This is a genomic window from Asticcacaulis sp. AC460, from assembly GCF_000495795.1.
In the GTDB taxonomy this organism is placed as follows: Bacteria; Pseudomonadota; Alphaproteobacteria; order Caulobacterales; family Caulobacteraceae; genus Asticcacaulis.
Map to the genome: position 1 here is coordinate 57,672 of NZ_AWGD01000036.1, position 55,980 is coordinate 113,651.

53 protein-coding genes (2 of these 53 running past the window's edge) are annotated in these 55,980 nt (G+C 62.4%); 29 read left to right on the forward strand and 24 right to left on the reverse strand.

Features of this window, described 5'->3' with window-relative positions; all coding sequences use genetic code 11:
- Together ABAC460_RS43430 and ABAC460_RS43435 are read left to right on the forward strand one after the other, a co-directional pair.
- Positions 1–1,254, forward strand: the 3' portion of a protein-coding gene (locus tag ABAC460_RS43430; RefSeq protein ID WP_023455116.1) for a sugar porter family MFS transporter. Its footprint begins 39 nt before the window's first position; the window shows 1,254 of its 1,293 coding nt (coding positions 40–1,293); its start codon lies off the left edge, out of view; it ends in the stop codon at positions 1,252–1,254.
- A 179-nt stretch (positions 1,255–1,433) separates the two neighbouring features.
- Positions 1,434–2,462, forward strand: a complete 1,029-nt coding sequence (locus ABAC460_RS43435) for an adenosine deaminase (protein WP_023455117.1) — start codon at positions 1,434–1,436, stop codon at positions 2,460–2,462.
- On the opposite strand, the gene ABAC460_RS43440 is transcribed toward ABAC460_RS43435, so the two are convergent.
- The 6 genes from ABAC460_RS43440 to ABAC460_RS43465 all read right to left on the reverse strand — a co-directional run bounded on the left by ABAC460_RS43440 (position 2,424) and on the right by ABAC460_RS43465 (position 5,534).
- On the reverse strand, positions 2,424–2,993 hold the full coding sequence (locus tag ABAC460_RS43440; protein ID WP_023455118.1) for a hypothetical protein: 570 nt from the start codon (positions 2,991–2,993) through the stop codon (positions 2,424–2,426). The genes ABAC460_RS43435 and ABAC460_RS43440 overlap by 39 nt on opposite strands.
- The gene (locus ABAC460_RS43445; protein WP_023455119.1) at positions 2,983–3,552 is read right to left on the reverse strand and encodes a DUF1287 domain-containing protein; all 570 of its coding nucleotides are present in this window, start codon (positions 3,550–3,552) and stop codon (positions 2,983–2,985) included. The genes ABAC460_RS43440 and ABAC460_RS43445 overlap by 11 nt, the downstream gene beginning before the upstream one ends.
- 49 nt (positions 3,553–3,601) lie before the next feature.
- Positions 3,602–4,174, reverse strand: coding sequence for a DUF1287 domain-containing protein (locus ABAC460_RS43450; RefSeq protein ID WP_023455120.1), 573 nt, complete (start codon positions 4,172–4,174; stop codon positions 3,602–3,604).
- A gap of 174 nt (positions 4,175–4,348) precedes the next feature.
- Positions 4,349–4,477, reverse strand: a complete 129-nt coding sequence (locus tag ABAC460_RS43455) for an entericidin A/B family lipoprotein (RefSeq protein WP_023455121.1) — start codon at positions 4,475–4,477, stop codon at positions 4,349–4,351.
- 130 nt (positions 4,478–4,607) lie between these two features.
- The gene (locus ABAC460_RS43460; protein WP_023455122.1) at positions 4,608–4,736 is read right to left on the reverse strand and encodes an entericidin A/B family lipoprotein; all 129 of its coding nucleotides are present in this window, start codon (positions 4,734–4,736) and stop codon (positions 4,608–4,610) included.
- A 105-nt stretch (positions 4,737–4,841) separates the two neighbouring features.
- Positions 4,842–5,534, reverse strand: a complete 693-nt coding sequence (locus tag ABAC460_RS43465; RefSeq protein WP_023455123.1) for a DUF6445 family protein — start codon at positions 5,532–5,534, stop codon at positions 4,842–4,844.
- Between the two features lie 44 nt (positions 5,535–5,578).
- Here ABAC460_RS43465 and ABAC460_RS43470 point away from each other — a divergent pair, with 44 nt between their 5' ends.
- Complete coding sequence (locus ABAC460_RS43470) at positions 5,579–6,742, forward strand: NAD(P)/FAD-dependent oxidoreductase (protein WP_023455124.1); 1,164 nt, start codon at positions 5,579–5,581, stop codon at positions 6,740–6,742.
- A gap of 36 nt (positions 6,743–6,778) precedes the next feature.
- On the opposite strand, the gene ABAC460_RS43475 is transcribed toward ABAC460_RS43470, so the two are convergent.
- The 3 genes from ABAC460_RS43475 to ABAC460_RS43485 form a co-directional block, all read right to left on the reverse strand.
- On the reverse strand, positions 6,779–7,852 hold the full coding sequence (locus ABAC460_RS43475) for a type I restriction endonuclease (RefSeq protein ID WP_023455125.1): 1,074 nt from the start codon (positions 7,850–7,852) through the stop codon (positions 6,779–6,781).
- Between the two features lie 131 nt (positions 7,853–7,983).
- Positions 7,984–8,271 carry a type II toxin-antitoxin system RelE/ParE family toxin gene (locus tag ABAC460_RS43480; RefSeq protein ID WP_023455126.1) on the reverse strand — a complete coding sequence of 96 codons (288 nt, stop codon included), beginning with the start codon at positions 8,269–8,271 and terminating at the stop codon, positions 7,984–7,986.
- A complete protein-coding gene (locus ABAC460_RS43485) occupies positions 8,261–8,449 on the reverse strand; it encodes a hypothetical protein (RefSeq protein WP_023455127.1) in 189 nt (62 codons plus the stop codon). The genes ABAC460_RS43480 and ABAC460_RS43485 overlap by 11 nt, the downstream gene beginning before the upstream one ends.
- A gap of 173 nt (positions 8,450–8,622) precedes the next feature.
- Here ABAC460_RS43485 and putA point away from each other — a divergent pair, with 173 nt between their 5' ends.
- From putA to ABAC460_RS43505, 4 genes are all read left to right on the forward strand, one after another.
- On the forward strand, positions 8,623–11,751 hold the full coding sequence (gene putA, locus ABAC460_RS43490) for a bifunctional proline dehydrogenase/L-glutamate gamma-semialdehyde dehydrogenase PutA (RefSeq protein WP_023455128.1): 3,129 nt from the start codon (positions 8,623–8,625) through the stop codon (positions 11,749–11,751).
- 398 nt (positions 11,752–12,149) lie between these two features.
- Complete coding sequence (gene cysT / locus ABAC460_RS43495; RefSeq protein ID WP_023455129.1) at positions 12,150–13,040, forward strand: sulfate ABC transporter permease subunit CysT; 891 nt, start codon at positions 12,150–12,152, stop codon at positions 13,038–13,040.
- Entirely contained in the window at positions 13,037–13,882 is an 846-nt protein-coding gene (gene cysW, locus ABAC460_RS43500) for a sulfate ABC transporter permease subunit CysW (protein ID WP_023455130.1), read from the forward strand. The genes cysT and cysW overlap by 4 nt, the downstream gene beginning before the upstream one ends.
- Positions 13,882–14,919 (forward strand): sulfate/molybdate ABC transporter ATP-binding protein, encoded by a 1,038-nt coding sequence (locus ABAC460_RS43505; protein ID WP_023455131.1) that lies wholly within the window; start codon positions 13,882–13,884, stop codon positions 14,917–14,919. Before cysW ends, ABAC460_RS43505 begins: the two co-directional genes overlap by 1 nt.
- Here ABAC460_RS43505 and ABAC460_RS43510 read toward each other — a convergent pair.
- From ABAC460_RS43510 to ABAC460_RS43525, 4 genes are all read right to left on the reverse strand, one after another.
- Complete coding sequence (locus tag ABAC460_RS43510) at positions 14,904–15,485, reverse strand: hypothetical protein (protein WP_155914731.1); 582 nt, start codon at positions 15,483–15,485, stop codon at positions 14,904–14,906. The genes ABAC460_RS43505 and ABAC460_RS43510 overlap by 16 nt on opposite strands.
- Before the next feature lie 90 nt (positions 15,486–15,575).
- On the reverse strand, positions 15,576–15,959 hold the full coding sequence (locus ABAC460_RS43515) for a GxxExxY protein (protein WP_023455133.1): 384 nt from the start codon (positions 15,957–15,959) through the stop codon (positions 15,576–15,578).
- A gap of 140 nt (positions 15,960–16,099) precedes the next feature.
- A complete protein-coding gene (locus ABAC460_RS43520) occupies positions 16,100–17,218 on the reverse strand; it encodes a PA0069 family radical SAM protein (protein ID WP_023455134.1) in 1,119 nt (372 codons plus the stop codon).
- Positions 17,219–17,259: 41 nt separating this feature from the next.
- Positions 17,260–17,532: an usg protein gene (locus tag ABAC460_RS43525; protein WP_023455135.1), complete on the reverse strand. Its 273-nt coding sequence runs from the start codon at positions 17,530–17,532 to the stop codon at positions 17,260–17,262.
- Between the two features lie 195 nt (positions 17,533–17,727).
- Between ABAC460_RS43525 and ABAC460_RS43530 the strand changes: the two genes are divergently transcribed.
- The 6 genes from ABAC460_RS43530 (at position 17,728) to ABAC460_RS43555 (ending at position 27,393) form a co-directional block, all read left to right on the forward strand.
- The gene (locus ABAC460_RS43530) at positions 17,728–21,744 is read left to right on the forward strand and encodes an ATP-binding protein (protein WP_162150342.1); all 4,017 of its coding nucleotides are present in this window, start codon (positions 17,728–17,730) and stop codon (positions 21,742–21,744) included.
- A gap of 397 nt (positions 21,745–22,141) precedes the next feature.
- Positions 22,142–22,579 carry an RrF2 family transcriptional regulator gene (locus tag ABAC460_RS43535; protein WP_031237355.1) on the forward strand — a complete coding sequence of 146 codons (438 nt, stop codon included), beginning with the start codon at positions 22,142–22,144 and terminating at the stop codon, positions 22,577–22,579.
- A gap of 48 nt (positions 22,580–22,627) precedes the next feature.
- On the forward strand, positions 22,628–22,828 hold the full coding sequence (locus ABAC460_RS43540) for a YezD family protein (protein WP_023455138.1): 201 nt from the start codon (positions 22,628–22,630) through the stop codon (positions 22,826–22,828).
- Positions 22,829–22,929: 101 nt separating this feature from the next.
- The gene (locus tag ABAC460_RS43545; RefSeq protein WP_023455139.1) at positions 22,930–25,272 is read left to right on the forward strand and encodes a TonB-dependent receptor; all 2,343 of its coding nucleotides are present in this window, start codon (positions 22,930–22,932) and stop codon (positions 25,270–25,272) included.
- 3 nt (positions 25,273–25,275) lie between these two features.
- A complete protein-coding gene (locus ABAC460_RS43550; protein ID WP_023455140.1) occupies positions 25,276–26,304 on the forward strand; it encodes a sulfate ABC transporter substrate-binding protein in 1,029 nt (342 codons plus the stop codon).
- Between the two features lie 75 nt (positions 26,305–26,379).
- Positions 26,380–27,393, forward strand: coding sequence for a sulfate ABC transporter substrate-binding protein (locus ABAC460_RS43555; RefSeq protein WP_023455141.1), 1,014 nt, complete (start codon positions 26,380–26,382; stop codon positions 27,391–27,393).
- Positions 27,394–27,542: 149 nt separating this feature from the next.
- Here the strand turns inward: ABAC460_RS43555 and tyrS are convergent, their stop codons facing one another.
- A complete protein-coding gene (tyrS, locus tag ABAC460_RS43560; protein WP_023455142.1) occupies positions 27,543–28,751 on the reverse strand; it encodes a tyrosine--tRNA ligase in 1,209 nt (402 codons plus the stop codon).
- Positions 28,752–29,190: 439 nt separating this feature from the next.
- Between tyrS and ABAC460_RS43565 the strand changes: the two genes are divergently transcribed.
- Positions 29,191–31,431 carry a GH92 family glycosyl hydrolase gene (locus ABAC460_RS43565; protein ID WP_023455143.1) on the forward strand — a complete coding sequence of 747 codons (2,241 nt, stop codon included), beginning with the start codon at positions 29,191–29,193 and terminating at the stop codon, positions 31,429–31,431.
- Between the two features lie 3 nt (positions 31,432–31,434).
- Here the strand turns inward: ABAC460_RS43565 and ABAC460_RS43570 are convergent, their stop codons facing one another.
- Together ABAC460_RS43570 and ABAC460_RS43575 are read right to left on the reverse strand one after the other, a co-directional pair.
- Positions 31,435–31,821: a hypothetical protein gene (locus ABAC460_RS43570; protein ID WP_023455144.1), complete on the reverse strand. Its 387-nt coding sequence runs from the start codon at positions 31,819–31,821 to the stop codon at positions 31,435–31,437.
- On the reverse strand, positions 31,818–32,669 hold the full coding sequence (locus tag ABAC460_RS43575; RefSeq protein ID WP_081716657.1) for a LytTR family DNA-binding domain-containing protein: 852 nt from the start codon (positions 32,667–32,669) through the stop codon (positions 31,818–31,820). The genes ABAC460_RS43570 and ABAC460_RS43575 overlap by 4 nt, the downstream gene beginning before the upstream one ends.
- Positions 32,670–32,749: 80 nt before the next feature.
- Between ABAC460_RS43575 and ABAC460_RS43580 the strand changes: the two genes are divergently transcribed.
- The 3 genes from ABAC460_RS43580 to ABAC460_RS43590 all read left to right on the forward strand — a co-directional run bounded on the left by ABAC460_RS43580 (position 32,750) and on the right by ABAC460_RS43590 (position 36,461).
- Positions 32,750–33,901, forward strand: a complete 1,152-nt coding sequence (locus ABAC460_RS43580; RefSeq protein WP_023455146.1) for an acyltransferase family protein — start codon at positions 32,750–32,752, stop codon at positions 33,899–33,901.
- A 33-nt stretch (positions 33,902–33,934) separates the two neighbouring features.
- On the forward strand, positions 33,935–35,644 hold the full coding sequence (locus ABAC460_RS43585; protein WP_023455147.1) for a tetratricopeptide repeat-containing sulfotransferase family protein: 1,710 nt from the start codon (positions 33,935–33,937) through the stop codon (positions 35,642–35,644).
- Positions 35,645–35,726: 82 nt separating this feature from the next.
- Complete coding sequence (locus tag ABAC460_RS43590; protein WP_023455148.1) at positions 35,727–36,461, forward strand: hypothetical protein; 735 nt, start codon at positions 35,727–35,729, stop codon at positions 36,459–36,461.
- An 8-nt stretch (positions 36,462–36,469) separates the two neighbouring features.
- On the opposite strand, the gene ABAC460_RS43595 is transcribed toward ABAC460_RS43590, so the two are convergent.
- Positions 36,470–38,710: a beta-N-acetylhexosaminidase gene (locus tag ABAC460_RS43595; protein WP_023455149.1), complete on the reverse strand. Its 2,241-nt coding sequence runs from the start codon at positions 38,708–38,710 to the stop codon at positions 36,470–36,472.
- A gap of 591 nt (positions 38,711–39,301) precedes the next feature.
- Entirely contained in the window at positions 39,302–41,947 is a 2,646-nt protein-coding gene (locus tag ABAC460_RS43600) for a TonB-dependent receptor (protein ID WP_023455150.1), read from the reverse strand.
- A 386-nt stretch (positions 41,948–42,333) separates the two neighbouring features.
- Between ABAC460_RS43600 and ABAC460_RS43605 the strand changes: the two genes are divergently transcribed.
- From ABAC460_RS43605 to nagA, 6 genes are all read left to right on the forward strand, one after another.
- Entirely contained in the window at positions 42,334–43,635 is a 1,302-nt protein-coding gene (locus ABAC460_RS43605; protein ID WP_023455151.1) for a sugar MFS transporter, read from the forward strand.
- 56 nt (positions 43,636–43,691) lie between these two features.
- Complete coding sequence (locus ABAC460_RS43610) at positions 43,692–44,609, forward strand: BadF/BadG/BcrA/BcrD ATPase family protein (protein WP_035426438.1); 918 nt, start codon at positions 43,692–43,694, stop codon at positions 44,607–44,609.
- Positions 44,606–45,355 (forward strand): copper homeostasis protein CutC, encoded by a 750-nt coding sequence (locus ABAC460_RS43615; protein WP_023455153.1) that lies wholly within the window; start codon positions 44,606–44,608, stop codon positions 45,353–45,355. The genes ABAC460_RS43610 and ABAC460_RS43615 overlap by 4 nt, the downstream gene beginning before the upstream one ends.
- Positions 45,342–46,082, forward strand: coding sequence for a GntR family transcriptional regulator (locus ABAC460_RS43620; protein ID WP_023455154.1), 741 nt, complete (start codon positions 45,342–45,344; stop codon positions 46,080–46,082). Before ABAC460_RS43615 ends, ABAC460_RS43620 begins: the two co-directional genes overlap by 14 nt.
- Complete coding sequence (locus ABAC460_RS43625; protein WP_081716658.1) at positions 46,082–47,143, forward strand: SIS domain-containing protein; 1,062 nt, start codon at positions 46,082–46,084, stop codon at positions 47,141–47,143. Before ABAC460_RS43620 ends, ABAC460_RS43625 begins: the two co-directional genes overlap by 1 nt.
- A gap of 91 nt (positions 47,144–47,234) precedes the next feature.
- Positions 47,235–48,377 carry an N-acetylglucosamine-6-phosphate deacetylase gene (gene nagA / locus ABAC460_RS43630; RefSeq protein ID WP_023455156.1) on the forward strand — a complete coding sequence of 381 codons (1,143 nt, stop codon included), beginning with the start codon at positions 47,235–47,237 and terminating at the stop codon, positions 48,375–48,377.
- Positions 48,378–48,414: 37 nt separating this feature from the next.
- On the opposite strand, the gene ABAC460_RS50545 is transcribed toward nagA, so the two are convergent.
- From ABAC460_RS50545 to ABAC460_RS0125120, 3 genes are all read right to left on the reverse strand, one after another.
- On the reverse strand, positions 48,415–48,807 hold the full coding sequence (locus ABAC460_RS50545) for a YdcH family protein (protein WP_023455157.1): 393 nt from the start codon (positions 48,805–48,807) through the stop codon (positions 48,415–48,417).
- Positions 48,808–48,897: 90 nt separating this feature from the next.
- Positions 48,898–49,383, reverse strand: a complete 486-nt coding sequence (locus ABAC460_RS43635) for a TIGR02444 family protein (protein ID WP_023455158.1) — start codon at positions 49,381–49,383, stop codon at positions 48,898–48,900.
- On the reverse strand, positions 49,376–49,978 hold the full coding sequence (locus ABAC460_RS0125120; RefSeq protein WP_031237361.1) for a UbiX family flavin prenyltransferase: 603 nt from the start codon (positions 49,976–49,978) through the stop codon (positions 49,376–49,378). The genes ABAC460_RS43635 and ABAC460_RS0125120 overlap by 8 nt, the downstream gene beginning before the upstream one ends.
- 174 nt (positions 49,979–50,152) lie before the next feature.
- Between ABAC460_RS0125120 and ABAC460_RS43640 the strand changes: the two genes are divergently transcribed.
- The 4 genes from ABAC460_RS43640 to ABAC460_RS0125125 all read left to right on the forward strand — a co-directional run bounded on the left by ABAC460_RS43640 (position 50,153) and on the right by ABAC460_RS0125125 (position 52,227).
- Complete coding sequence (locus tag ABAC460_RS43640) at positions 50,153–50,353, forward strand: DUF465 domain-containing protein (protein WP_031237362.1); 201 nt, start codon at positions 50,153–50,155, stop codon at positions 50,351–50,353.
- Positions 50,354–50,507: 154 nt separating this feature from the next.
- Complete coding sequence (locus tag ABAC460_RS43645) at positions 50,508–51,374, forward strand: CPBP family intramembrane glutamic endopeptidase (RefSeq protein ID WP_023455161.1); 867 nt, start codon at positions 50,508–50,510, stop codon at positions 51,372–51,374.
- Positions 51,375–51,602, forward strand: coding sequence for a helix-turn-helix transcriptional regulator (locus tag ABAC460_RS43650; protein WP_031237363.1), 228 nt, complete (start codon positions 51,375–51,377; stop codon positions 51,600–51,602). It begins immediately after the preceding gene.
- Entirely contained in the window at positions 51,586–52,227 is a 642-nt protein-coding gene (locus ABAC460_RS0125125) for a hypothetical protein (RefSeq protein WP_023455163.1), read from the forward strand. Before ABAC460_RS43650 ends, ABAC460_RS0125125 begins: the two co-directional genes overlap by 17 nt.
- A 128-nt stretch (positions 52,228–52,355) precedes the next feature.
- Here the strand turns inward: ABAC460_RS0125125 and ABAC460_RS0125130 are convergent, their stop codons facing one another.
- Together ABAC460_RS0125130 and ABAC460_RS43655 are read right to left on the reverse strand one after the other, a co-directional pair.
- On the reverse strand, positions 52,356–52,544 hold the full coding sequence (locus ABAC460_RS0125130; protein WP_023455164.1) for a hypothetical protein: 189 nt from the start codon (positions 52,542–52,544) through the stop codon (positions 52,356–52,358).
- Positions 52,544–53,008, reverse strand: a complete 465-nt coding sequence (locus tag ABAC460_RS43655; protein ID WP_023455165.1) for an Lrp/AsnC family transcriptional regulator — start codon at positions 53,006–53,008, stop codon at positions 52,544–52,546. Before ABAC460_RS43655 ends, ABAC460_RS0125130 begins: the two co-directional genes overlap by 1 nt.
- A gap of 185 nt (positions 53,009–53,193) precedes the next feature.
- Here ABAC460_RS43655 and ald point away from each other — a divergent pair, with 185 nt between their 5' ends.
- A complete protein-coding gene (gene ald / locus ABAC460_RS43660; protein WP_023455166.1) occupies positions 53,194–54,291 on the forward strand; it encodes an alanine dehydrogenase in 1,098 nt (365 codons plus the stop codon).
- A gap of 40 nt (positions 54,292–54,331) precedes the next feature.
- Here ald and ABAC460_RS48605 read toward each other — a convergent pair whose 3' ends face one another.
- Positions 54,332–55,219 carry a tetratricopeptide repeat protein gene (locus tag ABAC460_RS48605; RefSeq protein ID WP_023455167.1) on the reverse strand — a complete coding sequence of 296 codons (888 nt, stop codon included), beginning with the start codon at positions 55,217–55,219 and terminating at the stop codon, positions 54,332–54,334.
- Between the two features lie 393 nt (positions 55,220–55,612).
- Here ABAC460_RS48605 and ABAC460_RS43665 point away from each other — a divergent pair, with 393 nt between their 5' ends.
- On the forward strand, positions 55,613–55,980 hold the 5' portion of the coding sequence (locus ABAC460_RS43665) for a GNAT family N-acetyltransferase (protein WP_023455168.1). 145 nt of this gene lie beyond the right edge of the window; only the first 368 of its 513 coding nucleotides appear in the window; its start codon is at positions 55,613–55,615; the stop codon falls past the right edge of the window.

A 55,980-nucleotide genomic window follows, 5' to 3' on the forward strand; every position in this document is an offset into this window, starting at 1 on the left:
GCCGGGCTTTTGTTCGGCTTCGATACCGCGGTCATTTCCGGCGTCACGGGTGCACTGCGTGAGGTGTTCGCGCTCGATGACGCAGCCCTGGGCTGGGCAGTATCCGTTGCCCTGTGGGGCACCTTCCTGGGCGCTTTGTTCATGGGCCGGTTGGGCGACGCCATCGGCGGACGCGACGCCTTGCGCGTCATCGGCGCCATGTATGTGGTGGCGACCCTGGGCTGCGCCATGGCGTGGAACATCGAGTCGTTTGTCGTTTGCCGGTTCATCCTGGGCCTGGCGGTCGGTGGTTCGTCGGTGCTGGCGCCGGTCTATATCTCCGAGATCGTGCCGGCCAAACAGCGCGGCGCCCTGGTCGGGCTGTTCCAGTTCAACATCGTCTTCGGCATTTTGCTCGCCTATCTGAGCAACTATATCGTCGGCCAGGTCATCGAGGGCGATGCCGTCTGGCGGTGGAAAGTCGGACTGGCCGCTGTACCGTCGGCGATCTTCTTCGCCCTGCTGTTCCTGATCGGCCAGAGCGCGCGCTGGCTGGCCGCCAAGGGCCGCATCGACGAAGCCGCCGCCAGTCTGCGCAAGCTCGGTATCCTGGAGACCGATGCCACGATCGCCGGGTTTGCCAAGTCGCAGGGCGTGGGCAAGCTGTCGTGGAGCCAGCACAAGAAGCCGATCCTGCTGGTCCTGCTGCTGGCCCTGTTCAACCAGCTCACCGGCATCAATGCCATTTTGTACTATCTCAACGACATCTTCGCCGCCGCCGGTTTCAACAGCGTATCGGCCGACATGCAGAGTATCGCCGTCGGTGGCGCCAACCTGATCGCCACCATGATCGGCATGACCTTCATCGACCGTTTCGGCCGCAAAAAGCTGCTGGTGATCGGCGCCGCCGGCGTGACGGCGGCCTTGGCCGGCGTGGCGGTGATCATGGGGCTGAACCAGGGCCAGGCCTGGCTGCTGCCGCTGCTGATCCTGTTCATCGTGTCGTTCGCCTTCAGCCAGGGCGCGGTCATCTGGGTCTATATGAGCGAGATCTTCCCGACGCCGGTGCGGGCAACCGGTCAGAGCCTGGGCTCGGCGACCCACTGGGTGGCCAATGCAGTCATATCGCTGGTCTTCCCGATCGTGGCGACACAGACCAAAGCGCTGCCGTTCGTGTTTTTTGCCGCCTGTACGTTGGTGCAGTTGATCGTCGTGGCGCGGTTCTTCCCGGAGACCAAGGGCGTGGAACTGGAAGAGATGGAGACGCGGATATAGGGCGGTCGTGCACCGGCTCCCCCTCCGTCTCGACGCGCTTCGCCTGAAGAAGGCTCGCTTGCTCGCCACCTCCCCCGGCCTCGCCGGCAGGCAAAGCGGTTGAGGATAAGTTGCGACAATCCCCTTGCCAAGCGAAGGGTTTTGCCGTGACATGCGGCGGTGCAACAGGAGCCGCCGCCATGCCCGATACTCAGTCCGTCTCAGCCCTTGACGCCTTCGTCGCCGGCCTGCCCAAGGCGGAACTGCACCTGCATATCGAAGGCTCGCTGGAACCCGAACTGATGTTCGCCCTGGCCCAGCGCAACCATATCGACCTGCCCTTCGCCGATGTCGAAGCCGTCCGCGCCGCCTACGACTTTTCCAACCTGCAGGATTTCCTGGATATCTACTACCAGGGCGCCAATGTGCTGCTGACGGAACAGGACTTCTACGACCTGAGCATGGCCTATTTCCGCCGCGCCGCCGAAGACAATGTCCGCCATGCCGAGATTTTCTTCGACCCCCAGACCCATACCGATCGCGGCGTGCCCTATGCCCATGTCATCGACGGCCTGTGGCGCGCCGCCCGGGACGCGCAGGCGCTCAATCTCTCGGTGTCGCTGATCCACAGCTTCCTGCGCCACCTCAGCGAAGACGCTGCCTTCGAAAGCCTGGCCATGGCCGAGCCCTATCTGGATCGCCTGGTCGGGGTGGGGCTGGATTCGTCCGAAATCGGCCATCCGCCGTCCAAGTTCGCCGGAGTCTTCGCCAAGGCCAGGGACATGGGCCTGATGCTGTGCTGCCATGCCGGCGAGGAAGGCCCGCCGGAATATGTCTACGAGGCGCTCAACATCCTGGAGATCGACCGTATCGACCATGGCAACCGGTCGCTGGAAGACCCTTTGCTGGTGGCGCGGATCATCGACGAAGGCCTGACCCTGACCGTATGCCCGCTGTCCAATCACAAGCTGTGCGTGGTGCCGGACCTGGATCTGCACCCCATTCCGGCCATGCTGAAACAGGGGCTGAAGGCCACCATCAATTCCGACGATCCGGCCTATTTCGGCGGCTACGTGAATGATAACTTCCTGGCCCTGACCCGGCGCGGGCTGATCAGCAAGAAGGATTGTGTCACCCTGGCGTTGAACAGCGTCGACGGTGCGTTCCTGGATCCCGACCGCCGCGACGCCTTACGCGCCGAGATCGAGGCGTACGCGGCCGGTCGGTGATCGCGGCGCGGAAGTCTGAGATTTACCACTCAGACGACGATGCAAACCTTCGCCCAGCCACGCGCTCCACAGGACGGCGCCCAGCCCCAGCACGATGACGGCAATCGCCAGGCGGAGCATGTCGAGGTCGTAGGCATGGACAAAGCGCCAGGCAAAGATCAGCGCCGCAAAGCCGAACGCCGCCACGGCGTTTCGGACGTAGTGGCGTTGCCCCAGCAGACAAGCCAGCAGCGACAGGAAAATGTAGAGGCTGGCCAGGTAGGCATAGCGCACCACGACATAGGCCGCGGCGAGATAGGTCTGGAAGGCATAGTTGACGTAGGAACCGCCGAGGAAGTTGGCCGAGACATAGGCCGCGTCTTCGAGGGCGCCGCGATACGTGTCTTGTACCCCGGCGGCGAAGGCGCTGAGGCTGGTATAGGCGTCGCCCGACAGCGGCAGGAAGATCTTGACGATCAGCACCGCCGCGATCGCCAGGTGCAGTTCGAACAGCTTTTCGATCAGCCAGACCAAAAGGCGCTTAAAGCCCATAGCGAAAATGCCCCGTAATGTCGTAGCCAAACAGCGCCCGTTCCTCCTTGGGCCCGGCGCCGATATTGTGAACGACCAGGTGTTGCGCCGGATCGGTGACCACGGCGATATGCGGCAGGTTACCCGGCAGGTTGTAGGTGACCAGGTCACCGGCGGCGTAGTCGGTTGTGTTGCGGGTTGCCGGCCTGATCGTCCCGAAGCGTTTGAAATAGGTGCGCAGATTGGGCACGCGGCGATGGTCGATATTGCTGTCGGCGCGTTTAAGGCCCCAGGCTTTCGGATAAAGGGCGAAATGGGCCTTCATATCCTCATGGACCTTCTGCTGCAGATCGACGCCCAGCGCCGAGCGATAGCCGCGGATAACGACATCGGTGCAGACACCGCGGTCGGCGGCGACATCGCCCATAGGATAGGGAATGCGGGTATAGGCGCCGTCATAAATCACGCGATGCCGGGTCTGTTCGCGCACGGCGGCGACCAGCTTCTGCGCCGGCGTATCGGCCCGGGCCGGAAATGCGGCCAAGGCCGGCAAGGCCAGGATCAGTGCGCGGCGGTCCATCAGCGATTCCCCTGTGACGGGATAAGGCTTAAAGGCCAAATTTGACCGCTTAAAGGCTATATCGATAGTGCCCGGTGAGCGGGTACGTAAAGAGTTCGTCGTCTTCGCGCGCCCCGAGGCCGCCATTCTGGATCAGCATCAGCCGGCCCGATCGCCACGACTTGCGGTCGCCGACAATCGCAATATGGGTGCGGCCGAACGGCAGGTTGGTGATGATATCGCCGGGGCGGTAGTCCGCCGCGTTTTTGGATACGGGCAGAGACTCGGCGAAGCGTGAAAAGAAGACCATCAGATTGGGCACGCGACGATGATCGATATTGGGGTCAGGCGCGGTGAGCTCCCACCGTTTGGGGTAGAGGTCGAAATTGGCGGCCATGTCTTCATGGACCAACTGCTGCAGGTCGAGGCCCAGTTGGCGGTAGGCGCGGATGATCACATCGGTGCAGACACCTCGCTCCAGCGGCACATCGCCCATGGGATAGACGATTTTGCTATAAACGCTATCATATTTGACAGTCTTGTGGATCTGGCTGCGCGCGGCGTCGACCAGGGTTCGCGTTCGCCCTTGGGTCGGGACGGACGCATGGGAACACCCGGCCAGAAGGCCGGGCATAGCCAGCATCAATGCGCGACGCCCCCCGTCCATGGCGGCTTAAAGACTGTTTGGAAAACCGTCAGGCTGCGCCGAAAAGGGTTGGTTTCGAGAACCGGAGCGGAGCGTACCTAAGTACGTGAGCACCGGAAGCGCAGAAAACGACACTTTGCAGGCCAGCATGACGGAATTTCCAGACAGTCTTTAGTTGACGGCGTCTTCCAAGCCCTTGCCGACGGCCGTGACGTCCTTGCCGACGCCCTGGATGGTGTTGCAGGCGGTGGTGATGAGTGGCAGCAGGGCCAGCATCGAAATGATAACAAAACGCTTCATGGCAGACTCCTCAGATCAGTCTTGATTCCGGTATGGTTCGCGATTGTGGCAATTTTAGGCGGTGCACACCGCTATGACAAACGGCCGCGACGGATACCGCCGCGGCCAATTGTCAGGATGGGTGGACGCCTTAGTCAGCAGCATCCTGGACGGCTTCGCCAGCAGCCTCGACGTCTTTGCCGGCGCCCTGGACAGTGTTGCAGGCGGCGACAGAAAGCGGGAACAGGATGGCGCAGGAAATCAGAAGAAAGCGTTTCATGGGAGGTGGTCCTTTCGTGTCAGTGCACAAAAGGATGATCCCCCACTTGGCGTAAGGATGGCATACGCAGTTTCGTCCGATTTTCGCAAAAAGACGGTAAATCCCCTATCCGGTTACCTGCACAAAGAGGTTGCCGGTGAGCCGTCCGGTGCGCGGATCGGAACTGAAGGCGAAATCTTCGGGGATAAACCCCGAATGCAGCAGGGCGCCCTGATAGATCAGCAGCCGGTTGAAGCGGCCGTCCACGTGCAGAATCTTTTCATAGCGGTCGTCGGAATCGCCGATAAAGCCTGGCCTGGGCTGGCCGAATTGCGCGAGTTCAACAGCGGCGGCTTCGTTGAGCGCCCGGATACAATCGGCGGTGACGCGCTCGATGCCAGTGGCGCGGTGGCGGTAGAAACAGGTGCCGGTGCCCGGAATATCATTGAGATAGTGCAGCACCGCCAGCAGGCCGGGATCGGGCGAATCGAAATGCGGCACCCTTTGCGCCGCCGCCAGGTCGTCGCGCTTGCGGGTGACCATCGAGAAGCTGGCTTCGAGCAGGTCGAAGGCATCGGCATCGAACACACCACCGATAAACGGCGCGGCCTGTTCGAGCAACGACACCATATAGGCATCGGCGGCCGTATCGGCGGGCGTCACAACACGGCGCAGGCCGGGGTAGGCCGTGCCGGTTTCGGGCGGAAAGGGTGAAAGCGCCGCGGCGGCTTCGATGGCGTTACGGGCGTCGGACAGGAAGTCGTCGATGACCACCACCCGGTTTTTCTCGTGGCCGATTTCATGAACCTGGATATCCATGGTTCTAGCTTTGCACAGAATGCGAACGCAGGTAAGGCGGTGCCATGCAGGTTGTTGTCATAGGCGCCGGTCCGGCCGGTTTGATGTGTGCCGAGGTGTTGAGCGGCGCCGGTCACAGCGTGGCCGTCTATGACCGCATGCCGTCGCCGGCGCGTAAATTCCTGATGGCCGGTCGCGGCGGATTGAACCTGACGCATTCTGAACCCTTTGAACGATTCGTCTCGCGCTACGGCAAGGCGGCCGCGCGGCTGCGGCCCAGCCTGGAGGCGTTCACGCCAGGCGACTTGCGCGCCTGGGCTGATGGCCTGGGCGCCGAGTCCTTTGTTGGCTCCAGCGGCCGCGTCTTCCCGAAAGCCATGAAGGCGTCTCCGCTGTTGCGGGCGTGGTTGCAACGATTGACGGACCGGGGCGTTTCGCTACATCTGCGGCAGGACTGGCTGGGCTGGGATGATGAAAAACTTGTGTTCGAACAAGAAAAACGTTTTACGATTCAAGCGGATGCTGTGATTTTGGCCTTGGGTGGCGCCAGTTGGCCGCGCCTGGGGGGTGACGGCGGCTGGAAGACAATCTTGGAGGCCGAGGGCGTACCGGTAAAGCCGTTTCAGCCCTCCAACGTCGGTTTTAACACCGGTTGGACACAGCTGTTCACCGAACGCCATGCCGGAACACCATTGAAGACCATCGCCCTTACCTTCGGCGGGAAGACGGTCCGCGGCGAGGTTATGCTGACCCGGCACGGTGTGGAAGGCGGCGCCATCTATGCCCTGAGCGCCGCCCTGCGCGATGCGATCGTCCGCCATGGTCATGCCGATCTGGTCATCGATCTGCGGCCGGATCTGAATGCGGGTCAGGTGATTTCCAAGCTGGGCCGAGCCTCGCCGAAGGACAGTCTGAGCAATCGCCTGCGCAAGGCGTTAGGGCTGACCCCGACGGCGATTGCCCTGATGCACGAGACCGGCGCGACGGACGTCAAGGCTGTGACTGTGCGGCTGACCGGTGTCCAAGGGCTGGACCGCGCCATTTCCAGCGCCGGTGGGATCGCCTTGGAGGCCGTGAGCGACAGCTTCGAGCTGAAGGCTCTGCCCGGCGTCTATGCCGTCGGCGAGATGCTGGACTGGGAAGCCCCGACCGGCGGCTATCTGCTGCAGGCCTGTTTCAGCACGGCGGTGATGGCGGCGCGTGCAATCGCGAATTCAGCCCAGGCTTAGAACCACACACCCCTTCGTTCCGGTTACAACTACGCGCTAAAGGTATAGCTTGGCGGCCGTGATGATATGATCAGAGAACTTGTAAATCTCATCAAGGCTGTGAAGTTCGTGTCGGGTTTCCGCCCGGTTGTCGTCAAAGACGCTGATGTATTTCTTGTTTCCATTCAGGTGAAGCCGGCATAACGGCTTTCGGTTATTGTCATCAACCAGGACGCTGAAATAGGTTTTTGCGTCTCTGAAAACGATGCGCTTTCCCTCCAGGACGTTTCGTGAAATAGCTTTGACGATGTAGAAGCCCTCCATCTCGTCGGGAGTTGTTTCCACTTCATCTTCCTTAGCCGGCGCCAGGATAGCTTTGTTCTCTACGACTATGGAGCTATCCATGGGCGTGCTGTTTGCGGAAATAGCGTTCTTCAGGCGCTCATTTGTTTGGTCGTTGAGGAACTGCGCGAGCGCCTTTCGAGTCAGCGTAGAGAACAATTCTCTGACACGCTGGGTATGCACGCCCTCATAGACTTTTTGAGAAAAGAAGCGGACGAAATCGTCGTCCGGGGACGCGAATTGAGCGGAAATTATCTTCTTGATCTGCCCGATGTATTTCAATTCACCTGCGGCATTTACGATGGAATCGATGTCAAAGGCATCTTTCGTGAGTTTGAAAAGTTCAGCGATGATATGATCGTCAATATCGAGGAAATCTAATTCCAGGAACGGCTTCTCATCCATCTTGTTCTTGTTATCAAGGTCGGTGAAGAAACGATATTTTTGACCATTGGTCAAAACGCCAATCCGGGCGCTGGCTACATGAAAATAACGGAAAAGCTGCGAAGCATTATTGATGGTTAGATCCGCCCCGACCTTCTTGCATTCGAAGAGCATTTGAACCTGGCCATTCTTCATAATGGCATAGTCGATTTTTTCTCCCTTCTTCGTACCGACATCGCATATGAATTCAGGACAAACCTCAGCAGGATCGAAGATGTCGTAACCCAAAACTTTGCTTATGAACGGCAAAACGAAAGCAGTTTTAGTCCCCTCTTCGGTTTGTATCGACGCCTTCTGCTGCTTAATCTTTGCAGCAAGCTCATTTAATTTGGTCGAAAACTCCATACTACGCCCTCCCAATCTATTTTGAGTGGCGTCACCGAGTTTGCGACCACTCCTGAGGGGCGAATTGTAATATGCCTGTTATGGCTATTGTCAATCAGCGGTAGAACAATCGGCCGACATTGGCCCTCTCCCTACGCTTCCAGCGGATACTGCATACGCTGATGAATGATGGCCAGAATTTGCAACTCCGTTTCAGAGGCAATCCGGTAAACCACCGTATAGGACATGCCGGGGATAGGAAATTCCCGCGTCCCCGGAACACGGCCTTCCCGTCCCAAAAGCGGAAAGCGTTCGAATATCATGATCACCTGTCGGATGCGCGACACCACATTGCCCGCAGCCGTCTCATTGTTACGGGCAATATAGCTTCGAATCTCAATCAGGTGACGCCTGGCCTCCCGCGTGAACCTAATCTTCAAGGCCGAGGTCCTTCCAGACCTCCTCTGCCGGGATCATGTTGGCGGGATCTTCGGCCTCTTTCAGCGCCTTGAGAATGACGCGTTCTTTCCAGGCCTGATAATCGGCATCAGGATTTTCAACCTCGTCCGAACGAAGGTGCTCAGCGAGCGGGGAAATTTTCATATCGCCGTGGGCCATGTCCCAAACATAACAGACTCTTGCACCCACGCCAATCCCATCACAAGTCCGCGAAGCATAGTGACAACCGTCGGCGGGCATGTACATCCTGCTCCGCGCGAAATGGCCCTTCCCTTTGGCTGATCGCAATAGTATCTGGCGTAACAAACAGCCCGTTCAAGGAGCCACGCCCAATGCCCGACGCCAGCCCCGCCCGCACTTCGGCCCCCGTCCAGGTCTTCGACTGGGACAGCCTGGACGACCACAAATACATGTCCGATGCCGATATCTGCGCCAGGCTGTTACGGGACAATCCATTGGACGATGAAACGCGCGCCGTGGTTCGCGCCGAAGCCGAATCGCTGGTCCGCGCCACCCGAAAAGCCGCCCAGCGCCAGGGCGTGGTCGAGAGCTTCCTGAAGGAATTCTCGCTCGGCACCCGCGAAGGCCTGGCCTTGATGTGTCTGGCCGAAGCCCTGCTCCGCGTGCCGGACGAGGCCACCCGCGACCAGCTGATTGCTGAAAAAATCTCCGCTGCCGACTGGGCGTCGCACCTGGGCCATTCCGACAACTGGTTCGTCAATGCCTCGACCTGGGGCCTGATGCTGACCGGCAAGATCATCGATGTCGAAGACAAGGCGAAGACCGACCTCGGCGGCTATCTGGCCGGCCTGACCCAACGCATGGGCGAACCGGTCATCCGCGCCGCCGTCGCCCAGGCCATCCGCATCATGGGCGAGCAGTTCGTGCTGGGCCGCACCATCGAAGACGCCCTGAAGCGCAGCAAGAAGGAGGGCTATCTGTGCTCCTTCGACATGCTGGGCGAAGGCGCGCGCACGGAACACGACGCCGTCCGCTACGCCAAGGCCTATGCCGACGCCATCACCGCGCTGAGCAAGGTCGCCAAGGGTGGGCCGGAGGCGGATCACGGCATCTCGGTCAAGCTGTCGGCGCTCTATTCGCGCTATGAGTCGGTCAAGGCCGCGGACGTCTTCGAACACCTCTACCCGCGCGTCAAGGCGCTGGCCATCCAGGCCGCCAAGGCCGATATCAACTTCACCCTGGATGCCGAGGAAACCGACCGCCTGGCCCTGTCGCTGAAGGTGCTGGACCGGTTGGCGCATGAGCCGGAACTGGGCGAATGGAAGGGCCTGGGCCTGGCCGTCCAGGCCTATCAGAAGCGCTGCCCTGAGGTCATCACGGCCCTGCGCCACCTGGCCGAGATCAGCGGCCGCCGGCTGATGGTGCGCCTGGTCAAGGGCGCCTATTGGGACACCGAAATCAAGCGCGCCCAGGTCTATGGCCGCGAGGATTACCCGGTCCACACCACCAAGGCGGCGACCGACCTGTCGTACCTGGTCTGCGCCAAGGCCTTGATCGATGCGGCGCCCTATATCTATTCGCAGTTCGCCACCCATAATGCGCATTCTTTGGCGGCCGTACGCCGCATGGCCAATGCGAAAGGCGTCAAGGTTGAGTTCCAGCGCCTGCATGGCATGGGTGAGCAGCTCTATGCCGAGGCTCTGGATCAGTTCGAGCCCTTCCCTCTGCGTGCCTATGCCCCGGTCGGCGGCCATGAGGACCTGCTGCCGTACCTGGTGCGGCGGTTGCTGGAAAACGGCGCCAACAGCAGTTTCGTCAATGCTTTGCTGGATGAGCGTATCCGTCCGGCCGACGTGATCAGCGACCCCGTGGTCAAGGTCATGGCCCATCCGAACCGCCATGCCCGCCTGCCCCTGCCGCGCGACATGTATGGCGACCGGCTGAACTCACATGGACCGGATGTGTCGATCGCCAAGGTGCGCCAGCGTCTGGGGTCCGCCGTGGCGGCGCTCGACAACCATCCGCGCGACGCCAACGCCTTGATCGGCGGCAAGCCGCATTCGACCTATGCCGCCCATGTCTATGCTCCGGCCGACCTGACGCGCATCGTCGGTGAGGTTCATGACGCCGATCCGGCCATGATCACCGAGGCCTTCGACCGGGCCGCCGCCGCGCAACCGGCGTGGAACGACCTGGGCGGTGACGGTCGCGCCAAGGTACTGGAAGCCATGGCCGACGCCCTGGAAGACCGCCACGACAAGCTGTGCGCCGTTCTGGTGCGCGAGGCCGGCAAGACCTGGGGCGACGCCATCTCGGAGGTGCGTGAAGCGGCCGATTTCTGCCGCTATTACGCCAAGCTGGCGCGCGAGCAGTTCTCCGGCCCGCAGATACTGACCGGCCCGGTCGGTGAGCGTAATTCGCACGAACTGCATGGCCGTGGCGTGTTTGTCTGTATTTCGCCGTGGAACTTCCCGCTCGCCATCTTCACCGGCCAGATTGCTGCGGCTTTGGCTGCCGGCAATGCCGTCCTGGCCAAGCCGGCCGAGCAGACCCCGCTGATCGCCCAGAAGGCGGTCAAGCTGTTCTATGGCGCCGGGCTGAAGCCCGACCTGCTGGCATTGTTGCCCGGTGGCGGCGCCTCGGTCGGCGCGGCTTTGGTGGCGCATCCGGGCATTGCCGGGGTGGCCTTTACCGGCGGCACCGACACGGCGCGGATGATCAATAAAACCCTCGCCGACAAGGACGGACCGATCGTGCCCTTCATCGCCGAAACCGGTGGGCTGAACGGCATGTTCGTCGACACCACCGCGTTGAAGGAACAGGTGGTCGACGATGTCATCGCTTCGGCGTTTGGATCGGCCGGTCAGCGCTGCTCAGCGCTGCGGCTGCTGTTCGTGCCGGCAGAGCTGGCCGATGGTTATGTCGAGGCCTTGAAAGGGGCCATGGATCAGCTGCAGCTTGGCGATCCGGCACAGTTCGATATCGATGTCGGTCCGGTGATCGATGCCGACGCTCTGGAGATGCTGAAGCTGCATCTCGACAAGCTGACGGAACGCGGACAGGTGCTGCATCAGGCCCCACTGCCCGATGGATTGAACGGGCATTTTTTCGCGCCGGTTCTGGCCGAAATTTCCGGTCCTCAGGAATTGGCGCGCGAGGTGTTCGGGCCGATCCTGCATATCGTCCGTTACGATTCCCAAAATCCGGAAGCGATGACAAACGCTTTGAAATCCAGCGGTTACGGCCTGACCCTGGGCGTACATTCGCGCCTTGAGGCCTTTGCCGAGCGCATCATGCATGCGGTGCGGGCGGGCAATGTCTATGTCAACCGCACCGTCATCGGGGCGGTTGTGGGTGTCCAGCCGTTCGGCGGCGAAGGCCTGTCCGGCACGGGGCCCAAGGCCGGCGGCCCTCTGAGCCTAGGGCGGTTTGCGTCGGAGCGGGCGGTGTCGGTAAACATCACGGCCCAGGGCGGCGACCCGGCCTTGCTGAATTTGTGAGCCGGTTATCCTCCACCGCTTGCGGGGGAGGTGTCGAGCAAGTGAGCCAGGCCGCAGGCCAGTGGCGAAACGCGTCGAGACGGAGGGGGCGTGACAAGCTCAGGGCTTCCGGCTCCCCCTCCGCTTCGACGCGCTACGCCTTTGGCTTCGCTTGCTCAGCACCTCCCCCGCGAGCGGTGGAGGATTACTTAAACACGCCCAATCGCATCACAGAGTCAGCCGGGCTGATGAAAGCGCGCAGAATTTCTGATATGACCTTGGCGCAAAGCTAGGCTATAGGCGATACTACACCAGGTTAGTCGCCTTTGGATCCAAAGACGACCGGCTCGGGTGCGGCAATCCCTGCCATGGTTCCCTCCGGAGCCACGACGTATAACCATCGACCTGACCAGGCCGTCATGACCGCATCCGCCCCCGCACAGCCGACCAACGGCGTGCCCGAGAATTTCACGCCCCCCCACCCCAGCCTGCACACCAATCGTGTGCTGCCGGGCTTCAAGGTGTCGCTGGGCTTTACCATTGCCTATGTCTCGCTGATCGTGTTGATCCCCCTTGCCGCCCTGGCCGCGCGGCCGTGGGAACATGGCTGGGCCGGTTTCTGGTCGGTGCTGACCGATGGCCGGGTGCTGGCCTCGCTGCGCCTCAGCTTCACCACCGCCGGCGCCGCCGCGGTGCTGAACCTGTTTGTCGGCACCATCATCGCCTGGGTGCTGACACGTTACAAATTTCCGGGCGTGAAGATCCTCGACGCCTTCGTCGACCTGCCCTTCGCCTTGCCGACCGCCGTCGCCGGCATTGCACTGTGTACGCTCTACGCCACCAATGGCTGGGTGGGCAGCCTGTTCGCCCCCTTTGGCATCAAGATCGCCTATACCCCGATCGGCATCTTCATCGCCCTGGTCTTTGTCGGCCTGCCCTTCGTGGTCCGCAGCGTCCAGCCCGTCCTGGCCGATTTCGACGCCGAGGTCGAGGAAGCCGCCCTGACCCTGGGCGCCGCGCCGTGGCAGACGGCGATCCGCGTCATCCTGCCAGGTCTCGCGCCGGCGCTTCTGACCGGGTTCTCGCTGTCGATGGCGCGCGCGGTTGGTGAGTACGGCTCGGTCATCTTTATCGCCGGCAACATGCCCTATATCTCCGAAATCACGCCGCAGCTCATCATCATCAAGCTGCAGGAATACGACTATGCCGGCGCCGCTTCGGTGGGCCTAATCATGCTGCTGTGGTCGATCGTCATCCTGGCCATCATCAACGCCGCCCAGATGTGGCTGTTCCAGCGGGGGCGGGCATGAGAGCGCGTCCCGCCGAAGCCCCGAAAGCCGCCGGCGCGATCGGCCTGTCCCTGGTCGCCGTCTTCTGGCTGGGCCTGATCATCCTGCTGCCGCTGGTCACCGTGCTGTTCGAAGCGTCGAAGGGCGGGATTGAGCCCTTCCTGGCCGCCGTCGCAGAGCCCGATACGATCGCCGCCATCCAGCTGACCCTGCTGGTCGCCGCTATTGCCGTGCCGCTCAACGCGGTCTTCGGCATCGCCGCCGCCTGGTGCGTCACGCGCTTCGAGTTCAGGGGCAAGGGCCTGCTCCTGACCATTATCGACCTGCCGTTCACGATTTCGCCGGTCATTGCCGGCCTGGTGTGGATGCTGCTGTTCGGGGCGCAAGGCTGGTTCGGTGCGTGGCTGCGGCTGAATGACATCCATATCGTCTTCGCCCTGCCCGGCCTGGTCCTGGCCACCATCCTGGTCACCTTCCCGTTCGTGGCGCGCGAGCTGATCCCACTGATGAACGACCAGGGCACCGACGAGGAAGTCGCCGCCCGGACCCTGGGGGCGCGCGGCTGGGACATCTTCTTTCGCATTACCCTGCCCAATATCAAATGGGCCCTGCTGTACGGCGTTCTGCTGTGCACGGCCCGCGCCATGGGTGAATTCGGCGCCGTCAGCGTCGTTTCGGGCCATATCCGCGGACAAACCAATACCCTGCCGCTGCAGATCGAAATCCTGTACAACCAATACGAATCCGTCGCGGCCTTTGCCTGCGCCTCCATCCTGGCGGGCCTGGCGCTGATCACCCTTCTTTTGAAATCCGTGCTGGAATGGCGCTTCGCCGGTGAGCTGGCCGCCAACCGGAGGCATTAATGTCGCTGACTGTATCGAACATCACCAAGACCTTCACCAAGTTCGCCGCGCTGTCGAACGTGACGTTCGAAGCCGAGCCGGGCGAGTTCCTGGCTCTGCTGGGGCCGTCAGGCTCGGGCAAGACCACCCTGCTGCGCCTGCTGGCCGGCCTGGACCAGCCCGATTCCGGCGCCATCGCCTTTGACGGCGAAGACTTCCTGCAGCTCAATGCGCGCGAACGCCGCATCGGCATGGTGTTCCAGTCCTATGCCCTGTTTCGTCACATGACGGTCGCCGACAATATCGCCTTTGGCCTGACCGTGCGTCCGGGCAAGGAACGCCCGTCCAAGTCCCAGATCAAGGCCAAGGTCGACAGCCTGCTGAAGCTGATCCAGTTGGAAGACCTCGGCAAGCGCTTCCCGGCCCAGCTGTCCGGTGGCCAGCGTCAGCGCGTCGCCCTGGCGCGGGCTTTGGCCATCGAGCCGCGCATCCTGCTGCTGGACGAACCGTTCGGAGCGCTGGACGCCTTGGTGCGCAAGGACCTGCGCCGCTGGCTGCGCCGTATCCACGATGAGACCGGCGTGACCACCGTGTTCGTAACCCACGACCAGGAAGAGGCGCTGGACCTGGCCGACCGCGTGGTGGTGCTGAAGGAAGGCCGCATCGAGCAGATCGGCAAGCCCCTGGAACTGTATCGCGATCCCAGTTCGGCCTTCGTGTTCGAGTTTTTGGGCGCCAACAACCAGGCCGCAGGGACGTTGCGTGGCAGCAGTGTCGATTTCGGCGGCTTCTCGGTGCCGGCGATCGTCAAGGGCGCGGCCGACGGTACCGCCGTGGCGCGATTCCGGCCATTCGACACCCAGGTCAGCCGCTCGGGCCCGGGCTTCCCGGTCAAGGTGCTGTCGGTGCTGCCGGCGGGCGCCAACCTGCGCCTGGAGCTTCAGGGCGCCGATGGACAGGTGTATGAGACCCAGCACGCCCATGACCAGGAAACCAGCGATCTGAAGGCTGGTGATACGGTCAATCTGCTGCCGACCAAGGTCTACGTCTTCGCCTGATCCGTCAGGACCAAAACCTCGACCAGATCGGCAAGGTTGGCGGGCTCGACATTGACGCCCACCCACAGGTCGTCGTGATCGCCGACACCGCCGGCATCGCCGCATCCTATCCAAAAGAAGACATCGCCGTTTTCTCCGGCGACGGTATGACGTATTGCGGCAGTTTTCAGTCCGCCCTCCATGCTGGGGGCCTGGAAAAGCCGCACGTCGATCAACCGCGCGCCCTGAACGCCCTCCCAGGGGCCGTCAAAACGGCAGCGTATCCGATCCAGGCAGCCGGCTTGCCAATCGACTTGCTGGCTGACCGCTAGGTGATAACCATACACCCGCGGCTTCCAGGCCCAGGTGAGGAACACATCCGAACCCTCAGCCGGAGCGATCATGACAGCACCGGAAAAGACGAAAGCCGCTGCGCCCAGGTTCGTGACCACATCGGGAGTATCCGCCGTGATCGGCATCCAGGCGACAACTCGCAGCTCACACCCGATCAGGCCTGCATAGGCTTCACGCCATTCGTAAAAAGGATCGCTCATGGATGGGGCCATACCATGAATATGGATGATCACGGCGCGATATCCGCCGGGCCTATGCGAGCTGAGCCTCGGCAAGGGGTTGAAACACGAATGGCCACGAATGAACACGAATAAGAAAGGAATTCAGAGAACAACCCGTTTCCAATCGAGCTTAGGCCAACGGAAGTTCAATATGACACCCACTTGGCATCCTGTAATTCGAAGGTAGTTTGAAACCTGAACAAGCTCATTATTGGTAATCCTGTCGATGCATTTCATTTCGACGATAACCTTGCTGAAAGCGACCATGTCCGGAATATATTCACCTACATTCATACCCTTATAGATCACGTCGAACCGCTGTTGGCTAACGAATGGAACGGCGCGAAGCGCCAATTCAATCGCCAAGGCCCGCTCATAAGGTCGTTCGACAAGGCCGTGCCCCAGCGTGTTGAGGACTTCCATCGCCGCGCCGACGATCTGGTAGACTTCGTTCTTCAACAACAATTCCTTATCGATCAATTCCATCTTGTGTTCCTTTCGGCGCGAAGCGCATTCATTTGATTTTACTCAGGTATGCCGGCGATAATTCCATTCCTTCTTATTCGTGTTCATTCGTGGCCATTCGTGTTCCAACCCCTTACATACAGGGCCGCTACGCGGCGGATTCAGAACAAAGACAACTGCTTTTCACCACCGATAAACCGGCTGTAATCAAGGCTCCGCCGGCCGTTCACCCGGTCCAGGCCGTATTTGCGTATAGCCAACATAAAGCGCTGTTGGATCATGCCGGCATACTGGCCCTGCCCAACCATGCGCGAGCCGAAGCTGCTATCGTTCAGCTTGCCGTCACGGCATTGGCGGATCAGGTTCAGCACCTTGTTGGCCCGGTCCGGGAAGTTCATCCGCAGCCACTCCTCGAACAGGGTCTTGATCTCGTAGGGCAGCCGCACGATCGTATAGCCCGCCCGGTCAGCGCCAGCCTCAGCCGATGCCTTCAGGATCGCCTCGATCTCATGACAGGTCAGGCCCGGTACGATCGGCGCCACCAGCACCCCCGCCGGCACGCCGGCTTCGCGCAAAGCCCGCAGGGTATCCAGACGCCGCGACGGCGTGGCGGCGCGCGGCTCCATGATGCGGGCGACGTGACGATCCAGGGTCGTGATGGAAAGGGTCGCGCTGACAAGGTTCTCCCTGGCCATCGCCGACAGGATATCGAGGTCGCGCTGGATCAGGGCGGACTTGGTGATCAGGTGGATCGGGTGTTTGAACTCGGCCAGCACCTCCAGAAGGCTGCGCGTGATGCGTTCGGTCTTTTCGGTCGGCTGGTAGGCGTCGGTATTGATCCCCAAAACCATCGGCCCCGGCGTGTAGCGCCGATGGGACAGTTCCTCGCGCAGCAGTTTGGCCGCGTCGGGCTTACGGAATATGCGGGTCTCGAAATCCAGCCCCGGCGACAGGTCGAGATAGGCATGGGTCGGCCGGGCAAAGCAGTAGATGCAGCCGTGTTCGCAGCCCTTATATGGATTCAGCGACCGGTCGAACCCGACATCCGGCGAGGTGTTGCGGGTGATGATGGTCCGGGCGGAATCGACGCCGAGGATAGTCTCGCGCCGTTCAATCTCCTGGCGTTCCTCCGTGGTCCAGCCGTCGTCGAAGTCATAGCGGTCCGCCGCATCGAACCGCCCGCTTGTGCGGTTGGACACGGCGCCCCGCCCCTTGTGCAGCCGGTTCGGCAGGGCAGTTTCGTCGCTGATCGGCTCCGTACGTATCTTGGGGAAAGGCATGAGCCCATCCTAGTCACGCCGCGGAACAAATCAAGAACGAACTAATGCAGCGTGAATTCGCCATCAATGGCGCGCCATTCGCCCGGCCGGATCAGGCGCTGGTGATTGTAGCGCACCGAATGCAGCGGCCCGTCCAGATTACGCTCCCAGAAGTCGAGGAACTTGCGCATGTGCGGAAAATCCGGCGCGATATCATAGTCCTGCCAGACATAGGTCTGCAGGACCGAGCGGAAATCCGGCATGTGATAGAGAATATGGGCCGTCGTCAGGCCGTAGCCCTGCATCTGCAGGCGGAACTCGGGGGAAACACGCATACTCAGGGTCCCAGGTGTTGACACACACCCGAAAGAGTGCCACAAGCGCGCCGCCTTTCAAGTAAAAAATTCAGCAAATTCAAATTGTTAGCAGCACATGCAAGCGAGTGCTGCCAATACGGCGATTTTGTGGCCATCGCCGCATTGAATCCTTATAGTGACTCCGACTCTAGTCGGGGCACCAGGAGTAGAGGCGTGGCGGATTCCGTACGGCAAGACATGACAGATTCCGCAGCCGCCGGACTGTTCCGCGGCGACAGCGAAACCGCCGCCCTGATGCGCGAACGCGACTGGTCAAAGACCTCCCTGGGCCCGGTGTCCGGCTGGCCGCAGTCGTTGAAAACCGCCGTCCGTATCATGCTGACCTCGCGCCAGCCCATCTGGATCGGCTGGGGGGCCGACTTGGTCTTTCTGTACAATGATCCCTACAAGTCGATCGTCGGCGGCAAGCACCCGCATATGCTGGGCCAGCCGACCTCGGTCGTCTGGGCCGAAATCTGGGAGGATATCGGGCCGCTTCTGGCCTCAGCCATGGGCGGCAGCGAAGGCACCTATGTCGAGGAGCAGCTCCTGATCATGGAGCGTAATGGCTATCCCGAAGAGACCTATTACACCTTCTCCTATTCGCCGATCCCCGACGACGACGGCACGCCCGGCGGCATTATCTGCGCCAACACCGAAGACACCCGCCGCGTGATCGCCGACCGTCAGGTGGCCCTGCTGCGTGACCTGGCCTCGGCACTGACCCAGGCGCGCACGGTCGAAGATGCTTGCGCCCGCGCCGCCGAAGCCCTGAGCCACAATCCCCGCGACCTGCCCTTTGCGCTGATCTATGTGCCCGACGACGATGACCTGGTCCTGGCCGGCAGCACTGGTATTGCGCCGGGGGATCCGTCCGCGCCGCGACGGCTGCAGGCCGACCGGACGACCTGGCCGGTTGCGCCGGGCCGCGCCGTGGTCCTGCCCATAGGGGACGGCGGCGTGCTGATGGCCGGGCTCAATCCGTATCGGCTCTATGACGAGGACTATGAAGGCTTCCTGACCCTGGCGGCCGGTCAGATCGCCGCCGGTATCGCCAGCGCCCAGGCCTATGAGGACGAACGGCGCCGCGCCGAGGCCCTGGCCGAACTCGACCGGGCCAAAACCGCCTTCTTTTCCAATGTCAGCCATGAATTCCGCACGCCGCTGACCCTGCTGCTGGCGCCTCTGGAGGAGGTCCTGGCCGATCCCGCGACATCGCCGCGCGACCGTGAACGGCTGGAGATCGCCAACCGCAACGGCCAGCGCCTGCTGAAACTGGTCAATGTCCTGCTCGACTTTTCGCGCATCGAAGCCGGCCGCACCCAGGCCGCCTTCCGGCCGGTCAACCTGGCCTGCTACACCGCCGAATTGGCCAGCAATTTCCGCTCGGCCATGGACAAGGCCGGGCTGGCGTTCAAGCTGGACATCCAGTCCCTGGCCCAGCCGGTCTATGCCGATATCGAGATGTGGGAAAAGGTCGTCCTGAACCTGATTTCCAACGCCTTCAAATTCACCCTGGCCGGCGAGGTCGAGGTCCGGCTGAGCGGCGATGGCGACCACGCCCTGCTAGCCGTACGCGACACCGGTCCTGGTATCCCCGAACACGAACAGGCGCACATCTTCACCCGCTTTCACCGCGTCGAAGGCGTCACCGGCCGCAGCATCGAAGGCAGCGGCATCGGCCTGGCCCTGGTACGTGAGTTGGTCCGGCTGCACGGCGGCGAGGTCTGGGTCGAAAGCGAACCCGGCTGCGGCAGCACTTTCTTCGTCCGCCTGCCCTTCGGGCGTGCGCACCTGCCCGCCGATCAGGTTCACGAAGAGACCGCTCGACCGGGCGGGCGCCGCCCCGAAGCCTATGTCGAGGAGGCCCTGCGCTGGCTGCCCCAGGCGGCCGACGTCGTGCTGGAACTGCTCGATGCGCCGCAGCAGCCCCGACCGCGGGTCGTCCTCGCCGACGACAACAGCGACATGCGCGACTATATCCGCCGCCTGCTCAGCGACGACTACGACGTCGAGGCGGTCGGCGACGGCGAACAGGCCTGGCAGACCATCCTGGCCACGCCGCCCGAGTTGATCCTGACCGATGTCATGATGCCGGAGCTCGACGGTTTCGGCCTGCTGCAGCGGCTGCGCGGCAACGAAGCGACTCGGCAGTTACCGGTGATCATGCTGTCGGCGCGCGCCGGCGACGAGGCCCGGGTCGAGGCGCTGGACGCCGGGGTCGACGACTACCTGGTCAAGCCGTTCAATGCCCGTGAGCTGCTGGCCAAGGTGCGGTCGCAGATCCAGATCTCGCAGCTACGCCGTGAGGGCGAGGCCGAGGTCCGCCGCGTGCTGGAAAGCATCCGCGACGGCATCATGGTCATCGATCGCGACTGGCGTATCGCCTATATGAACGGCGCCGGCCGCGACATCATCGCCGGCCGTGGCGTCGATCCGGACGCCATTGTCGGCGTTAGTCATTGGGAAGCCTTCCCGCACGCCGTCGGCACCTTCGTCGAAGACCACCTGCGCCACGCCATGGACGACCGCACCGTGGTCGAGTTCGAGAACTTCTACGCCCCGTGGCAAAGATGGTTTTCGATACGCGTCTACCCGGTCGAAGACGGCGGCGTATCGATCTATTTCCACGACATCACCGAACGCAAGGAAACCGACGCCGCCCTGCGCCTCAGCGAGGAACGCTGGCGCGGCCTGGCCGAATCCATGCCGCAACTGGTGTGGATCGCGCCGGGTCAGGATGCCGGCGTCTCCTATCTCAACGAACAGTGGGCGCACTATACCGGACGGTCGATGGCCGAACTGATCAACGAAGGCTGGGTCGACAACCTGCATCCCGACGACCGCGAGCGCATGTTCGAAACCTGGAATGCCGCGGTCGCCGGCGAGGGGTTGTACGACATCGAATACCGGCTTCGGCGCTTTGACGGCGGCTATCGCTGGTTCAAGACGCGCGGTGTGCCGGTGCGCGAGGCCTCGGGCCGGCTGAATGGCTGGTACGGCACCTGCACCGACATCCAGGACATGGTCGAGGCACGCGTCGCCGCCGAAAGCGCCAATCGCGCCAAGTCGGAATTCCTCGCCAACATGTCGCATGAGATCCGCACGCCGCTGAACGCCATTGTCGGCCTGACGCACATCATGCTGAACTACAAGACCAATCCCGAAGCCTTCCCCAAATACCTCCAGACCATGAAGGACAGCGCCGACACGCTGATGCAGCTTATCAACGATGTGCTGGACCTGGCGCGGATCGAGGCCGGCCGGGTGGAACTGGAACTGGCGCCCTGCCCGCTGCACCAGGTGGTGCGCGAATGTCTGGACATCACCCAGGTCAAGGCACGCGAAAAGGGCCTGGATTGCCATCTCGGTTTCGGTTTACCGCAGGGCACCGTAGTCGAGACCGACACCCTGCGCCTGAAACAGATCCTGATGAACCTGCTGTCCAACGCGGTAAAATTTACCGAGACCGGCGGCATCCAGATCCAGGTGGTGGCCGAACCGCTGCGCGGCGGATTGCTGCCGGTGACCATCGCCGTGCGCGACACCGGGGTCGGCATCGCCGCCGACAAGATCGAGCACATCTTCGACAAGTTCACCCAGGAGGACGCCTCGATCACGCGGCGCTTCGGCGGATCGGGCCTGGGGCTGGCGATCAGCCGGCGCCTGAGCGAGATGCTGGGCGGGCCGCTGACGGTTGAGAGCGAGGTCGGCAAGGGTACGGTGTTTTCGCTGTCCCTGGCCCTGCCGGTGCTGGACAGCGGCGTGGCCGACACGGCTGGCGCCGATGCCGAGACCCGCAATGGCGACCGCCGCCGTATTCTGCTGGCCGAGGACCATCCGGCCAATGCGTTGGTGGCGACGACCCTGCTGGAAAGCTTCGGCTATGACTGCGAAGTGGTGGCCACCGGCAGCCTGGCGATCGAACGCTGGTGGACCGGGCGCTACGACCTGATCATGATGGATGTCCAGATGCCGGACATGGATGGTTTCGAGGCGACTCAGCAGATTCGCCAGGCCGAACGCGCGACCGGTCGGGCGCGGACGCCGATCCTGGCCATGACGGCCCACGCGCTGAAGGGCGACCGCGAGAAATGCCTGCAGGCGGGGATGGACGACTATGTCGCCAAACCCTTCGATGCGCGCGAACTGGAGCAGAAGGTCGAGGGGCTGTTGAAGGTAAAAGCCTGAGTGCGTCTTGGAACAGCCGCGCAGCGGCATTTCTAGCAAGAGGTTGAAACACGAATGGCCACGAATGAACACGAATAAGAAAGGAATATCAGAGTCTTAGACGTTATCGCTCCAGAGCGCGGTAGCGCGACCTTATTCGTGTCCATTCGTGGCCATTCGTGTTTCAACCTCTTTACGTTGAGGCCGCTACGCGGCGGGTTCAGGGCATTCTAAACGCGTTTTACCGGCCCTTGCCTGACCAAATTCCCCCAGCCCTTCCAGACAATTTTCAGTAGAAACTCGCCACAAATCGGTCTAATTTTCTACACCGTCAGTTTAGATTAATTACCATTGACCCGGTTGCCATTAAAACATATCAAAATGGTGTAGTTTATATCGGGCTCCGGAGAGGCAACACATGCTATCCATGAAAGCCAAATACGCGTTGAAGGCGCTGATCCATATGGCTCAAAGCACCTCTCCGACCTTGCCCAGCAAGCAGATCGCGGAGGCTGAAGACATACCGCAGAAGTTTCTGGACAATATCCTTCAGGAACTGCGCCAGAACGGCATCGTCGATTCCAAGCGCGGCATCTTCGGTGGTTACTTCCTGGCCCGGCCGGCGAGTGAAATCTTTCTCGGCGATGTCATCCGCGTCATTGACGGCCCCCTGGCGCCCATCCGCTGCGCCAGTCTTACCGCCTACCAGAAGTGCGACGACTGCCGCGATGAGGCCACCTGCCACCTGCGCCGCCTGATGCGGGATGTCCGCGACGCCATGTCAGCCATTCTCGACGGTCGATGTTTGCAGGACCTGGTCACAGCGCCGGATCTCCTGGACGCCCGATCCGCCTAAAGCCTAACCGAGTTTCCTCCCCCAATACCGAATTCAGACGAGGATCACATGAGTGTACCGTCAGATGTTTCCGTGCGCCCGGATCTCAGCCTCAGCGAGGTCGAGCGCCACATCCTGAACACCTTGCGCAATATCCGCTTCGGCGCTCTGGAGATCGTGATCCACGACTCCCGCGTCGTGCAGATCGAAAAAAGTGAAAAGACCCGCTTCGACGTGAAGGGCAAGCCCCTCACCGAGAGCATTTCCTGACACCCAAAACGCGGGTCAACCCGCACAATGGCCAGCTGACCGGACCTCTGGAAGTCGCGCCGTTTCTTAAAACAAACAGCACCCACACAAAGAGACCTTCCATGAGAAACCTGCTCCTGGCCACGACGGCCCTTGCCTTTGCCCTGCCCGCTCTCCCCGCCCTTGCCGCTGGTGGCGGTCAGGTCGTCGAAACCGGCGACACCGTTGTCGTCAATGCCCGCCGCCGTTCCGAAAACGTCCAGGACGTTCCCGTGTCCATCGCCGTTGTCGGCGGTGAACAACTGAACCGCTTCGGCATCAGCAACGTCGATCAGCTTCAGCGTTACCAGCCGTCCATCCAGCTGATCACCAGCAACCCGCGCAACACCGCCACTACGATCCGCGGCCTGGGTTCGACCATCGGCCTGACCAATGACGGCCTGGAGCAGGGCGTCGGCATCTATGTCGACGAAGTCTTCTTTGCCCGTCCGGGTTCGGCCCTGGTCGACCTGGTCGATATCGACCGCATCGAAATCCTGCGCGGCCCGCAAGGCACTCTGTTCGGCAAGAACACCACGGCCGGCGCGCTCAGCATCGTCACCCGCGAACCCACCTTCACGCCGGAAGGCAGCCTGGAAGGCACGATCGGCAGCGAGAACTTCGTCCAGGTCAAGGGCGTCCTGTCGGGCCCGCTGGTCGATGGCAAGCTGGCCGGCCGCGTCGCCTTCGGCGCCACCCGCCGCGACGGCCTCTACGAGAACGTCACCACCCACACCAAGCAGAACGACCTGAACAGCCATGTCGTCCGCGGCCAGCTTCTGTTCACCCCGACCGACACGCTGAAGATCAAGCTGTCGGCCGACTACGCTCTGTCGGATCCGGAAGCCAACACCCAGGCGTTCGTGCGTTACGGCCAGACCCTGCGCAACGCCAACCGCCAGTATCCCTACCTGGCCGCCTATTACGGCTACACCCCGGCCTCGACCAATCCGTACGACTTCAAGGTGGACGTCAACGGCGAAATCCAGGCCAAGCAGCGCGTCAAGGGCGTCGCCGCCAATGTCAACTGGGACCTGGGCTGGGCGACCTTCACCTCGATCTCGTCCTATCGCCTGTGGAACTGGTGGCCGCAGAACGACCGCGACTACACCGCGCTGTCGATCCGCACCCGCTCGTCCAACCCGTCGGAACAGCGTCAGCTGAGCCAGGAATTCCGTCTCGCCTCCAACGGCGAAAAGAATATCGACTGGGTCGTCGGCCTGTACGCCTTTACGCAACGCGTCGAAACCAACGGCACCGAACAGTGGGGCATCCATGCCGCACGCTGGCTGATCGGTGAAACCACCGGCAGCACCCCGGTGCCGGAAAACCTGCTGGACGGCTACACCCAATCGATCCACGCCGTGTCGCGTACCGACTCTTACGCTGCCTTCGGCCAGCTCACCTGGCACGCCACCGAGAAACTGGATGTCACGGCCGGCCTGCGCTACACCTCCGAAGACAAGAGCCAGGTTTATCAACAGGTCGCTTCCGGCGGCCTGGCGACCACCAACGCGGCCCTGATCTCGGCCAAGAACGGCATTTCGCGGACCTATTCGTACTATGCCGACCTGTCCGACAGCAGCCCGTCGGGCCTGCTGAGCGTGTCCTACGAGATCAATCCGGATCTGCGCATCTATGCCAGCACGTCGAAAGGCTACAAGTCGGGCGGTATCAACGCCGCAGGCATCCCGACCGACTCGGCCGGCAACCCCATCCTGGCCAGCGCCGTGCTGCGTCCGGAAGAGGTTACCAGCACTGAAATCGGCCTGAAGTCGCAGTTCTGGGGCAAGCGCGGTACGTTTAACCTCGCCGCCTATTCCTCGGACATCGAGGACTATCAGGCCAACGTCATCGACTCCGGCCTGGGTTCGCTTCGCGGCTACCTGGCCAATGTCGAAAAGGTCGAAGTCCGCGGCGCCGAAATCGACGCCCGCGTCCGTCCGCTCGACAACCTGACCATCTTCGGTACCCTCAGCTATACTGACGGCAAGTATGCTTCGTTCAAGAACGGCCCGGCGCCGCTGGAATTGCAGGCATCGGGTAACTCGGTCGTCGACCTCAGTGGCAAGGAGTTGCCGGGCGTGTCGAAGTGGGCCGGTTCGTTCGGCTTCGACTATGGCTGGGATCAAAACATCGGCCAACTGACCGGCCAGGCCTACCTGTCCGCCGACACCTCGTTCCGTTCCGAATGGAACTCCGACGCCTCGGTGTCGAAGTATGCCGTGATCGAAGGATCGACCGTCACCAACCTGCGCCTGGGCTACCGCGCCTCGGGCGGCACCGAAGCCTTCCTGTGGGTGAAGAACGCCTTTGACGAAGAATACCTGACCATCCTGACCATCCAGCAGGGTAATTCGGGCGCCATCTTCGGCCAGCCGGGCGATCCGCGCACCTTCGGCGTCACTGTCCGCCGGAAGTTCTAATCTATGGATCGTCGGCAGCTTCTGACCGGCAGCCTGTTCGGCGCCACCCTGGCCCTCACGGGGTCCGGGTGTGCGCCGAAACCCGCTACGGGGGCGGTGGAGCTGCTGAACGTTTCCTACGACCCGACGCGCGAACTGTACGCCCAGTATAACGAACTGTTCGCGCGCTTCTGGAAAGACACCACGGGCCAGGACGTCACGATTCGCCAGTCGCATGGCGGATCGGGCGCCCAGGCCCGCTCGGTTATCGACGGCGTCCAGGCCGATGTCGTTACCCTGGCGCTCTCGCATGACATCGACAGCATCGCGCGCAAGACCGGCCTGATCGCGACCGATTGGCAAAAGCGCCTGCCGAACAATGCCTCGCCCTACACCTCGACCATCGTCTTCCTGGTGAGGAAGGGTAATCCGAAGGCCATCAAGGACTGGGGCGATCTGATCAAACCCGGCGTCCAGGTCATCACGCCCAACCCCAAAACCGGCGGCGGCGCCCGCTGGAACTATCTGGCCGCCCTGGGCTGGGCACTGAAACACTATGGCGGCGATGAAGCGAAGGCGCACGACTATCTCAAGGCCTTGTTCAACAACGTGCCGGTGCTCGATTCCGGCGCCCGCGGTTCGACCGTGACCTTTGTCGAGCGTCAGGTCGGCGACGTGTTGCTGGCCTGGGAAAACGAAGCCTGGCTGTCAATCGAGAAGCTTGGGCAAGGCCAGTACGAAATCGTCCTGCCGTCCCTGTCCATCCTGGCCGAACCGCCGGTGGCCGTGGTCGACAAGGTCGCCGACAAGAAGGGTACGGCCAAGGTGGCCAAGGCCTATCTGGAGCACCTCTACAGCCCGCAGGCCCAGGACATCATCGCCCGCAACCACTATCGCCCCAGCGATCCGCAGGTGGCGGCGCAAAACGCCGACCGCTTCCCGCGGATTCCCACCGTCACCATAGCCGACTTTGGCGGCTGGGACGCTGTCCAGACCAGGCACTTCGAATATGGCGGCGTTTTCGACCAGATCACCACCAAACCCGCGTCTTAAATTTCAACTTGCACTTTTGCCCCTTCGCCGCCACTTTCCGCGGCGGGTGCTTCGCCACTACGAGAGGACAACCTTATGAACCGGCGTGAACTTTTTGCAGGCGGTCTTGCCGCCTCCTCCCTGACCCTGGCGGCCTGTTCCAAGCCCGCGGCCAAGTCTACCGCGACCAAGCTGCTCAACGTCTCGTACGACCCGACGCGCGAGCTGTACGAACAGTACAATGCCGCTTTCGCCGCCTACTGGAAAGGCAAGGGCAACGCGGACGTCACGGTCAGCCAGTCGCACGGCGGTTCCGGTGCCCAGGCGCGTTCGGTCATTGACGGCGTCAACGCCGATGTGGTGACGCTGGCCCTGGCGGCCGATATCGACTCGATCGCCGAAAAGACCGGCTTCCTGCCCAAGGACTGGCAAGGCCGCCTGCCGCACAATTCCTCGCCCTATACCTCGACCATCGTCTTCCTGGTCAAGAAGGGCAATCCGAAGGGGCTGAAGGACTGGGGCGACCTCATCAAGCCGGGCGTCGGCGTCATCACCCCCAACCCCAAGACCTCGGGCGGAGCGCGCTGGAACTACCTGGCGGCCTATGCCTACGGCCAGCAGGCCGGCGGCGACAAGGCGGCCGTCGATTACCTGAAGGCGCTGTTCGCCAATGTGCCGGTACTGGATACCGGCGCGCGCGGCTCGACCGTGACCTTTGTGGAACGCGGCGTCGGTGACGTGCTGCTGGCCTGGGAAAACGAAGCCCACCTGTCGGTCGAAAAGCTGGGCAAGGGCGAGTTCGAGATCGTGGTGCCGTCGATTTCGGTCCTGGCCGAGCCGCCAGTCGCCGTCGTCGACAAGGTCGCCGAAAAGAACGGGACGCTGGAACTGGCGAACGAATATCTGAAGTATCTCTACGAAGAGGCTTCGCAGGAGATCATCGCCCAGAACTACTACCGTCCGATCAGCACGACGGTGGCGGCGAAATACGCCGATCGCTTCCCGCAAACCAAGCTTGCCTCGATCGCCGATTTCGGCGGCTGGACGAAGGTTCAGAAAGAGCAGTTCGAATACGGCGGCGTCTTCGACCAGATCTACACGAAGAAGTAGTCGAGAAGCGCCGCCGTTATTTTTAGCGCGCTAACGCTTCGCTCCTTGAGCGCGGGCGGCGTATTCGACCAGATCTATGCAAAGAAGCCGGCCTAGAATTATCCTCCCCCGCCTTGCCTGCCGGCGAGGCCGAGGGAGGATAAGTCGTCTCATCCTGGTCGCACCAGGACGTGCTTCTTGCGACCGGCGGAGAGTTTCAATTCGTCGCTGATGTCGATCAGCCTCCCATCGTCTTCGACCACCTCGTCGTTGATGCGGGCACCGCGGTTCAGGATCAGGCGGCGGGCTTCCGACTTGCTGGACACCAATTTGGCCTGAACCAGAAGGTCTACCACCGAAACACTTCCGGGCACCTCGATCACCGGCAGACCATCGAGTGACTCGCCGCTGCCGAATGCCCCGGCTGCAGTTTCGGCGGCCTGCAAGCGGGCATCTTCGCCATGGGCTAAGCGCGTCGCTTCGTCGGCCAGGACCGTTTTGGCGGCGTTGATATCCGAACCTTCAAGACTTTCCAGGCGAACGATTTCCGACTCGTCCAGATCGGTGAACAGGCACAGGAACCGGCCGACATCGCGGTCCTCGGTATTGCGCCAGAACTGCCAGTAGTCGTAGGGCGACAAACGGTCGGCGTTCAGCCACACCGCCCCGGCCGCCGTCTTGCCCATCTTGGCGCCCGACGCCGTGGTCAGCAGCGGCGCCGTCACGCCAAACACCTCCTCGCCGTCCATGCGCCGCACCAGGTCGATGCCACTGACGATATTGCCCCACTGGTCGGCACCGCCCAGTTGCAGCCGGCAGCCGTAGCGACGGTGCAGTTCCAGGAAGTCGTAGGCCTGCAGGATCATGTAGTTGAATTCCAGGAAGCTCAGGCTTTCCTGGCGGTCGAGGCGCGACTTGACGCTGTCGAAGGACAGCATGCGATTGACCGAAAAATGCGGCCCGACCTCACGCAGCATGTCGATATAGCCCAGCCGGTCCAGCCAGTCGGCATTGTTGACCAGGATCGCGTCGGTCGCGCCGTCACCGAACGTCAGGAACCGGTCGAATACCCGGCGGATACCGGTGATGTTGGCGGCGATCTGCTCGTCGGTCAGCATCGGCCGGCTTTCCGACCGGAAGCTTGGGTCGCCAATGCGAGTGGTGCCGCCGCCGATCAGCACGATCGGCTTATGTCCGGCGCGTTGCAGCCGGCGCAGGAACATGATCGGCAACAAGTGGCCGATATGCAGGCTGTCGGCCGTGGCGTCGAAGCCGGCATAGACCGGCACGGTTCCGGCGCGGAAAGCCTGGTCCAGGCCCTCGGTCTGGGTGCATTGGTGGATGAAACCGCGTCGGGTCAGGTTTGAGAGGGTATCCATAAGAGGTCCTTTGGGCATTAGCCGCCAGGAGGACCGTCTTTTCAAAAAACGAAAGCCGCCTGGGCGGCGGCTTCGTTTCGTTCAGTCATGATCGAACCGCACCGCGCTATGGAAGCGGCGCATAATAGACGCAGGCAAGGGTGCGGACGGTGATCATGGGAGCGGAAATAGACGCTGGCGCAGCCGAAGTCAACGGTGTCAGGACACCTCAGGGTAGAAGGTTCAGATTCCGCTTCCCCAAATGCGGGAATCGCCTTCTAATACGTCATACCAAGACCATCTTGCGGCAGTCTCCAATCACCCCGGAGCCTGCCGTTTTTTTGTTGCGGTGTGGCTTGGCACGATGCTTGATAGTCTTTGATGGCAAAAGGCAGTCGGGGTATCGGGCGTGATTTCGCGTAGGCGTTTGTTAGTATCGGCGGCAGCCACGGGTGTGGCCATGGCCCTGCCCGTTCGCGCCGATCCGCTGGGCCAGGCCGATCCCACCCTGTTCGTCGATCCGATGATCGGCACCGGCGGCCACGGTCACGTCTTCCCCGGCGCCACCGTCCCCTTCGGCATGATCCAGCTCTCGCCCGATACCGACAATGCACGATGGGAAGCCTGTTCGGGCTATTATTACGACGACGAGACCCTGCTGGGGTTCTCGCACACCCACCTGTCGGGCACCGGCGCCAGCGACATGATGGATCTGCTGGTCGTGCCATTCCTGGGAGAGACGAAGCTTTCACCCGGCACCCTGAGCAATCCCGAAGGCAGCTATCGTACCCGGATGAGCCACGAACACGAGGTGGCGACGCCCGGCTATTACAGCCTGATCCTGCCCGACAGCGGCATCCGCGCCGAACTGACCGCCACAGCACGCGCCGGACTGCATCGCTACACCTTCCCGGCCGGCCAAAGGGCGCGCATTCTGCTGGACTGGACGCACGGTTATCGCGACCGCGACCGCTCCCAAACCCTGATCGCCTCGGCGCAACTCCAGGCCAACAGCCCCACCGTCATCGCAGGATCGCGGCGCGTGCTGCAGTGGGCCAATGGCCGGCATATTCACTTTGCGCTGCGGCTGTCGCAGCCGTTTGAGAGCATCCAGTATTTCGAGAACGACCAACCGGTCGACGACATCGCCGCCCTGACCGGCCGCAAACTGAAGGCGGTTTTGGATTTCGGCGTGCTGAGCGAACCGCTGATAATGAAGGTCGGGGTGTCGGCGGTCGATATTCCGGGCGCCCTGAACAATCTCGATCTCGACCTGCCCCACTGGGATTTCGAAGCCGTCCGCGGCGCTGCGCGAGCGTTATGGGCCGAAGCCCTGTCGCCGATCCGCATCGAAACCGGGAACGAAGCCGATCGCCGCATCTTCACCACCGCCCTGTACCACGCCCATATGGCACCGACCCTGTTCAGCGATCGCGACGGCCGTTATCGCGGCATGGACGGGCAGTTGCGCAACCTTGCGCCCGGTGAGGTCAATTACAGCACGTACAGCCTGTGGGACACCTATCGCACCTGGCATCCGCTGATGACCATCCTGGCCCCCGACCGCGCCGCCGCCTTTACGCGCAACCTGATCGACCAGGGCCTCCAGAGCCCCGCCGGACCGTGCATCTGGCCGCTGCAGGGTGTCGAGACCTACTGCATGATCGGCTGGCATTCGGCTGTGGTCATCGCCGAGGCGCTGAACAAGGGCTTGCCGGGCATCGACGCCGCCAAGGCCTGGTCGCTGTACAGCACGCTGGCTTTTCAGCGGAATGAGTTCGGCCTGGACAGTTATCGGGCCAAGGGCTTTATCCCGGCCGACGTCCAGAACCAGTCGGTCAGCAAGACCATCGAGTACAGTCTCGACGACTGGGCCATGGCCCACATCGCGAAGTTTGCCGGGGCGAGGACGGAAGCGCAGACGCTGCGGCAGCGGTCGGGCAATTACCGCAATGTGTTTGATGCCAAGACCCAGTTCATGCGGCCGCGTCTGAAGACCGGGCGCTGGGCCGAGCCGTTTGATCCGCGCGCCATGGGCCATAATCCGCGGTGGTGGGACTATTGCGAGAGCAATGCCTGGCAGGCGACCTTCGGCGTCCAACACGATGTTTACGGCGCCATTGCCCTCTTCGGCGGCGATGCGGCGTTCGAAGCGCGTCTGGATTCGCTGTTTGCAGCGTCGTCGGAACTTTTGCCAGGCGCGCCGCCCGACATGGACGGCATGATCGGCCAGTATATCCACGGCAACGAACCGTCGCACCACATCGCCTATCTCTATGCCTATGCCGGCACGCCGTGGAAGACCCAGGCGATGGTACGGAAAATCCTGCGCGAGCAGTACCGCGACGGGCCGGACGGCATGTCGGGCAATGAGGACTGCGGCCAGATGAGCGCCTGGTACATCATGTCGGCTCTGGGCTTCTACCCGGTCGATCCGGTCAGCGGGACTTATGTGTTTGGGGCGCCGCTGTTCCCGGTGGCGGAGGTTCAGGTCGGTGAGAATGTGCTGCGCATCGTGGCCGAAGGCGTCGACAGTGGGCCTTACATCCAAAGCATCACCCGTAACGGCGAAGCTTACACGCGGTCGTGGATCAGCCATGCCGACGTGATGAGCGGCGGCGAGTTACGGTTTGTGATGGGCGCGGAACCGAACCAGGACTTTGGCCGGGATTTGGCGAACCGTCCGCCATCGTTTGTTTAGGTCCTATTTCAGAAGTTTACCTGTCCATCGATCGCGTCCAGCCCAATAAGTGCAGCTTGGACATTCTTCGCCTTCAGGATAATCGATACCTTCCTCATGTGGACACCCAATCAGGCGATCGACCATGGCGACGGAATGCACGTCGTTTTCATGAAGAAAATCGACAATCTCGACGATGACGGAACTGTCCTTGCGGACGTCGCCAGTGTCCGAGAACCAGCGGCGCATATCCTCCGGCTCGCTGTCCGGCTCAGCCATGATACTGACGCTTACCTTGCTAGCACGGGTATTGTCCGGACCATAGAAGGCAATCGTTCCAATGGGATATGAGCGTGCGCCTTTCTTGGCCTTCTTCTCCAACCATTTCCTGGCTTTGAACTCAGGCGTCATGATGAGATCTCCTTGTTCAACAAAGCATCCCGATAGCGACGGCTGGCGACGATTTCGCGGCCGTCGCTTAACGTAATGCGCAGGTCGCCCGACGATGTCGCGACATAGCTTTTCATATGCACCGGGTTCAGCAAACGCGAACGGTGGATGCGCGCAAAGCCGGTCAGGCGCTTTTCGAACTCGCTCAAGGTACCACGGATCAGCAGCGGTTTGGCCGCCAGGTGCAGCTCGACATAGTTGCCCGCCGCCTCGGCATAGATAATCTCCTCGGGCGCAAGGTAAAACGTCCGGCCATCGGTCGTCACCTCGATGCGGCCATCGCCTTCGGCCTGGGGCTTGAGTTCGGTGACGCGGTCATAGGCCCAGAAAAACGCCAGGAAAAGCAGATAGGCCAGGCCATCCTTGCGACCTTCATAGATCAGTTGCAGCAGCAGATTGCCATGACTGAAATCGTAGGCCGAACCCATGGCGGCATAGACCACCTTGCGCACGCCGACCATGATCGCGACGTGGTTCAGCGAAAACATCACCAGCCCAACCGCATGAAAGACGGCAAACTTCATCAGGCTCAGCCGGCGCCAGTGATAGCGCCGGTACCCGATCCAGATCACCGGCAAAATAATCATGATCGCGATGGCGCTGCTGATCTCCCAGGTGAAGGGCGCCCATACCGGGAAATCACGGTCACCGGGCGGGTTTTCGATCAGTTCGGACGAGATGTTGACGATGGTGTGCATCCACAACAGCGCCATGACCGCCAGATAGAGCCGCCAGGGTATCCAACCGGCTGTCCCGGATTGTCCGCCGTTCGTCCCTGAATTACCGCCGCTGGTCACCGCTCGTCCCATGCCTGCTGCCGCCCGTGTCGCGATCCTTGCCCCAGGATAACGCTGTGGCAGCTATGGCGCCAGTACTCATGGAGAGCAAAATGGAAACGGCGGCGCGGCGCTACGATCTCGACTGGTTGCGGATCATAGCCTTCGGGTTATTAATTTTTTACCATATCGGCATGTTTTACGTGACCTGGGGTTGGCACGTCAAAAGCGACCATGCTTCGTCCGCCATCGAGCCCTTGATGCTGGTGGTCAATCCGTGGCGGCTGGAACTGCTGTTCTTTATTTCGGGCGTCGCCACGCGCTTCCTTGCCGACAAGTTGCCCACTTGGAAGCTGGCCGGGTCGCGCTTCAACCGCCTGTTCTGGCCGCTGGTCTTCGGCATGGCCGTCATCGTGGCGCCACAGAGCTTCTATGAGATCAAAACCGATCTGCACTATGCCGGCAGCTATCTCGAATTCTGGGGCAAGTACCTGACCGGCTACGGCGAATGGTGCGATCACGAAGGCTGCCTGACCGTGCCGACCTGGAACCACCTGTGGTACGTCGCCTATCTGCTGGCCTACAGCCTGATCTTCGCCCTTGTCTGGCCGTTGCTGAAACGCATCCCGATGTCGTGGGCCAAGTCCCTGCCCGGCTGGGTCTATATCGCCGTCCCGGTTGCGCTGTACTGGTTCGTCAACGGCTATCTCGAGCCGCGCTTTGAAGAAACCCATGCCTTTGTCGGCGACTGGGCTGTGCATACAATGTCCCTGGGCTTTTTCATCCTGGGCGTCATGGCGGCCAAGTTCGACCGCCTGTTCGACATGGCGCAGAAACTGCGCTGGATCAGCCTGGCCACCGGCCTGATCAGCTATGGCGTCATTGCCTGGCTGCGCTACCTCTATTTTGCCGGCAAACTGCCGATACCGCTGGAGATTGCCTGGCCGCTCGGAACCCTTATCGAAAGCCTTCAGGCCGTGTTCCTGATGCTGGCCTTGCTGGGGTTTGCCCGCCGCCACCTGGCCGACAAAGACGGCCCGATCCGCCGGACTTTGACCGAGGCCATCTTCCCCTTCTACATCGTCCACCAGACCATCACCGTGGTCGCCGCCTATGAACTCAACCGGCTGCATTGGCCGGTCGCTATCGAGGCGACAGCCCTCGTGATCATCACCTTTGGCGGCTGCTGGCTCAGCTACGAAATCGTCCGACGGATACCGCCGCTGCGGCCGCTGTTCGGCTTGACGTACAAGGCAAAACGCTAAAAAGTCGCGGCCACGGAACATAAGGATATCGCCGTGGCCGCTTCCCCTCACCCGCTGGTCGTCAATGGCCGCCAGGCCTTCAAGGCCGGCGATCTTCCGGGCGCCATGAGCCTGTGCGAAATGCGCCTGAACGACTCGCCCATGGACACCCAGGCGCTGGAATTGAAAGCGGTCATCCTGCAAGGCCGTGGCGACATGGCCGGCGCCGAAGCCGCCATGCGCCAGGCGATCGCCGCCGACCCGGCCTGCGACTGGGCGCTCAACGACCTGCCCCTGCTGCTGCGCGAACAGGGCCGCGCGGCCGAGGCGGAAACGGCGGCGCGCGAAGCCGTCGCCGCCCGCCCCGATGACGCCCAGGCGCACCTGCAACTGGGGGTCATCCTGGCGGAAAAGGATGACCTGCCCGCCGCCGAATACCACAATCGCAAGGTCATTGAACTGGCCGGGCCGCACCCTCAGGCCCTGCTCAATCTGGGCCTGACCCTGTACAACCAAGGCCAGATCGAAGAGGCCGAGGACCTGCTGATGCGCGTCCATCGCCAGTCGCCCGACAATTCGATGATCATGGCCCACATTTCGCGTTTGCTGGAAGCGAAGCGTGACATGAACGGCGCCTTCGCCTGGCTGGACCGCGCCGAAGCCTCCGGGCGGAAAACCGGCGAAGACTTCACCGTGCTCCGCTCGGTCTATCTCCGCAACACCGGCCGCGCCCAGGAAGGCCTGGACCTGCTGGACCGCAGCCACACCCTGGCAGCGCCGGCGAAATTGGAACGGGCGCACCTGCTCGATAAGCTGGGCCGTTATGACGAGGCCTGGCAGGGCTTTGTCGAGGCCAAGGCCGGCCTGGCGCGCGACCGTGGCGTCCGCTATCCCGCCGACAAGGTCGCTGAGCGTTACGCCGCCCTGGCCGGCTTCTTCACCCGCGACACCGTCCGCCGTATGCCCAAGGCGCGGGTGCGCGGCGACGTCGCCCAGCCGATCTTCATCCTGGGCTTTCCGCGGTCGGGCACCACCATGCTGGAGCAGATGCTGGCCAGTCACCCCCAGGCAGGCGCCGGCGGCGAACTGCCGTTTGTGACCGAGTGGCAGGCCCTGGTGCGTACCCTGCTGCCGGGCGATCGTAACTTCCCGGAAAAGCTGGCCTTTCTGAGCGGTGCCGATTACCACCACGTGCCGGGCGCCTTGCGCGACTACTATCTCGGCCGCGCCGAAACCTATGGCATCATGCCGAAGGGCCGATCGCGGTTTACCGACAAGATGCCGCTGAACGACGTCTATCTGCCGCTGATCCAGATGGCGTTTCCGGCGGCGCCGATCGTCCGCCTGGTCCGCCACCCGCTGGATGTCGCCGTGTCGATCCTGTCGCACAACCTGACCCACGGCGAAAATGCCGGCTATGCCATCGACAGCATCCTGTCGCACATGATGGCCACCCATGCGCTGAACCAGCATTACAAGACTGTGTTGGACCAGTCGGTGATGGAGCTGAAATACGAGGACTTCGTCGCCGACCAGGACGGCCAGACCCGGCGGGTGCTGGGCCACTGCGGGCTGGAGTACGATCCGGCCTGTCTGAAGTTCCACGAAAACCCGCGCCATGCCCCGACCCCGTCCTATGCCCAGGTGTCACAGCCACTCAACAACCGCTCGGTCGGGCGGTGGAAGAACTATCGCCGCCATTTCGAGCCGTATTTCGACAAAATCCTGCCGATGATCGAGGAATTGGGCTACGGAGTCGCCTGAAAGCCACGGTCCTGTGGCTTTGATGACAGTTCCGTGATTTCGCATTAGCGAAAGGCGCCATACCCGTGTTAGCTTTTTTCGGATGGACGGGGCCGGTATCGACAAGCAGACGCAGGAAGCGGCATGGTGGAACGCCTGGCGGCGGTTTGACCTGTCGTGGGAGGGCCTGGCGCGCCGCGAGGGCCACAGTGATGCGACCCTTCAGGACTATTGGCGCAATGAGGCCGGGCGGCTGATCGCCGAACCAGGCACCGCGCGTCAGTGGACGCGGTTTCATTGTCCGTTCGTCTTCGAGGACGGTACGCCGTCACCGAAATCGCATTGGACCGCGGCCGACTGGGCCGATCTGCACAGCAGTCTGCGGACACGCCTGGCCATGGGGAGCGAAGCCAAGCCCTGCCTGCTGACAGGCGCCGTGCTGGACGGTCTGTTCGAGGCCGAGGCCGAGGTGCCGGACGCCGAAGGTTTTCTGTGGTTGCGGGCCAATTGGGCCTATTTTCGCGATGGCGTCGATTTGAGCCGCAACGGTTTGGGGCTGGCGGATTTCCGGGCGGCCTGGTTCGGCGGCAAGGCGGTCTTCGAAGGCGCTCGCGCCGTAACAGCCGAGTTCGACGGCGCCCTGTATGGCGAGCGCATGGGCCGCACGGAGGTCCAGGTCCGGGCCGAAACGACCGTGGAGCCGGTTCGGGTTCAGCCGCGTCTGGTCGAGCCGGAACTTGAGGCACCGAAAAAGGACATGGCGGGCCGTGTTGTGGCGGCGGTAGTCATTCTGGGCGGCCTGGCTTTGGCGCTTTGGTTCCTCATCCAAAACGCCTGAGCAGGCGGTTATTGCGACGCCGGTGTCAGGCGCACCTCCTGCAAGGCCCATTCGGGTGGCGGTGCGTTTTGCGCGAAGGTAAAACAGAGATCGTTCGTCCCCGCTACCACCGGCAGGTCACCCGTCAGAACCGTCACGCCGGTCGACCTGGCCGCCTTCGCCAAGGGTAAACGCGCGACCGGATCGCTCGTACAATCGCCGACACGGACCAGCAGTTCGCCGTCCTTGGTTTGCGGCGTGTCGAACGGTATTATCTGCCCAGGCCGGTTGCCAAGCTGGAAGTTGAACGGATAGTTCGCGACTTTCGCGGTGATTTTGAACCCCTTCGAGGTATCCGCCCCGCGCCAGATCCAGCACGGCTTCAGGATGTCCATCAGCATCACCGCGCGTTCGCCGCCGTCGTCTTCCAGCGCCAGGTTCAGCTTGCCTTCGCAGATGTCCAGGTCGTAGCTGGTGCGCGTTTCCAAGGCTGCCCGCGTCACCGACAGTTTGCGTTCGCGGCCCAGGGGGTGGCCGTTCAGGAAGGTCTGCGCCGTCAACATCGTACCCTCAGCCACCGTCACCGGCGCAGTATACACCCCGCCATTCACCCGGATTTCGCCCAGATCGAGGCCGTTCTTCAGCGCCACGGTGATCTTATCGCCGGCTGGCGACAGGGTCATATGCGGCTCGAACGGCACGGTGTTGTAGCGCATCCCGACCGCATCGAGCCGATGCAGGCTCGACGGCAGGCGGCGGGTAAAGTCGTTCCAGTCGCGCGATGCCGCCGGGCTCCAGCCGACCTCAGCCACGGCCGTCAAGCGCGGAAAGACCATGATCTCGACGCGCTCATCGGTGCGTATATGCTCGGTCCACAGATTAGCCTGCAGGCCAAGGACATGCTTGCGTTCGACCTCGGTCATCGCGTCCAGAGCCGGGTTGAAGTCGTAGACCGTCCTCAAGGTCGTCGGCTTGCCGCGGCCGGGCGGCTCGTCGCTGAACGGACTCTGACGATGGTCGAAATACAGCATCGGCGCCGGCGACAGCACCGTGTCATGACCCGACTTGGCCGCCGTCACCGCACCGTCGACGCCGCGCCAGCTCATAACGGTGGCATCAGGCGCTATGCCACCTTCCAGAATCTCGTCCCAGCCGATCAGCCGCCGGCCACGTTTCGTCAAGCTCTTGCCGACTCTCTGGATAAACCAGGATTGCAGCTCGTGTTCGTCTTTGAGGCCCAGTGCCTTGATCTTTGCCTGGATGGCAGGTGAAGCCTGCCACTGCGGCTTGATCGCCTCATCGCCGCCGACATGGATATAGGGGCTGGGGAACAGGTCCATGACCTCGTTGAACACCGTGTCCAGGAACACAAACGTACGGTCTTCGGTATTGAGCAGGTTGGGATAGACGCCCCAATCGGACATGCCCTGCTTCGGCCGCGTGCCTTCGGTGCCGAACTCGGGATAGGCCTGGATGATCGCGGTGGCATGTCCCGGGACGTCGATTTCCGGCACCACGGTGATGTTGCGCGCGGCGGCATAGGCGACGATGTCGCGGACCTGGTCCTGGGTATAATAGCCGCCATACCACAGCGGCTTACCGTTCTTCCAACCCGCCGCACCGGCCTCCTGACGATAGGCCGTTTTCTGCGTCAGCTTCGGATAGGCCTTGATTTCCAGCCGCCAGCCCTGGTCGTCGGTCAGATGCCATTGCAGGATGTTCAGCTTGTGGATCGCCATGGTGTCGATGATCTTCCTGATCTGATCCGGCGACTGGAAGTGACGCACCGAATCCAGCATCAGACCGCGCCACTGAAACCGCGGCGCGTCGACGATAGCGACCATGGGCAAATCGACGGCGCCTGTGGTCGCATCCTGAGTCGCCAGTTGCCACAGGGTGACGGCGCCGTAGAACAGGCCTTCGCGAGACCCCGCCGCAATGATGATGGAACCGGGGGTGACGTCGAGCCGATAGGCCTCGCCCGACGAAGAACCGCGGACAAAGGATATGGCCGCTTCCCCCGCGGGCGCTGCACCGGTCACGATCTCGAGGGTCAGTTTGCGCGCCTTCAGTTGGTCGCGCAGATAGACGGCGGCGTTGCGGGCATCGGCATCACCGGCCGGCACATAGATTCGGGTCTTTGCTGTCAGGGCAAAGCTCCCCTCGCCTTGCGTCATCTGCGCCGGCACCGGCGTCAGAGCCGGCATGGCCATAGCAGGCGTGATGAGGGCGAAGGCAGAAAGGGCCATCGCAAGGATTGTCAGCTTCATGTTCCGCCTGCTCTCATATCTGAACGAGCCTGAAAATCTTCTCCTCCCCTGTTTACGGGGGAGGTGGATCATGGCGTAGCCATGAGACGGAAGGGGATATTCCACTGGCAGTAACGCCCCTCCCACCGCTTCGCGGTCCCCCCTCCCCGTAAACGGAGCGGGAGAAGAAAGAACAAGTCATTCCGCTTTGGTCCAGTCTGGACTTCTCAAAAAACAAGAGCAAGCCCGGTGTGACGCCGGACTTGCTCGCTCGTTTCTGATCACGCCGCAGGAGGATATGCGGTGGTGAGGAATGGCCGGTCGTATCGTGCCGGGATCGCGTCCGCCAAGGGGGCGGCAAACACAGGATCGAAAATCCCGACAACCGGTCAGCACCGCATTGGGAAAACGACGGCGGACCAGAAAACTCCAGGCCGGAGATGCCACACCTTCGGCCCGGGTAACGCTTTAAAATCTGCTTGGAAAGCCGTCAGGCTGAGCCGAAAAGTGCTGGTTTCGAGAACCGGAGCGGAGCGTACTCAAGTACGTGAGCACCGGAAGCGCAGAAAACAGAACTTTGCAGGCCAGCATGACGGAGTTTCCAACAGATTTTTAATACTTCAGGCGGGCGCCGACGTAGAACGACTGGCCGTTGTCGTAGTAGGCACGCGGGATGCTGGGATCGCCGACGAAGTAGTACAGCTTCTCATGCAGCAGGTTCTGCGCATCGACCGTCAGGGCGACATTGTCTGTCAGGTTGTAGCTGAACGAACCATCGAGCGTGCCGTAGTCGTCCTGCCACATGGTCGTGCCGCGATCGCTGCCCGAGTTGAACTTCGAGCGGAAATTATAGGCCAGACGCGTGCTGATCTTGTCGTTCTCGTAGTAACCCGTCAGGTTGTAGGTCGTCTTCGAGTTGCCATCCAACGGCTTGCCGTTGTCGTACTTGGCGTCGACATAGGTGTAGTTGAAGATGACGCCGAAGCCGGTATCACCGAAGGGCTGCTGGGCATTGAACTCGAAGCCCTTGGCCGTCGCCTTGCCGCCGTTGGCCGGACCCGACATGGTGAAGTTGGCACCGTTCGGGGTCTGGATCGTGCGGAAGAACTGCGTGAACGACTCGGTTGTGATGTAGTTGTCGATGTCGAGGTTGAAGACACCGAACGACAGCAGGGCCTGAGGTTGATAGTACCATTCGGCCGTCAGGTTGTACTGCCAGGCGCGATAGGGTTCCAGGTTCGGGTTACCGCCCGCCGTGCCGGTGAAGTTCGAGTCGACCAGCGAGAAGGCGCCGGCCAGCTGGGCGTAGCCCGGACGGGTCATGACCTTGGCGGCGCCGGCGCGGATCAGCACGTCGTTGCCCAGGTCATAGGTGAAGTCGGCGCTGGGCAGATAGTCCCAGTATTCCTTCTCGGTGGTTTCCGAGCCCCACGAACCGAAGACGTTGGTGACGGTCTTGACCGGCGCATTGGCCGACCATTGCGTCGACGAGGTCTGGGTCTTGACGGCGCGCAGGCCGACGTTCGAACGCCAGTTGTCGCCACCCAGCTTACCCATCACGTAATAGGCGGTGGTCTTTTCCTTCACACCGAACGACAGCGGCGGATAGAAGGCGAAGGTACGGCCGCCGTTGTGCGTGTCGAGATAGTCATAGACCGCGGCACCATCGGCATAGGAGTAGCCGGGGATGGCGCCGACGCCGTCGCCGAAGTCGGACGGAGTCACGCCGCCTTTGAACACCGTGCCGAGGTCGACATTGCTGGTGCCGCTGTTGGCGCCGTTGCCGCTCCAGGCATAGGCCAGGTAGTCCAGGTCGCGCGAGTGGTCGGTGTAGCGGGTGCCGAACAGGACCGACTTGAAGAAGCCGCTGTTGAAGTCATAGCGGAAGTCGAACTTGGCATAGGCTTCCTTGTCCGGCGACGAAATCGTGCCGCCCCACGACCAGCTGAACTTGTTGTTCAGGTAGGTCGCGGCCGACGGGTCGCTGCCCAGGCCCGGGAAGCTGACCTGGGTAACCGGGTTGCCCAGGGTATAGCTGGCGCCGACGTTGTCCCAGTAGGTTTCCCACGCGGCGGTGTCGTCGGTGACGCCTTCGCCCGAGGTGAAGCCGACCTGGGCCTTCATCGAGAAGTTTTCGGTGAAGTCGTAGTCGACGTCCAGGTTCAGCACGTAGGTGCTGGAGTGGGCCTTGCGGAAGATGTCGTCCTGGACGATCGAGCCGCCGGCGGCCGTGGCGTCGGCCGCGTCCCAGGTGGCCGAGGTGACATAGCCGTTGGAAGCCGTGTAGCTGTTCGGCGTCTGACCGGCCAGACGCGAGCCCCACAGCATGAAGTTGTGGTTTTCGTTGTCGGCGCCCAGATGCGTGACCAGGCCCGAGAAGGCGATGTCGAGGTTTTCACCCTTCCATTGCGTCATAAAGTTGACGCCCTGGCGGACACGTTCCTGGGTGAAGTAGGCCGAACCGATCAGCGACGGCACCAGCAGGGTCTGGCCCGTGCCGGCGAAGTTGGCCTGCGGCGTATAGCCCAGGATTTCCTGGCCATCGCGGCGGAACTGACGCTTTTCATAATAGGCGCCGACCAGGAAGCCGAAGTCGCGGTTTTCGCTCTTCCAGCTGTACATGCCCGACACGTTCGGCGACCATTCGTCGGCCAGCGTGGCGTACATGCCCTGGGCCGAAACGGCGAAGGTGCCGGCCGGCAGGTCCAGCGGCTTGCGCACATGGACGTCGACCGTACCGCCGATGCCGCCTTCGGGCAGGTCAGCGCGCGAGGCCTTGATGATCTCGACCGTGCCCACGACTTCCGACGGCAGCATGGTGTAGTTGAAGGAACGGCCGCCATTGGTCTGGTCAAGGACGAACCAGTCGCCGGTGGCGATGTTGTGGCCGTCCATCAGGGTCAGGTTCAGGGTCGGGTCGGTGCCGCGGATCGAGATGCGCTCGTTTTCACCGAAACCGCCGGCATTGGCCGAACCGGTGACGACGTTGACGCCGGTGGCGCGGGCCAGCGAGTCGGCGACGTTCTTGTCCGGGAACTTGCCGATGTCTTCGGCGGTGATGACTTCCGTCACGCCGTCCGAGTTCTTCTTCTGGCGCAGGGCGCTTTGCAGCGACTTGCGGATGCCGGTGACGACGACGGGCGAGTCGTCGGTGGCCGCCGCATCCTGGGCGAAGGCCGTGGTGGTGATGCCTGCGGACAGGGCCAGGGCCAGAGTGGCCGCGCCTGTCATCATCAGGACCTTGCGTTGAAACTTCATAATGTCTTTCCCTCAGTTTTACTTATGCCGCCTGCGGTCTTGGCGAGCCCCGGAACCAGTTATAATGCCGCTATAAGCCTTGGATAGGTGCGGAAGGCGTACCACAAAGGCACCACAACATACCAACCGCATACCTTTAGCGAATTCAACGCTAACTTTGGTTTCAAAAATCTGTCAATAATTTTTTACATTGGACTTAATTTGGGCTGAAATCAGCGCACCAATGTGGCAATTTTATCGCGCCGCAACATGGTTACCCGCAGCGCAAAGCCCTTGCCCGCAAAGCGAAAGGGGCAAAATTTCCGTTTTTTGACATCAGAGCTTGTTTTTTGCAATGAAGTCAGCCATACCAGTTACACAAATTGGTATTATCAGGGGACGAAATCATGTCAGATACCGGAATCGCCAAAGCGCCTCAAAAGACTCCCTGGGGCGCCGTCTTTCTCTTCTGCCTGCTGTTCTTTATCTTTGGTTTCGTCACCTGGCTGAACGGACCGCTGATCACCTTCGTCAAGCTGGCCTTCCAGCTCAGCGACGTCGAAGCCTTCCTGGTGCCGTCAGTCTTCTTCTTGTCCTATTTCTTCCTGTCCCTGCCCTCGGCCTTCCTGCTGCGTAAGACGGGTATGAAACGTGGTATGGCCCTGGGTCTGCTGGTCATGGGTATCGGTGCGGCCTGTTTCGGTCAGTTTGCGACCATGCGCATCTTCGAAGGCGCTCTGACCGGCCTGTTCATCATCGGCGCCGGCCTCTCGATCCTTCAGACCGCGGCCAACCCCTATATTTCGGTTCTGGGCCCGATCGAATCGGGCGCCCAGCGCATCGCCGTCATGGGCCTGTTCAACAAGGGCGCCGGCTTCCTCGCGCCGATCCTGGTCGGCACTTTCATCCTACACGGCATCGGCAGCCTGGGTGCCGAGGTCGAAGCCGCCACCGATCCGGTCGCCAAGGCGGCCATCCTCGACGCCTTCGCCGCCCGCATCCACACGCCCTACATGGTGGTCGCCGTCTTCCTGGCCCTGCTGGCGGTCGGCACCTGGTTCTCGCCCCTGCCCGCTCTGGGCGAAGATGCCAACCCGTCTTCCGGTAAATCTACGCGCGGCGCCATTATCCAGATGCTGTTCGGCTTTCTGGCCATCTTCTTCTATGTTGGCATCGAAGTTCTGGCCGGCGACGGCATCACGACCTACGCCAATGACATGGGGCTACCGATCGAAATCAATATCTATCTGCCCTCGGCCACCCTGATCGGCATGATCATCGGCTATATCTGCGGCCTGATCACCATCCCGCGCTTCATCAGCCAGGAACGCTACCTCACCTTCTCCGCCATTCTGGGCATGGTCCTGGCCATCGGCGCCTTCTTCACCAAGGGATATGTCAGCGTCGGCTTCGTCGCCGCCCTGGGCTTCGCCAACGCCATGATGTGGCCGGCCATCTTCCCGCTTGGCATCCGCGGTCTGGGCAAGCTGACCGAGTTCGGCAGCGCGCTGCTGGTGATGGGCATTGCCGGCGGCGCCGTAGTGCCGCAGCTCTACGCCCATCTGAAGGACGACGTGCCGTTCCAGGCCGTTTTCTCCGGGCTCGCCCTGATCTGCTACGCCTACATCCTGTTCTTCGCCCTGATCGCAGGGCGTGAAAGCAAGGCCGCTACGGATGCCAAAACCCAGGCGCGTGCGGCTGAATTCTAAGCACGTCACGTAAGCTTGAGCCCGAAATGTCCTTCGATTCGCCTATGATACCGTTCATGAACCAGAGTTCCGCCTTTCAGATATTTGCCGGCGTCGACGGCGGCGGCACCAAGTGCCGTGTCCGCCTGCGCGACGCTCAGGGCGCCCTGATCGGCGAGGCCGAGGGCGGATCGGGCAATATCCGGCTGGGCCTGGACCTGGTGTGGAACAACATCCTGTCTGCGCTGGATACTGCGCTGGGCAAGGCCGGACGCAACCGCTCGGTGTTTCCGAAAATGTCGTTGGGCCTGGGCCTGGCCGGCATTTCGGACGCTGGCGACGCCGCCCGCACCATCGCCGCCGGTCCCGATTTCGGCCGCTGTGACGCCTCTTCGGATGCCCACACCGCCGTGCTGGGCGCTTTTTCCGGTCGCGACGGTGGCATCCTGATCTCGGGCACCGGCAGCGCCGGCTATGCCTGGGTCGGGGGCAAGGCCATCCAGGTCGGCGGCTGGGGCTTCGAACTGGGTGACGAAGGTTCGGCGGCAGACCTGGGCCGCAACGCCCTGCGCGCCGCCTTGCACGCACATGACGGCCTGGGCCCGGTGACCGAATTTACCCGTGCCGTCATTGCCCATTTCGGGGCGCCGGCCGACATCGTCCACTTCGTCACCGACGCCCGCCCGCGCGACTACGGCCAACTGTCGCCGATGATCATGACATTCGCCGATGCCGGCGATTCCGTCGCCGTCACCCTGGTCGAGGACCAGGCGCGGTTCATGGGCCGCTATATCGGCCGCCTGCATGAGCTGGGCGCCGCCAAGGTCTGCCTGGTCGGCGGTATGGCGCCGGTCCTGCAACCCTGGCTGTCGCCGGCGGCGCGTTCCGTGCTGGCCGAGCCCGAACACGACGCCCTGGAAGGCGCCATCCTGATGGCCCAGGGTGCGGCCAACGGGCTTTCCAGTGTTTTGGCCCCCCCGCAGGTAACCACATGAGCCGTTACCTGCTGGAAATCTGCGTCGATACCGCCGCCGGGCTGCACGCCGCGGCCACCAACGGCGCCGACCGAATCGAACTGTGCGACGCCCTGGGCCAGGGCGGCCTGACACCCTCGGCCGGGCTGATGCGGCTGGCGGCCGATACCGGCTGCCCGGTGCGGGTGATGATCCGGCCGCGCGCCGGCGACTTCATCTATTCCGACGACGACCTGGCCATCATGCGCCACGACATCGCCATGACCGCCGAGATGGGCCTGGCCGGGGTCGTGTTCGGCGCCAACCATGCCGATGGCCGGCTGGATGTCGAGGCTTTGGAAGACCTGATCCGCCACGCCCGGCGCTTCAAGCTGGAGACGGCGCTGAACCGCAGCTTCGACCTGGCGCCGGACCTGCCGTGCGCCCTGGAAACGGTCATTGCCCTGGGCTTCGACACCATCCTGACGTCTGGCGGCGCGAAGTCCGCCCCGCAAGGCGCCGCCATGCTGGGCGAGCTGGTCAAGCTGGCCAAGGGCCGCATCGAAATCCTGGCCGGGGCCGGGGTGACGATCGCCCACGCCGAGGCGCTGCTCGACGCAGGGCTGACCTCGCTGCATTCGTCGTGCGGCGCACCCGTAGCCATCCGCAGCCCGCGCGCCGCCGAGCTGGGCTACTTCTCGGCCGACCTGCGCGACACCGATCCGGCCCTGGTCGCCGCCCTGCGCGCCGCGCTCGATACCTATGAGGCCTCCCATGTCGTTTGCTGACACCATCGGTCACCTCAGCAAGGAGGACCCGGCGCCGCTGTACCTCCAGCTGCAGCGGGCTCTGCGGGAGGCCATTACCCGCCGCCAGTTGCACCAGGACGACGCCATCCCGCCGGAACGCAACCTGGCCGACGACTTCGAGGTCTCGCGCATCACGGTGCGCAAGGCGATCGACGGCCTGGTCTCCGAAGGCCTGCTGACGCGCCGTCGTGGCGCCGGCACCTTCGTCGCCAGCCGGGTCGAAAAGAGCTTTTCGAAACTGTCCTCCTTCTCGGAAGACATGCTGTCGCGCGGCCGCAAGCCCCATTCCGAGTGGGTCAGCAAGTCGGCCGGCGCGGTCACCCCGGAAGAATCCCTGTCCCTGGGTCTGTCGCCCGGCGCCCTGGTCTACCGCTTCCATCGCGTCCGCTATGCCGACGGCACGACCATGGCTTTGGAATATTCGACCATTCCCGGCTATTGCCTGTCATCGACCGAGCAGGTGACCACCTCGCTGTACGAAGCGCTGGAACGCACCGGCCACCGTCCGGTCCGCGCTCTGCAGCGCCTGCGCGCCATCGCCTTCAACGCCGAACAGGCGGAACGGCTGGGCGTGAAGCCGGGCGATCCCGGCCTGTTTATCGAACGGCGCGGCTTCCTGCAGGACGGACGCGCCGCCGAATTCACCCAATCCTATTACCGTGGTGACGCCTATGATGTCGTCGCCGAACTGAACGATGTGAGTTGATGATGCCCTCCCCCACCCTGACGAGAACCGCGATGGACGAGACCCTGATGCACAGCGAAGCCGCCGAAGGCGGCGCGGCCGTGGCGCGCTTCCTGTCGCATAATCGCGCCGCCCTGCAACGCCTCGGCGCCCGCCTCAAGGCCCAGCCGCCGCGCGCCGTGATCACCGTCGCCCGCGGTTCGTCCGACCACGCCGCCACCTTCGGCAAGTACCTGATCGAGACCTTTACCGGCGTGCCGACCTCGACGGCGGCCATGTCGGTGTCGTCCATCTATGCCGCGCCCCTGGTCGCCGCCGACACCCTGTGCATCGCCATCTCCCAGTCCGGCCGCTCGCCCGACCTGCTGGCCTCGGTCGAGGCCCACCGCAAGGCCGGCGCCTATGTCGTCGCCCTGGTCAACGATGAGGATTCGCCCCTGGCCGCCCTGGCCGATGAACTGCTGCCGCTGAAGGCCGGCCCGGAAAAGTCGGTCGCCGCCACCAAGTCCTACATCACCTCCCTGGCCGCCCTGGCCGCCATCACCGCCGCCTGGTCCGGCGACCGCGAGCTGTCGGACGGCCTGAGCGCCCTGCCGGGCCTGCTCGACAAGGCGTTCGCGCTGGACTGGTCGCCCGCCCTGCCCGTGCTGAAAGACGCCCGCAACCTGTTCGTCATCGGCCGCGGCTATGGTTTCGCCGTCGCCCAGGAAGCCGCGCTGAAACTGAAGGAAACCTGCGCCCTGCACGCCGAGGCCTTCTCCTCCGCCGAGGTCCGCCACGGTCCCATGGCCATCGTCAATGACGGCTTCCCGGTGATCGCGTTTGCGACCTCCGACACTGCCGGCGACGGCGTGCGCGACGTCTGCGCCGAATTCGCCGAGCGCGGCGCCGCCGTGCTGCTGGCCAATCCGGAAGGCGGCATTGCCGGCACCACCCACCTGCCGGCGCTGGGCGCTGTGGCGGCGCTGGAGCCCATCCTGCAAATCGCCAGCTTCTACCGTCTGGCCAACAGCCTGTCCCTGGCGCGCGGTCTCAACCCCGACTCGCCGCCGCACCTGAACAAAGTGACCAAGACGGTATGAGCAATTTAGGAAAAGTGGTCGCCACTTTTACGTTAAAAATTGCGACCAAGAAACCATCATGGGCATTTTCGCCCGAAGGCGAAATAGGCTCATGACCTCTGTTACCTTTACCAACGCCAAGATCGTCACCCCGAACGGGATCGTTTCGGGATCGCTGATCTGCGACGGCGAGACCATCGTCGAGATCGGCGACGTGAGGCCGCGCGGCGAGGTCGTTGATGTCGCCGGTGGCTATCTCCTTCCGGGCTTTATCGACACCCAGGTTAATGGCGGCGGCGGCGTCCTGTTCAATGACGAGACCACCAGCGATGGGATCGCGGCCATTGCCCGCGCCCACCGCGCCTATGGCACCACCGCCCTGCTGCCGACCCTGATCAGCGACGAGCTGAGCGTCATCGACTCGGCCATGCGCGCCGTCGAAAAGGCCATCGCCGCCGGCGTGCCGGGCGTGGTCGGCATCCATATCGAAGGCCCCTTCATCAGCAAGCAGCGCAAGGGCATCCATAACCCAGAGATGTTCCGCACGCTCGACGCCGAGTCCAAGGCCCTGCTGAAAAGCCTGAAGGCCGGCAAGACCCTGGTGACCCTGGCGCCGGAAAACTGCACGCCCGAGGACATCAAGGAACTGGCCGATGCCGGCGTGATCATCGCCGCGGGCCATACCAATGCCACCTACGACCAGACCGTGACGGCGCTGCGGGCCGGGGTGACGGGGTTTACCCATCTGTTCAACGCCATGTCGCCCCTGACGCATCGCGCGCCAGGTGTGGTTGGGGCCGCTCTGGAGGATCTCGACAGCTATTGTGGCCTGATTGCCGACGGCCGCCATGTCGACTGGGCGGTCTTGCGGATCGCTCTGCGCGCCAAACCCATCGACCGCTTCATGTTGGTGACCGATGCTATGCCGACTGTGGGTTCGGACACCAAGACCTTCGTACTGAACGGCCAGACCATCCATGTCGAGGGAGGTGTCTGCGTCGGTCCGGACGGGACGCTGGCCGGTTCGGACCTGGACATGGCCACCGCGCTGCGCAATACGGTGGAGAAGGTCGGTATTCTGATCGAACAGGCGGCCATCATGGCGGCCGGTGCTCCGGCGGCGTTTTTGGGCTTGCAGGCGGCGCGCGGCAGCCTGGTGCCGGGTCAGCGGGCGGATATCGTCTGGCTTGACAAGGCTTTGCAGGTCCGCGGGACGTTCATCGGCGCGAAAACGGAAGAGACCGTCGCGGCTTGACCAGGATTATTCTGCCCGCACGCGGGCAGAATAATTTTTAAGCAATAATATCCGGCCGGATCTTGTCTTCCAGCGTCGACATGCGATCGCGCACGGCCAGCTTCTTGCGCTTCATGCGGGCAATCAGGATCTGGTCCGGCAAGGGCATGGTCTCCAGCGCCAAGATGGCATCGTCCATATCCTTGTGCTCTTGGCGCAGCAGGGCCAGTTCGCCACGCAGGGCAACCGTCTCAGCCGAAATCGGCAGTTCGCGCACCCGCGGTTCCAGGTCGTCCGGCTGGATATCCGGCACCAGTTCCAGGCGCGATTCGCCATCCTGACGCTGCGCCACCCGGCGTTCGACATCCCCTCTGGCCACATCGCCATCCGTCTTGACCAGGTGCAGACCGTCGCCGCCGCGCAAGGACCGGATGTTCGTGTCGTCGTGCATGAACGACTCCCTGATGACTTAAGGGGTTGATACGCAAGGACAAACGGGAGGCTCCCGAAGGTCACAGGCGGTGAGAGTATAGCGCAAATTTTAACCTTTGGTAAGGGCCTGCGTCAGTTCCGACAACACTTCCTGATGACCACTTCCAGACCACACGGCATGAACCTGTACAAGCCCGTCGCGCAGAGCCGCAGCCTGGTGTTCCGGCGGTAGCCGCGGACCGGCGCGGACCAGCGTTTCCAGTTGCGCCATAAGGGCTTTTTCGGCCTCAAGTTCGACCGCCTTGACCCGTTCGCGCAGCCTGAGGCGGCCGTCGTCATCACCCGAATGCAGCGCGGTTTTCAGGCGCCGCCTGACCTCACGTAACGGCACAATGACCTCATCGGCCCAAGCCAGCGCCATCTCCGCGGCGCGCGCGGCCAGGCCTTCATCGATTCGCACGCCATGCAACGACGCCCACGCCGCCCACAACAGCAGAGGCACATTCTGGTCGTGGTCATCCTGGAGCCGCAAACACGCCTGCGCCACACCTTCGCGGCCATAGGATTCGACGGCCCAGTCCCAGAACTCAGACATTATTCAAGTTTTCTGGACCTTTCAGACCCTGCCAGCGCTGGATATCGACCTCGATGCCGAACAGATCCAGGGCCCGGCCGACGCTCTGGTTGACGATCTCCTCGACCGTCTGAGGCCGGGTATAGAGCGCCGGCATCGGCGGGGCGACGATGGCGCCCATCTCGGTCACCGCCGCCATTGTGCGCAGATGGCCCAGATGCAGGGGGCTTTCGCGCACCATCAAAACGAGTCGCCGGCGCTCCTTCAGACAGACATCGGCGGCCCGCGATACCAGGCTGGAGGTCACCCCCGTGGCGATCTCGCTCAGGGATTTGACCGAACACGGAGCAATCAGCATGCCCATGGTACGAAAAGATCCCGAAGCGATGGTGGCGCCGATATCACCGGGCTTATAGACCACGTCGGCCAGGGCGTGGACATCGGCCAGCGAAAAGTCTGTTTCGACACTGAGACTTAGGGCCGCGGCGCGGGACACGACAAGGTGCGTCTCTACCTTTGCGTGTTTTAACATATTAAGGGCATTTATGCCGTACACGGCACCGGACGCGCCACTTATGGCAACAATAAGTCTCTGATTGTGTTCAGTTTTAGACACGTTTTCCGGGCTCCACCACCCTGCGCTGCATTAAGTTTTTGTGCACCAAGAATCTCAACAACCTGTGAACGGATGTAACTTATCGTGACTTCACATTCGCCTCACGCGGGTGTTCCAATCGGTTCTTCCGGACACGGGGTCCGGAAGCCCCCCTGAGACATGAGGATCAGCCGTATGTCCATCGAAGCGAGAGTTCGTGAACTCGACCACCGTCACCAAACCCTCAAAACGATCATCGCCCGTGAAGAACGCAGTCCGTCCGTTGACTCCTTATACCTTACGGAGTTGAAGCGGAAGAAGCTTAAGCTCAAGGAGGAAATCGAACGGATCAGGGCTCATATTCGACAGGATGTCGACGAGCCCATGCTCCAGTAGCGCCGCGGGCGCCAGGTTTTTACAATTGAATCTTCGAAGACCCCCGGAGCGAGGACGCGGCCGGGGGTTTTTCATGCCCCAACCTGTCAGGTATACTTGACAGGTAGTCGGCAATCTGTCAGGTATACCTGACAGCTTCTCCGCAGGAACCCCTATGCCGGCCTTCATCCCTACCCCGACGTTTCGAGACCACGCCCTTGCCGGGCGTCACGCCTTCTGGCGCTATCTGGTTGCCTTCCTGATCGCCCTTCTGGTCGAGGCGGTCGTATCGGTGATCTACGTCGTCGCCGTCCTCATGGCAGGCCTCTCCCCGGCGGAGCTTCAGACCGCCGTGGCCGATCCGGCCCGGCCGATGCTCTTCTTTCCCCTGATCGGCGTCAGCTTCGCCGGCTGGCTGATCGGCTTCGGCCTGGGCGCCTTATGGCTGCACGGCAAGAATCCGCTGCGTCTGCTGGGCAACTGGACCTGGACCGGCTTCCTGCTGGGTCTGCTGGTCTGGCTGGTGGTCCTGGTCGCCAATACCGTGGTCGACTACGCCTTGCAGCCCGAAGGCTTCACCCTGCGGATGGCCCCGGTCGATCCCGCCGTGATCGCCGTCATCGTCGCAGCCCTGGCTGTCCAGACCTTTACCGAGGAGTATTTTTTCCGCGGCTACCTGACTCAGGCCCTGCTGAAGATCAGCAAGAACAGCTGGATCGCCATTATCGTCGGCGGCTTGATCTTCGGCGCCTTCCACATCCCCAACGGCATCCCCCAGGCCGTCTCGGCGGCCGCCATGGGCATGGCCTTTGCCTGGATCACGATCCGGACGGGCAGCATCGCCTTTGCCGCCGGTGTCCACTTCATCAACAATCTCTACGGCGCCGTGGTCGTGGTGTCCGGCGAGGACGTCTTCAAAGGTGCCCCGGGCCTGGTCACCCAGGTCACGCCCGACCTGATGGCGTGGGATATCGGGATTACCGTCGTCGCCCTTTTGGTGATCATGATCGTCCTGGCGCGCCGCATCCCGCGCCCGGCATAAATGCGAAATTCGGTCAGGGACTTGCGGATGCAGCGCGGCTGGAGCCAGGGCGAACTGGGCGAGCGCCTGGGCGTATCGCGCCAGGCCGTCAACGCCATCGAAGTCGGCAAGCACGACCCCAGTCTCGAGTTGACCTTCAAGCTGGCCTATCTTTTCAACCTGCCGGTGGAGGCGCTGTTCCATCCGGACTTCACACCACAGGACATACGCGATGACCAAGGGGAATGACGCCGCCGCCAAGCCGCCGATGTGGAAACGCTATGCCTTTTCGGCCGGCATGCTTTGCGTCGGCGGCGTGGTCGGGTTCGGCGGCGGCCGTTTCCTGTGGCCGGGCGCATCAGGCCGGACGTGGTCGGACACCCTGTCGCTGATCATCGCCCTGGGCCTCGTCGGCATGGGTGTGGCCGTCCTGGCCGGTCACTGGATCGACCCGCTGGGCCGCGCGATGGCCCGGTCGGATTCGAAGCGCCTTGACCCGTTGATGAAACGCCTGCTGGGCCTACAAGGTGTAACCCTGATCCTTGCCGGCCTCGTCATGGGCGGTGTCCCCCTGCTGGCCCAGGCGTCGATCCAGGGCAATGTCGCGGTCTATGCCGGGGTGGTCGCCGTGTTCGCACTGCAGACGGGAGTCAACTGGCTGATCTGGCGCCACGGCGACGAATTCCACCGTCGCGCCATGCTGGACACCGGCGCGCTCAGTTTCTGGATCCTGCAGGGCGCCCTGTTCCTGTGGGCCGCCGCCGAGCGCCTCAACCTGGCTCCGGCCTTGAGCACCTGGGACCTGATGGCCGTCACCATGGCAGTGTACCTGATGCTGTCGTCGTTCGTCGCCTGGCGGCTGGGCAACACCTAGAGCAAACTATCCTTCTTCGCGCCTTCGCGTGGGACCTTTCTGTCTTCCGCTTTATGTGTGGCCATGACAGCAGGAATTTCACGCGAAGACGCGAAGGCGCGAAGAAGAACGTCCAACCGACTGAGTCCCTAGGTCGCCCGATTGATGACTTTGGCGTCTAGTCTGGCGCGCACCTGCGCCATGACCTCATCGTGAGGCGTTACCCGCCCGGCCTTCACATCTTCAAGACCGCGTAAAATGCCTTCGACGATCTCAATTTCGCTTTCTTCGCCAGGCCAGACACCCTTTGGGTTACCGGATTGAGATTGCTCCGTCATCACGCCATCTTCACGGTGCGGATGGAGAATTGCGACACCAGCTTCGACACGCCGGGCATGGTCGACAGCACGTCGCGGTGGACGTCCTCATACGACAGGCTTTCGCGCAGGACGATCTTGAGCAGGTAATCCGCCTCTCCCGACATCAGGTGGCATTCCTCGATGGCGGCACAGGCGATGGCGGCGCGTTCGAACTTCTCGAACGTCTCGCGGCGCTGGTCCTGAAGCGTGACATGGACGAAAACCGTCCCTTGCTTACCCTGGACATTTTCGGCGATGACGGCGCGATAGCCGGCGATCACACCCTTCTGCTCCAGGATCTTGACCCGGCGATGGGCGGCCGAAGGTGACAGGCCGACGGCCTGGCCCAGGTCCGCCGAGGTGGCGCGGGCATTGCCGCGCAGGACCTTGATCAGCTCACGGTCGAAGGAATCGAGATCGGAAAATTTATCGCTGCCCGCCATGTTTTTGAATTTATATCCAACTGTTCAGCGAGGCAATGCTAAAAATTTCGAGAATTTATCGCTTCCGACGCGATATAATTGATTTCAAGGGCAACCACCCGACCGATCAGATTTCGCGTATAGTTTGTGCCGTGTGAGGCGCCTTATCGCCCGCGGCCCGGCAGGAAACAGCAGGAGCCACAGCCATGAAGATCAGCGTCCCCAAGGAAATCAAGAACCACGAATATCGCGTCGGCCTGGTGCCGCACGCTGTTGCCGAACTGACCCACCAGGGTCATCAGGTCTTCGTCGAAACCCAGGCCGGTGCTGAAATCGGCTTTTCCGACCAGGACTATATCGATGCCGGCGCCACCATCCTGGCCACGGCAGAAGAAACCTTCGACGCCGGTGAGATGATCGTCAAGGTCAAGGAACCGCAACTGCACGAATGCGCCCGCCTGAAGCCGTCGCAAACCCTATTCACCTACCTGCACCTGGCCGCGGACAAGCCCCAGGCCGAGGCCCTGATGGCGTCGGGCGCCACCTGCATCGCCTATGAGACCGTCACCGAAGCCGCCGGCGGCCTGCCGCTGCTGCGCCCGATGTCGGAAGTCGCCGGCCGCATTTCCGTCCATGTCGGCGCCACCTACCTGCACAAGGCCTTCGGCGGCCGCGGCGTGCTGCTGGGCGGCGTGCCGGGCGTTGCCCCGGCCAAGGTCGTCATCATCGGCGGCGGCGTGTCGGGCATCAATGCCGCCCAGATGGCGGTGGGCCTGCATGCCGATGTCACCCTGTTCGATATTTCCGGCGCCAAGCTGATCGAGATCGACCAGCTGTTCCACGGCCGCGTCAAGACCGCCTACTCGTCCAAGGGCGCCCTGGCCGAAGCCATCCGCGACGCCGATCTGGTCATCGGCGCCGTTCTGATCCCGGGCGCCGCCGCGCCGAAACTGATCACCCGCGACATGCTGAAGACGATGAAACAGGGCGCGGTCCTGGTCGACATCGCCATCGACCAGGGCGGCTGTTTCGAGACATCGCATCCGACCACCCACCAGGAACCGATCTACCTGGTCGACGGCATCGTCCATTACTGCGTCGCCAACATGCCGGGCGCCGTGGCGCGGACCTCGACCCTGGCGCTCAACAACGCCACGCTTCCGTTCGTGCTGAAGATGGCGCGCATGGGCGTGTCGGCAGCTTTGGCGGCCGATCCGCATCTGCGAAACGGCCTGAACGTCGCCAAGGGCAAGATCACCTACCAGGCGGTCGCCGAAGCCCTGCACCTGCCGTTCGCGGCGTAAGGCCATAAGAGCCGGCGCCGCAACGCGCGGCGTCGGTTGTTTACGTGACGTCGCGCCAGTCTTCCGGCAGTTTGCTGCGGATGACTTCCGCTCGGGCGGTGGCCGTATTGACCTGATCCGGTGTCAGCGTCGTTGTGAGGCTGTCGATCTCCGGCGGACGCTCGACATCCTTGCCACCGGCATAGACCAGGAACCAGCTCAAGGCCTGAACCGGCGCGTTCAGCCGTGTCTTGTCCGCGTACAACCGGGCCAGGTCCAGTTGCGCTTCCTTGACGTTGCCGCGGGCCGCCATCTCCAGCCAATGCACCGCCTTGACGTCATCACGCGGCACAGCCTCACCCTTTTCATAGATGGTTCCGAGTATGTACTGGGCAAAACCATGGCCGCCTTCCGCCGCCTTGGTGTAAAGGGCGACCGACCGGTCAAGATCCTGATCGACGCCGGTGGCGTTGTAATAGGCTTCGGCCAACAGGGTTTGAGAATGGCGGTAGCCCTGGTCGGCCGCCTTCCTCAGCCAGGGGATAGCCCTTTCCGGATCGGCCTCAATCCCATCCTCGCCATAGAAATAGATTTTGGCATAGTCATTCTGTGCGTCAGGCAGCCCCCGCTTCGCGGCCTTCAGCAGCAAGGGAATAGCCAGGGACATATCCTTTTTGACGCCATAGCCCTCGCGAAAATGGGATCCCGCCATGTACTGCGCCGGAGCGTAACCTTTTTCGGCCGCCTGGAGGAACAGGGTATGGGCGCCGGCAATGTCATCGTGCTGCCAGGCCACCATACCCTGACAGAAAAGGGTTTCCGGTGTGCCGGCCGGCATCGGCTTGCCACTGGCGCATGCTGCGATGACCTGGTCGACGGTGCTGGCCCGAGGAGAACAGCCTGCCATGGTAAGCAACAGCACCCCGCCGACGATTCCCCGGATCTTCATCGCTTCCCCCCCGTGCTCTGTGCCCGCATAAATCTAGCACGGGCCATAAGGCACGGTCGAAAAAAATTGCATACCGGTGATCCACTCGACGGCACCCGTCGTAATACGCCTTATCAGAAATTCCGGCCGCTCCCCTATGACGGCCGGTGTTGGCGCCCAGGGACCTTCCCCCCCCCTCCCCTGGGCGCCGTTTTTTTTCGCAAAATTTACGCTTGAAAAACACGGTTTTTGCCACATATTCGTATGACAAGCCGCAAAAGACGGCTGTTAGAGCGCATCCCGAAAAGTGTGACGCACTTTTCGGATAAAGATGCGCGTAAAAGCAAAAACTTAGAGCGCCGATCCGATTCTTCCGGATCGAAACCCGCTCTAAGTCTCGAAAAAGGGGAAACCATGGCCCAGCCGCCCAAGATCCGTCGGATCGGCGTCGAAGAACTGGAGATCGTGCGCGAACTGGCGCTGATCATCTGGCCCAAATGCTATCGCAACATTATCGGCCCCGACCGGGTCGACGCCATGCTGGCTGTCCTGTACGCCACCGACAATCTCGAAGATGAAATGATCCGCCTGGGCCATGTCTTCTGGATCGTCCGCTACGGTGACCTCAATGTCGGCTATGCCTCGGCCTATATGGATGGCGGCCGTCTGTGGCTGAAGAAGCTGTATGTCCGCGACGATCATCGCGGCCTGGGGTTAGGCAAGGCGCTGATCGAAGCCGCGCTGGAGCATTTCCACACCGACCGCATCACCAATTCACCACC

What these genes read in the sequence shown, in the direction of transcription:
- ABAC460_RS43435 (WP_023455117.1), top strand. Translation starts at nt 1,434, where the DNA reads ATGCCCGATACTCAGTCCGTCTCAGCCCTTGACGCCTTCGTCGCCGGC.
- ABAC460_RS43440 (WP_023455118.1), bottom strand. Translation starts at nt 2,993, where the DNA reads ATGGGCTTTAAGCGCCTTTTGGTCTGGCTGATCGAAAAGCTGTTCGAA.
- ABAC460_RS43445 (WP_023455119.1), bottom strand. Translation starts at nt 3,552, where the DNA reads ATGGACCGCCGCGCACTGATCCTGGCCTTGCCGGCCTTGGCCGCATTT.
- ABAC460_RS43450 (WP_023455120.1), bottom strand. Translation starts at nt 4,174, where the DNA reads ATGCTGGCTATGCCCGGCCTTCTGGCCGGGTGTTCCCATGCGTCCGTC.
- ABAC460_RS43455 (WP_023455121.1), bottom strand. Translation starts at nt 4,477, where the DNA reads ATGAAGCGTTTTGTTATCATTTCGATGCTGGCCCTGCTGCCACTCATC.
- ABAC460_RS43460 (WP_023455122.1), bottom strand. Translation starts at nt 4,736, where the DNA reads ATGAAACGCTTTCTTCTGATTTCCTGCGCCATCCTGTTCCCGCTTTCT.
- ABAC460_RS43465 (WP_023455123.1), bottom strand. Translation starts at nt 5,534, where the DNA reads ATGGATATCCAGGTTCATGAAATCGGCCACGAGAAAAACCGGGTGGTG.
- ABAC460_RS43470 (WP_023455124.1), top strand. Translation starts at nt 5,579, where the DNA reads ATGCAGGTTGTTGTCATAGGCGCCGGTCCGGCCGGTTTGATGTGTGCC.
- ABAC460_RS43475 (WP_023455125.1), bottom strand. Translation starts at nt 7,852, where the DNA reads ATGGAGTTTTCGACCAAATTAAATGAGCTTGCTGCAAAGATTAAGCAG.
- ABAC460_RS43485 (WP_023455127.1), bottom strand. Translation starts at nt 8,449, where the DNA reads ATGGCCCACGGCGATATGAAAATTTCCCCGCTCGCTGAGCACCTTCGT.
- putA (WP_023455128.1), top strand. Translation starts at nt 8,623, where the DNA reads ATGCCCGACGCCAGCCCCGCCCGCACTTCGGCCCCCGTCCAGGTCTTC.
- cysT (WP_023455129.1), top strand. Translation starts at nt 12,150, where the DNA reads ATGACCGCATCCGCCCCCGCACAGCCGACCAACGGCGTGCCCGAGAAT.
- cysW (WP_023455130.1), top strand. Translation starts at nt 13,037, where the DNA reads ATGAGAGCGCGTCCCGCCGAAGCCCCGAAAGCCGCCGGCGCGATCGGC.
- ABAC460_RS43505 (WP_023455131.1), top strand. Translation starts at nt 13,882, where the DNA reads ATGTCGCTGACTGTATCGAACATCACCAAGACCTTCACCAAGTTCGCC.
- ABAC460_RS43515 (WP_023455133.1), bottom strand. Translation starts at nt 15,959, where the DNA reads ATGGAATTGATCGATAAGGAATTGTTGTTGAAGAACGAAGTCTACCAG.
- ABAC460_RS43520 (WP_023455134.1), bottom strand. Translation starts at nt 17,218, where the DNA reads ATGCCTTTCCCCAAGATACGTACGGAGCCGATCAGCGACGAAACTGCC.
- ABAC460_RS43525 (WP_023455135.1), bottom strand. Translation starts at nt 17,532, where the DNA reads ATGCGTGTTTCCCCCGAGTTCCGCCTGCAGATGCAGGGCTACGGCCTG.
- ABAC460_RS43535 (WP_031237355.1), top strand. Translation starts at nt 22,142, where the DNA reads ATGCTATCCATGAAAGCCAAATACGCGTTGAAGGCGCTGATCCATATG.
- ABAC460_RS43540 (WP_023455138.1), top strand. Translation starts at nt 22,628, where the DNA reads ATGAGTGTACCGTCAGATGTTTCCGTGCGCCCGGATCTCAGCCTCAGC.
- ABAC460_RS43545 (WP_023455139.1), top strand. Translation starts at nt 22,930, where the DNA reads ATGAGAAACCTGCTCCTGGCCACGACGGCCCTTGCCTTTGCCCTGCCC.
- ABAC460_RS43550 (WP_023455140.1), top strand. Translation starts at nt 25,276, where the DNA reads ATGGATCGTCGGCAGCTTCTGACCGGCAGCCTGTTCGGCGCCACCCTG.
- ABAC460_RS43555 (WP_023455141.1), top strand. Translation starts at nt 26,380, where the DNA reads ATGAACCGGCGTGAACTTTTTGCAGGCGGTCTTGCCGCCTCCTCCCTG.
- tyrS (WP_023455142.1), bottom strand. Translation starts at nt 28,751, where the DNA reads ATGGATACCCTCTCAAACCTGACCCGACGCGGTTTCATCCACCAATGC.
- ABAC460_RS43565 (WP_023455143.1), top strand. Translation starts at nt 29,191, where the DNA reads ATGGCCCTGCCCGTTCGCGCCGATCCGCTGGGCCAGGCCGATCCCACC.
- ABAC460_RS43570 (WP_023455144.1), bottom strand. Translation starts at nt 31,821, where the DNA reads ATGACGCCTGAGTTCAAAGCCAGGAAATGGTTGGAGAAGAAGGCCAAG.
- ABAC460_RS43575 (WP_081716657.1), bottom strand. Translation starts at nt 32,669, where the DNA reads ATGGGACGAGCGGTGACCAGCGGCGGTAATTCAGGGACGAACGGCGGA.
- ABAC460_RS43580 (WP_023455146.1), top strand. Translation starts at nt 32,750, where the DNA reads ATGGAAACGGCGGCGCGGCGCTACGATCTCGACTGGTTGCGGATCATA.
- ABAC460_RS43590 (WP_023455148.1), top strand. Translation starts at nt 35,727, where the DNA reads ATGGACGGGGCCGGTATCGACAAGCAGACGCAGGAAGCGGCATGGTGG.
- ABAC460_RS43595 (WP_023455149.1), bottom strand. Translation starts at nt 38,710, where the DNA reads ATGAAGCTGACAATCCTTGCGATGGCCCTTTCTGCCTTCGCCCTCATC.
- ABAC460_RS43600 (WP_023455150.1), bottom strand. Translation starts at nt 41,947, where the DNA reads ATGAAGTTTCAACGCAAGGTCCTGATGATGACAGGCGCGGCCACTCTG.
- ABAC460_RS43605 (WP_023455151.1), top strand. Translation starts at nt 42,334, where the DNA reads ATGTCAGATACCGGAATCGCCAAAGCGCCTCAAAAGACTCCCTGGGGC.
- ABAC460_RS43610 (WP_035426438.1), top strand. Translation starts at nt 43,692, where the DNA reads ATGAACCAGAGTTCCGCCTTTCAGATATTTGCCGGCGTCGACGGCGGC.
- ABAC460_RS43615 (WP_023455153.1), top strand. Translation starts at nt 44,606, where the DNA reads ATGAGCCGTTACCTGCTGGAAATCTGCGTCGATACCGCCGCCGGGCTG.
- ABAC460_RS43620 (WP_023455154.1), top strand. Translation starts at nt 45,342, where the DNA reads ATGTCGTTTGCTGACACCATCGGTCACCTCAGCAAGGAGGACCCGGCG.
- ABAC460_RS43625 (WP_081716658.1), top strand. Translation starts at nt 46,082, where the DNA reads ATGATGCCCTCCCCCACCCTGACGAGAACCGCGATGGACGAGACCCTG.
- nagA (WP_023455156.1), top strand. Translation starts at nt 47,235, where the DNA reads ATGACCTCTGTTACCTTTACCAACGCCAAGATCGTCACCCCGAACGGG.
- ABAC460_RS50545 (WP_023455157.1), bottom strand. Translation starts at nt 48,807, where the DNA reads ATGCACGACGACACGAACATCCGGTCCTTGCGCGGCGGCGACGGTCTG.
- ABAC460_RS43635 (WP_023455158.1), bottom strand. Translation starts at nt 49,383, where the DNA reads ATGTCTGAGTTCTGGGACTGGGCCGTCGAATCCTATGGCCGCGAAGGT.
- ABAC460_RS43640 (WP_031237362.1), top strand. Translation starts at nt 50,153, where the DNA reads ATGTCCATCGAAGCGAGAGTTCGTGAACTCGACCACCGTCACCAAACC.
- ABAC460_RS43645 (WP_023455161.1), top strand. Translation starts at nt 50,508, where the DNA reads ATGCCGGCCTTCATCCCTACCCCGACGTTTCGAGACCACGCCCTTGCC.
- ABAC460_RS43650 (WP_031237363.1), top strand. Translation starts at nt 51,375, where the DNA reads ATGCGAAATTCGGTCAGGGACTTGCGGATGCAGCGCGGCTGGAGCCAG.
- ABAC460_RS0125125 (WP_023455163.1), top strand. Translation starts at nt 51,586, where the DNA reads ATGACCAAGGGGAATGACGCCGCCGCCAAGCCGCCGATGTGGAAACGC.
- ABAC460_RS0125130 (WP_023455164.1), bottom strand. Translation starts at nt 52,544, where the DNA reads ATGACGGAGCAATCTCAATCCGGTAACCCAAAGGGTGTCTGGCCTGGC.
- ABAC460_RS43655 (WP_023455165.1), bottom strand. Translation starts at nt 53,008, where the DNA reads ATGGCGGGCAGCGATAAATTTTCCGATCTCGATTCCTTCGACCGTGAG.
- ald (WP_023455166.1), top strand. Translation starts at nt 53,194, where the DNA reads ATGAAGATCAGCGTCCCCAAGGAAATCAAGAACCACGAATATCGCGTC.
- ABAC460_RS48605 (WP_023455167.1), bottom strand. Translation starts at nt 55,219, where the DNA reads ATGAAGATCCGGGGAATCGTCGGCGGGGTGCTGTTGCTTACCATGGCA.